Origin of the sequence: Flavobacterium tructae (assembly GCF_002217475.1) — a bacterium.
In the GTDB taxonomy this organism is placed as follows: domain Bacteria; phylum Bacteroidota; class Bacteroidia; order Flavobacteriales; family Flavobacteriaceae; genus Flavobacterium; species Flavobacterium tructae.
The window spans coordinates 1-50,688 of record NZ_MUHH01000039.1; the positions used below are offsets into that span (position 1 = coordinate 1).

35 protein-coding genes and 2 tRNA genes are annotated in these 50,688 nt (G+C 34.9%); 17 read left to right on the top strand and 20 right to left on the bottom strand.

The features are described 5' to 3' along the window. The 4 genes from B0A80_RS20825 to B0A80_RS16905 form a co-directional block, all read left to right on the top strand. A partial coding sequence (locus B0A80_RS20825) for a hypothetical protein (RefSeq protein ID WP_089078047.1) occupies positions 1-1,895 on the top strand: 1,895 nt, incomplete at its 5' end. A 221-nt stretch (positions 1,896-2,116) separates the two neighbouring features. Beyond that, entirely contained in the window at positions 2,117-4,750 is a 2,634-nt protein-coding gene (locus B0A80_RS16895) for a hypothetical protein (protein WP_089078048.1), read from the top strand. 44 nt (positions 4,751-4,794) lie between these two features. Next, entirely contained in the window at positions 4,795-7,692 is a 2,898-nt protein-coding gene (locus tag B0A80_RS16900; protein ID WP_089078049.1) for a hypothetical protein, read from the top strand. An 88-nt stretch (positions 7,693-7,780) separates the two neighbouring features. After that, positions 7,781-8,668 (top strand): pPIWI-associating nuclease domain-containing protein, encoded by an 888-nt coding sequence (locus B0A80_RS16905; RefSeq protein WP_089078050.1) that lies wholly within the window; start codon positions 7,781-7,783, stop codon positions 8,666-8,668. A gap of 12 nt (positions 8,669-8,680) precedes the next feature. On the opposite strand, the gene B0A80_RS16910 is transcribed toward B0A80_RS16905, so the two are convergent. The 5 genes from B0A80_RS16910 to B0A80_RS16935 form a co-directional block, all read right to left on the bottom strand. Further along, a complete protein-coding gene (locus tag B0A80_RS16910) occupies positions 8,681-9,280 on the bottom strand; it encodes a hypothetical protein (protein WP_089078051.1) in 600 nt (199 codons plus the stop codon). Between the two features lie 130 nt (positions 9,281-9,410). Then, a complete protein-coding gene (locus B0A80_RS16915; protein WP_124020584.1) occupies positions 9,411-9,905 on the bottom strand; it encodes a hypothetical protein in 495 nt (164 codons plus the stop codon). Between the two features lie 238 nt (positions 9,906-10,143). Continuing rightward, positions 10,144-10,719: a hypothetical protein gene (locus B0A80_RS16925; protein WP_089078054.1), complete on the bottom strand. Its 576-nt coding sequence runs from the start codon at positions 10,717-10,719 to the stop codon at positions 10,144-10,146. Positions 10,720-10,884: 165 nt separating this feature from the next. Continuing rightward, the gene (locus B0A80_RS16930; RefSeq protein ID WP_089078055.1) at positions 10,885-11,628 is read right to left on the bottom strand and encodes a hypothetical protein; all 744 of its coding nucleotides are present in this window, start codon (positions 11,626-11,628) and stop codon (positions 10,885-10,887) included. 59 nt (positions 11,629-11,687) lie between these two features. Then, entirely contained in the window at positions 11,688-11,942 is a 255-nt protein-coding gene (locus B0A80_RS16935; RefSeq protein ID WP_089078056.1) for a hypothetical protein, read from the bottom strand. A gap of 257 nt (positions 11,943-12,199) precedes the next feature. Between B0A80_RS16935 and B0A80_RS16945 the strand changes: the two genes are divergently transcribed. Next, a complete protein-coding gene (locus B0A80_RS16945) occupies positions 12,200-17,539 on the top strand; it encodes an NACHT domain-containing protein (protein ID WP_089078058.1) in 5,340 nt (1,779 codons plus the stop codon). 314 nt (positions 17,540-17,853) lie between these two features. Here the strand turns inward: B0A80_RS16945 and B0A80_RS16950 are convergent, their stop codons facing one another. The 3 genes from B0A80_RS16950 to B0A80_RS16960 all read right to left on the bottom strand — a co-directional run bounded on the left by B0A80_RS16950 (position 17,854) and on the right by B0A80_RS16960 (position 18,724). Continuing rightward, positions 17,854-18,129, bottom strand: a complete 276-nt coding sequence (locus B0A80_RS16950) for a hypothetical protein (RefSeq protein ID WP_089078059.1) — start codon at positions 18,127-18,129, stop codon at positions 17,854-17,856. 299 nt (positions 18,130-18,428) lie between these two features. After that, positions 18,429-18,502 (bottom strand) — tRNA-Arg (locus B0A80_RS16955). Between the two features lie 148 nt (positions 18,503-18,650). Beyond that, positions 18,651-18,724: transfer RNA gene (locus tag B0A80_RS16960), tRNA-Arg, on the bottom strand. Between the two features lie 116 nt (positions 18,725-18,840). On the opposite strand from B0A80_RS16960, the gene B0A80_RS16965 reads away from it, so the two are divergent. Continuing rightward, positions 18,841-19,353 carry an adenine phosphoribosyltransferase gene (locus B0A80_RS16965; RefSeq protein ID WP_089078060.1) on the top strand — a complete coding sequence of 171 codons (513 nt, stop codon included), beginning with the start codon at positions 18,841-18,843 and terminating at the stop codon, positions 19,351-19,353. A 117-nt stretch (positions 19,354-19,470) separates the two neighbouring features. On the opposite strand, the gene pheT is transcribed toward B0A80_RS16965, so the two are convergent. The 5 genes from pheT to B0A80_RS16990 all read right to left on the bottom strand — a co-directional run bounded on the left by pheT (position 19,471) and on the right by B0A80_RS16990 (position 28,793). Further along, positions 19,471-21,891 carry a phenylalanine--tRNA ligase subunit beta gene (pheT, locus tag B0A80_RS16970; RefSeq protein WP_089078061.1) on the bottom strand — a complete coding sequence of 807 codons (2,421 nt, stop codon included), beginning with the start codon at positions 21,889-21,891 and terminating at the stop codon, positions 19,471-19,473. 310 nt (positions 21,892-22,201) lie between these two features. Continuing rightward, the gene (locus B0A80_RS16975; protein ID WP_089078062.1) at positions 22,202-23,065 is read right to left on the bottom strand and encodes a bestrophin family protein; all 864 of its coding nucleotides are present in this window, start codon (positions 23,063-23,065) and stop codon (positions 22,202-22,204) included. Positions 23,066-23,092: 27 nt separating this feature from the next. After that, positions 23,093-24,403 carry a TolC family protein gene (locus tag B0A80_RS16980; protein WP_089078063.1) on the bottom strand — a complete coding sequence of 437 codons (1,311 nt, stop codon included), beginning with the start codon at positions 24,401-24,403 and terminating at the stop codon, positions 23,093-23,095. Positions 24,404-24,480: 77 nt separating this feature from the next. Next, positions 24,481-27,576 (bottom strand): efflux RND transporter permease subunit, encoded by a 3,096-nt coding sequence (locus B0A80_RS16985; protein WP_089078064.1) that lies wholly within the window; start codon positions 27,574-27,576, stop codon positions 24,481-24,483. Positions 27,577-27,731: 155 nt separating this feature from the next. Then, positions 27,732-28,793 (bottom strand): efflux RND transporter periplasmic adaptor subunit, encoded by a 1,062-nt coding sequence (locus B0A80_RS16990; protein ID WP_089078065.1) that lies wholly within the window; start codon positions 28,791-28,793, stop codon positions 27,732-27,734. Positions 28,794-29,491: 698 nt separating this feature from the next. Between B0A80_RS16990 and B0A80_RS16995 the strand changes: the two genes are divergently transcribed. From B0A80_RS16995 to B0A80_RS17005, 3 genes are all read left to right on the top strand, one after another. Then, positions 29,492-30,088 (top strand): TlpA family protein disulfide reductase, encoded by a 597-nt coding sequence (locus B0A80_RS16995; protein WP_089078066.1) that lies wholly within the window; start codon positions 29,492-29,494, stop codon positions 30,086-30,088. A 31-nt stretch (positions 30,089-30,119) separates the two neighbouring features. Further along, positions 30,120-30,974 (top strand): histidine kinase, encoded by an 855-nt coding sequence (locus tag B0A80_RS17000; protein WP_017498790.1) that lies wholly within the window; start codon positions 30,120-30,122, stop codon positions 30,972-30,974. A gap of 102 nt (positions 30,975-31,076) precedes the next feature. Then, on the top strand, positions 31,077-31,679 hold the full coding sequence (locus B0A80_RS17005) for a PAS domain-containing protein (protein ID WP_089078067.1): 603 nt from the start codon (positions 31,077-31,079) through the stop codon (positions 31,677-31,679). Between the two features lie 541 nt (positions 31,680-32,220). On the opposite strand, the gene recG is transcribed toward B0A80_RS17005, so the two are convergent. Continuing rightward, entirely contained in the window at positions 32,221-34,329 is a 2,109-nt protein-coding gene (gene recG, locus B0A80_RS17010; protein WP_089078068.1) for an ATP-dependent DNA helicase RecG, read from the bottom strand. Between the two features lie 255 nt (positions 34,330-34,584). On the opposite strand from recG, the gene B0A80_RS17015 reads away from it, so the two are divergent. Beyond that, positions 34,585-36,351, top strand: coding sequence for a hypothetical protein (locus B0A80_RS17015; protein ID WP_089078069.1), 1,767 nt, complete (start codon positions 34,585-34,587; stop codon positions 36,349-36,351). A gap of 63 nt (positions 36,352-36,414) precedes the next feature. Next, positions 36,415-36,954, top strand: a complete 540-nt coding sequence (locus B0A80_RS17020) for a DUF1697 domain-containing protein (protein WP_089078070.1) — start codon at positions 36,415-36,417, stop codon at positions 36,952-36,954. 146 nt (positions 36,955-37,100) lie between these two features. Here B0A80_RS17020 and B0A80_RS17025 read toward each other — a convergent pair whose 3' ends face one another. Next, entirely contained in the window at positions 37,101-37,604 is a 504-nt protein-coding gene (locus B0A80_RS17025) for a hypothetical protein (RefSeq protein WP_089078071.1), read from the bottom strand. Positions 37,605-37,613: 9 nt separating this feature from the next. Beyond that, entirely contained in the window at positions 37,614-38,351 is a 738-nt protein-coding gene (locus B0A80_RS17030) for a Dph6-related ATP pyrophosphatase (RefSeq protein ID WP_089078076.1), read from the bottom strand. 95 nt (positions 38,352-38,446) lie between these two features. Here B0A80_RS17030 and B0A80_RS17035 point away from each other — a divergent pair, with 95 nt between their 5' ends. Continuing rightward, positions 38,447-40,519: a M1 family metallopeptidase gene (locus B0A80_RS17035; RefSeq protein WP_089078072.1), complete on the top strand. Its 2,073-nt coding sequence runs from the start codon at positions 38,447-38,449 to the stop codon at positions 40,517-40,519. Between the two features lie 95 nt (positions 40,520-40,614). After that, positions 40,615-41,514 (top strand): patatin-like phospholipase family protein, encoded by a 900-nt coding sequence (locus B0A80_RS17040; protein ID WP_017497538.1) that lies wholly within the window; start codon positions 40,615-40,617, stop codon positions 41,512-41,514. A 140-nt stretch (positions 41,515-41,654) separates the two neighbouring features. Here B0A80_RS17040 and B0A80_RS17045 read toward each other — a convergent pair whose 3' ends face one another. Then, entirely contained in the window at positions 41,655-42,176 is a 522-nt protein-coding gene (locus B0A80_RS17045; protein ID WP_070908108.1) for a DUF7935 family protein, read from the bottom strand. Positions 42,177-42,300: 124 nt separating this feature from the next. Here B0A80_RS17045 and B0A80_RS17050 point away from each other — a divergent pair, with 124 nt between their 5' ends. The 3 genes from B0A80_RS17050 (at position 42,301) to B0A80_RS17060 (ending at position 46,503) form a co-directional block, all read left to right on the top strand. After that, entirely contained in the window at positions 42,301-43,068 is a 768-nt protein-coding gene (locus B0A80_RS17050) for a sulfite exporter TauE/SafE family protein (protein ID WP_089078073.1), read from the top strand. A 256-nt stretch (positions 43,069-43,324) separates the two neighbouring features. Then, entirely contained in the window at positions 43,325-45,661 is a 2,337-nt protein-coding gene (locus B0A80_RS17055; RefSeq protein WP_089078077.1) for an ATP-dependent helicase, read from the top strand. 221 nt (positions 45,662-45,882) lie between these two features. Further along, a complete protein-coding gene (locus tag B0A80_RS17060; protein WP_017497532.1) occupies positions 45,883-46,503 on the top strand; it encodes an L-threonylcarbamoyladenylate synthase in 621 nt (206 codons plus the stop codon). A 333-nt stretch (positions 46,504-46,836) separates the two neighbouring features. Here the strand turns inward: B0A80_RS17060 and B0A80_RS17065 are convergent, their stop codons facing one another. The 3 genes from B0A80_RS17065 to B0A80_RS17075 are packed head-to-tail and all read right to left on the bottom strand — an operon-like array spanning position 46,837 to position 49,200. Beyond that, the gene (locus B0A80_RS17065) at positions 46,837-47,670 is read right to left on the bottom strand and encodes an OmpA/MotB family protein (protein WP_017497531.1); all 834 of its coding nucleotides are present in this window, start codon (positions 47,668-47,670) and stop codon (positions 46,837-46,839) included. A 34-nt stretch (positions 47,671-47,704) separates the two neighbouring features. Next, the gene (locus tag B0A80_RS17070; RefSeq protein ID WP_089078074.1) at positions 47,705-48,724 is read right to left on the bottom strand and encodes a glycosyltransferase family 2 protein; all 1,020 of its coding nucleotides are present in this window, start codon (positions 48,722-48,724) and stop codon (positions 47,705-47,707) included. Between the two features lie 29 nt (positions 48,725-48,753). Beyond that, positions 48,754-49,200, bottom strand: coding sequence for a type I restriction enzyme HsdR N-terminal domain-containing protein (locus B0A80_RS17075; RefSeq protein WP_089078075.1), 447 nt, complete (start codon positions 49,198-49,200; stop codon positions 48,754-48,756). A gap of 94 nt (positions 49,201-49,294) precedes the next feature. Between B0A80_RS17075 and holA the strand changes: the two genes are divergently transcribed. Continuing rightward, positions 49,295-50,299: a DNA polymerase III subunit delta gene (holA, locus tag B0A80_RS17080; protein WP_070908103.1), complete on the top strand. Its 1,005-nt coding sequence runs from the start codon at positions 49,295-49,297 to the stop codon at positions 50,297-50,299. The last annotated feature ends 389 nt before the right edge of the window (positions 50,300-50,688 follow it).

Genomic DNA, 50,688 nt, shown 5'->3' on the forward strand with positions numbered 1-50,688 from the left:
TCAGGGTATTGTCTAAAGTAAGAAAAAGTCTAATTTTTGAAGGAATAATTAAAAGAAACAGACAATATTACAATTACTTAGATATTGCTCTTACTCTAGAAGGCATAATTCGAAGCGATATCAAAAACATTCCTGACTTTGAAAATTTGGTATGGGATGAAATAATTCAATTAGTAAAAAATTATTTATTACTATCAGATGCATATTGTCAATTAAGAAAAGATTATTATAAGAAAGAAATTGATACTGCAAAAGCAATTATCAATTTAAATTCGCTAGGATGTGATATTAAAATAGTTAATTGCAATATTGTTATAAAAAAGGAGGAATTAATATTAAAGAAAGTTGAGCAAGGAATAAAAAACATTGGCGGGCAATCTTTTTTAAAAATATTATTGGAAAATATTTTATATGTTAATGAATTTGAGAGATTTCTAATTTTACGACAGGGGAATCAAGTTGATACATCGAAAGTTGAAATTGAAGTTCCACATGCCTATTTGTTTAATTTAGCTGTTAAACATATTGATAAAAAGCCCAAAAAAAAGATAAATGTAAAAAATGAATTTGAGCAAGTTATTCTTGTTGCAAAACAATTATGTCTTGTAATGTATCAAGTTCAGAGCTACACCATATGGGAAGACATAGTGCATTCGTCACGCGAGTCTTCTCAATATTTTAATGATTTAGTATTAAGAGGAAGTTTATTTGATATACCGCAGTTTCAATCAAAGTATGCTCAGGAGTTTTGCAACTATATTCTTAAACAGGAAGCAGAAAAATTTAAAGAATTATTGCCATATGATTTGGCTGATTTGATAAAGGTTGTGAATTATCTATTTTCGATATCAAGTAAAATCGCCATAAAACAGTTCTACATCATTAAATTAGTTAAAGAAATAGGTTTAGAATTAGAAATTATGGAGAAAATATTGAATGATCTCTCACACAAATGTGGTGAGGTCAATTCTGATTACTTTTCGCCGATAGATTATTTAAATGTTACTTTTTTGCAAAAACCGTTAATGAGAGTTAAAAGCGGTGAGTATATTCTTCTTCCAAAATCACTGACTGCACTTTCATTTTACGAAGCGATAATCGGTAAGGTTAGAGAATTAGACCCTCCTTACGATATAGATAGTAAAGTCGGAAATATTCATCTTGAGAATTTTTTAAAATACAAGTTAGCCACAAAAAACATTACTTATTCCTGCGGGAAATATAAAGAGAAAATTGATGGCAGGAATGTAGAAGGTGAAGCTGATTTAATTATCGAATCGGATTCAGGAATTTTACTTATAGAGAGTAAGAAAAAATCTTTAACTAGAAAAGCCAAATCAGGTGATGAGCACGCCATTTTTACTGATTTGGTCAGAAGTATTTTTGAATCCCAATTCCAATGCTTTAGGACAGATGCCTTACTGCGAATGAATAAAAGGCTTACAGTGGATTTGAATCGCAGTAAAACCGAGATTCTCTGGAATGATAGATCTGTGGATAGGTTTACTTTTACACTCTCTGATTATGGTGTAATGCAGGATAGGATTATTTTAGATCAAATACTTACTGAATTATTGAGTCCTGATTTTAAATTAGTAAGCAATAATGAAGGTGAATTATTGGGTATGGCACAAACAATTAATAGTTTTTCAAAGAAAAGAGGTGAATTTATTAAATATTTGGATATTGTTAATGATGTTAATCCTTTTTTCAGTTCTGGTTTTTTGAATTTGCATCAGTTCATGTTCTTAATTGAAAAGTCGCATGATAATGAAAGTCTAATAAAGGCAGTCAATGATTCAAAGCATGTCTCAAGAGGTTCCTTCGATTTTTATCAAGAATATTTTATTGCTCATGACAATGTTTGGACTAAGTATTTTGTTTCGAAAAAATAGAAAATAACGAAATAGTACTGCTTTATTTAAATCTAAAAAGTAAAAATTAAAATATTATTTGATTGGTGTCTCCCAGACAATCTAAGTATGTGTAAGAATATAAAGCAGGAATGTTTTTAGGGTTTTGGCACCTTTGAAAATATTGGCAGAGCTACTGTCTTTTATTGTTTATTTCGGATTAAAATGATTATTTTACGATACTAATTATTTAAAAAACTTTTATGAAAAGCCTATCAAGTTTTCAGTTGTTTCCCATAGTTAACGATCAAGAATTCGAAGCTTTTGTGTGTGATATATTTAATGGCTTGGACAAAACCACTTCATACGAGCTTTTCGGAAGAAAGGGACAAAAACAGCATGGAATTGATATTTTTTCTACTGATAAACAAACAGTAATACAATGCAAGCACAAATTGATTGACAGGCCAGATCAGAAAATACGTGAAGAACTGATTGAAGATTTTAATATTGAAATTAATAATTTTAAGAGCTTTAATGAATCACATGACAACCACTTTAAAACATTTATTGTGGCTTCCACCTTTAAAAACGATACTCATCTATCTGGTGAATCCATCAGGCTTTCTAAACTTCATAATATTAGATTTGAGTATTGGAGCTGGAATAAATTAATTAGTAATGTAGGAGAGGAGATTATTCAAAAGTATTACGACTACTTCCGCAAATCGCTTGCATTGTATTATAGTGACACGACATCAAAAGAATCGCAAATTCCAATTGAGTCTGATCTACCTTATTTAAATCAGCTTTACAATTTTTTATCAATCAGATTCAGGGATATAAATGTTTTGCATTCAAAGATGTTTATACATGATAACGTATTTAAAAATCAGCTAAATGATTATTCCAGCCGACGTGTTTTCACATACAAAACCTACAACGAGGAGCTCTTTAGTTTGCTTGAGCCTCTTCAATTTGAGAACAATGCCCTTATGAATACATTTGGTGATGATTCACAGCAATTTCATATGTTTGATTTCATTACTAAAACACTATGCGAAAACGGAATCGAGACTATCTCCGGCAAAAAATATGGTCAGGTAAAAAGTATCATCAACAGGAAGTCTGAGCAGGAAGATTATTTTGATAATTTTGAAAAGTTTATGTTTATAGATACTTTAAGGTCACTGCCTCAAAGCAAAAGCGACAATTCTCTTGAGGAAATTCTAAGGCAGGGCTACTTCTATTATAAGTTTGGGGATCTTTTAAAATCCAAAGATTTATTTCAAAGAGCAAGCATTAAGGCCGTGAAAGAAAACAAAAAGATTTCATATTTAATCGCACAGCACAACTTACTTCATCTAAGCAAATTTATTGAGTGGGGATATTTTGACTTACCTGAAAAATATAAGATAGTCAAAGAATTGAAGGAAATAAACCTTGAAGATATAGAAGTTGATTCCATAGATTTTAAAATCAAAGAAATCATCGTTAGCCGTTCCTTTTTCACTTCTGCAAAAGACAGCATTCAATCCTACACAAAAAAAGTTGAGGAGATGTACCATTCTTATTTGCGAGGTGCCGTAAACTCAGTGAATTTCGAAGAGGAAATAGACTACGAATATTCGATACTGCATCGTTTTGTTTCCAAAAATTATGTAGTTTATGACCAATATTCGGATTACACGGAGATAATAGTTAATCTTTTTAATAGTCTGATGGCTTCTTTCTCTATAAAAAAAGGACAAAACAAAATCGAGTATCTTAATGATTTTTATTTGTATCATTTGGTTGAATATGGCGATGTCAGAGAGTTCGAGAAATATTTGAAAAGATATAACGTTTATGAAATCCCCTATAAAAAGCTTGAGGATCAAGATTACCAGTTTGTCAATTTATTTATGAATTTTACAAATAGTTCGACAGATGAACTAAATACGCTTTTAGAAGAAAACGATGAATATCTTTTTGAAATTTTTAAAGAGAGATATAATTCTATTTTTCAAAATTTCCTTTTCTTTTCTGGAATACTTCTACTCAAATCGGAAGATGTGTCAAGGATAACTCTAGGTATTTTTAAAGTTTTAGAAAATGAAAAATTAGTCGAAAGGTATAATTATGAGAGTATTTACAATTATTTCATACGAAAAAACAATCAGATTGAAAACGGTCTTTTAATCCAGCTATTCTTGTTTATTGCAGAGAATGACGGTTATTTCGATTCCAATAAAATGATTAATTTAATCAATGAATTGCGCTACAGCAAAATCACTTTGAATTTTACTGGACCGCAATTCAGCCAGATTTTGCTTTACTTAAAAGAGAAGACCGAACAGAGCGGGGATTATCATATGCTGGTGACTATGTTCGAAATTTTGGGATCTCGTCAGAAGAAGATTTTATCGGAGACATTAAATTCAAATCTAAATAACGGATTTGACCGTGATCTATGTTCACTAATGCTGATTTACGATTTGATTGATATAGACACAAAAGGATATTTTAATCAGTTTATTGATTCAATAGAAATTGCTAATGAGCATCCAATTGGCAGGAATACGCATTCAAGCCAAGATCCAGCTTCAATAAGATATTCTATTTTGGACGATTTGTTTAATATAGCTTTTAAGTACAATCTTTGCCTTTCTGACCAGAGGTTTTCAAAGTTTAAAGGAGTATCAAGATATTATGACTGGCTTTTGGATATAGATCATTTCGATTATTCAGAGTTTGATCCCTATTGGATTGCGAAGTATAATACCAAATATTACTATGCCCACATGAAAAAACATGAGGTCATTCTGAAAAAAGAAATACAAAAGCATATCCATCTTACTCAGGATGCAAGACTAAAAAAAATATTCTATACCATATTTTGTTACGAGGAACAGTAAGAGAACAACAGCAATCTAATTCATAATATTAAACTAACAAATCTATGCCTCCAAAGCAAAAGAATATATTCTCACCGGAGTACCTAAATGAATACTCTTCCAGTTTCAAGATTTCAGATGTGTCTGGTATAGAGTATAAAAGAGAACTTATCCAGAACTGGATTGAAGACTTGAATTGCGGAAAACTGGACAGTCTAAAGGAAGAGGAAATAAAATCAAGGTTTATAAATGAAATTTTTGGAGAGGTACTGGAATTCAGCTATTGGAATTCCAGGCATTGGTTTCTGCGTGAAGAAACCAAATCAAAAATGGACGGTACCAAGCCTGATGGGGCACTGGGCTATTTTACGAAGGAAAAGGAAAACGATGATGTACGCGCTGTCGTTGAGATAAAGGATGCAAAGACAAATTTAGACAGCAAACAAAAAAGAGACGGAAATAAAACTCCGGTTGATCAGGCATTTGAATATGCACCAAAAATGGGAGGAAAGTGCAAATGGGTTATAGTATCCAATTTTAAAGAGATACGCTTCTATGCTGCGAATGACCGCACTAAATATCAGGTTTATTTTCTTGCCGACCTACTTGGAGATCCGCTTAGGGAATTTTTATTCCTTTTTCAAAAGGAGAGATTTATTGTACAGTCGCGAAAATCTAAAACAGATAAGTTCTATGATTTCGTTTCGGATACCAAAACAACAAATACTTTATCGAAGCATATTTTGGATGAGCTTTATGAATGTTTATTCAAGTTTAAGGGATTAGGATTTGTCGATCCAGATTATTTATGCAATCTGTACCCGTTTAATATTTTGGATGAACAAGTATGGCATTACGATAATGAGGTATTATTTACGAATAACAGCAGAATTTTTGAATTATTGTCTGAAATTGAATTCAATGAAAGCAATTTTACCTTAAGCACGAAATTATTGGATGAATTGGCTATACTTAAAATAGATGACGCAATTTTTAAATTAAACTACATATTTGAATATTTGAATAAATGCAATATATTTTTTATTAAGGCTGTAAAAGATTATATGGCAGTCTATAAGGAGAAGGAAGGCGTGATGGGCAGAAGCTACCATCATCCTTACCATTTTAGCGATGATCAGGGTGTTGATAAATGCATTAATATTATACAAGATAGAGTGTGTGACTGCTATGTCTGCAATTTTAGGAACTTGGAGCTATCAAAAATCCTGGCTAAATTAAAGATGACAGTCGGCAATAACGAAAAAAGCACCCTTGAACTTGGTTATGGCAATTACCTGATGGCAAACAATAATTTTAAGACGGGCTTTACAGTATACAAACAGTTAGAAAAAAATAAGATTATAGAAGGAAAGGGGATTGAATATTTTGTGATAAGACTCAATGAAAAGCGATTGTTTAATCTTGTCAAGAACAACTATCCTCATGAGGATAGAAAAGTAATTCTGGACCATATAAAGTCCATTAATGTGGATAAGGTAATTCATGATGAATTAGAATTTGAAATTGATTCAGAAGTCAGAGAATATCTGATAAATGTAAAAGAGAATAAGCTTAATCAAAGAATTAAAGATAAAGTCAAAGAGCTCAATATCAAAATTGACGAACTTAAAAAATCATATGAGAAGCCCAGTACTGGGGGAATCGGAAGCAACTTTACAGATGATCTGATGGAGCAGTATTTTCTTCTTTACCGTCATTATAATTTAAATTTTTTGGTTGGAGATATCTTTAAAGAATATAAAGATATTGTGAAGGATATATTTCTTGGGCTAATCAACAGCTTTTTGACTCCGAAAGTAGGATTAAAATCGTTTTCGCATTTTTTTATCCAAGAGGTAATTATACATTTTAATTCGAGTGAGCTTGAAAAGGCTACCAAACAGTTGGAGAATATTAATATCTCTCCTGAAGGGGTAACTGAGATTATAAAATGCTCTTTAAATTATTTCGAGTCCTTTTATAGGACCAGCAATTATTCATTTGGCGTTTATGAGAACGATTTAATGAGGGAAAATCTTTTGAACGTTTCTTTCCGCAATAGGATTTCGGCTATATTTTATAATATCTGCCTTATTCTTAGCAAGACGGAATTTAATAAGGAAGAATTTAAAGTTTTGGAAAAACCGATTGTAAACTTTCTTCAGACAGAAGATTTCCTATACCATTTTAATCTGGAGAAGCTATGCCATTTCATTATGCAGAAAGGAAATTTCTTTGAACCTGCAACACTTCTTGAAATACTGCAGACTGCAATCAACAAAGATGTTTATAGTAATATCAAGTACAATCAATTAATTTCCAGTGCTTGTCTGGCATTGAGAAAATATTATCCCGAGAATGTAATTTCGAATCAAAGCCTTGTCAAAAAAGCCATGGCAAACTGCTACTCTGGTAATGGCAGCCATATTGATTTCAAATCTTATTGTTTTATTTTAAAGATCGTAGATTCCAACTGCCAAAATATTGTAAGAAACGAGATAGACAGCTATTTAGAGTCTAGATTTGACGATATACTTTATGGAAAACTGCTTTGGGAAGATCTGTATCATTATAGTTATAAAAATTACTTTGACATCTATGTGGAAACGATAAATAATTCAATGGGATCAGGTGTCCGTTTTAAAGACGGTAAAATTGACTGGACAAATTTAGATTTTGTGTTTTTCAATTTTGCACTACTGGTGCACGCAAAGAAAATTACTTTAAGCGATTTCCAAAGAGAAAAGCTCATGGATCTTTCAGATTATGAAAAATGGCTTTTAGATCCCCTTAAATTTGATTACAGCCGTTTTAATGTCTGCTGGATGAGTTCTATCCATCGCAAAAGCATATTTTTAAATGAGCTGAAGCCAATAGAAGAAATCAAGAAATCCCTACAAGTGGAATTAAGAAGAGAATACAGCCAAGACCTGTCCGAAATCTACGCGAAGTACTTCATTTAAATAGGCGCGGTTTGGAAAATTAAAGTATGATCAACTAATAATGGTAAAACCCTGATTTGCCATAAATGAAATAAAAAAGACAATTTTTATGAAAAACCGATCAAAAGATATCGAGCATTTAGAAGCGTTAATTACTAATGAGTTCGAATTAGAACTATTGCACGCAGCCTTCCAGAATTTGGAATATGATAATAAATTAAAATTTAACAATTTTGCTTACAGCATCCGCGAACTGTCCAGGCACTTTCTTAAATCACTGTCACCGGATGAAGAGGTTACAGATTGCGGATGGTATAAAAACGAAGTTGGAGAACTGGGCAAAATTGCACGTTCGGAAAGAATAAAATTTGCCATACAAGGAAGATTGAGCGATGAAGTTTTAAATCGAGAAGTTCAAGATAAAGAAAGACTTAGGCTGTTAAGCAAGAATATATTAAGCTCTATTGATATACTTAATAAATACACTCACGTAAATGCTGATACCTTTGGATTGGATGATTCGAAGATTGAGGCATATGTTGATCAGATAATTAGTGCTTTCAGTGATCTTATTCTGGCAATCAGAGAATCAAGACAATTCCTTTACGACTCTTTAGAAGAGAAACTATCTAAAGAACTGTTTGAGGAAACAATGTGGAATGTCAGCGGTGAAATTGATATTTTAGCCACCCATCACACTATTAATGGTATTTTTGTTACTGATTATAAAATAGTGGAGATAGGAAAACAATTTTTAAACATTGAAGTCACAGGTAAAGTGCTTGTTAGGCTGCAATGGGGCTCTGACGGGGATTTAAGGCGTGATACTGGCCACGAAATGGATACAAGTTTTCCATTTAATGCAGACTTCACAGTGATCATCGGTAAAAATTTAAAAAAATCCAAAGCAAAACTTGTGAATTACTTGGTTAATACTGACGATTGGTATGCAAATGAAGATGCCGATGATTTTTCAGAAGAACTGCTAGGCCCATAAACAATGAATAGTTTAAATTTTTGTTTCTCTCCAGCCTTTTCGTGATGAAGATGACGTTGAAAAATACTTCAAAGGAATCTTGAATAATTTTTTGAGCTCTTTTAAAACACTGACTAAATTTTCCCGTTTCATTGCATTGGGATTTTTTTTGAACATTACCTGATAAAATGAACTCCAAAAAATAGCAGCATCGTCCATCTTGATTTCCTTATTTGGCCCAATGACTGAATAACAGTCTGAAATAGGAAAGATTTTATCCGCCAGATTTTTATTTGTTGATGAACAAGAAGAAAGAAATAAACGCTTGCCATCCAGTTTATCCCCAAGTATTATCGATAGATCGTCAAAAGTAATTTCATCAAAAGTGGTGAAGATGGAGTTGCTGCTACCATGACAGGATATATGAAGGTATCTATAGTTCAGGGTTGCAAATTCTTCTATCAAATGTTTGAATTCCTTCTTTGTTCGAATGTAATAATATTTATGTTCAATTAGTGAAAGATTCAGTATTCGGGATATTATTTCTCCTTCAAAGTACTTGTTTTCTTCATCAGTTAGGTCTAGGCTTTCGATGATAAAAACATGTGGTTTCGTCTTTTGTAAATGGCTCATTCTAATATAAATTTATATGATGGATTTGTGCTTGTAATATATTTTGTCGCTTAATTTAAGTTTTAAAAAGTATCAATAAAAGATTTTTAGCATTCCACTAAGAAGAGCAGCATATGCCTAGCAGTAGGATTTAATTTATTAGACTTAAAAATTCATTGCTTTTAGTTTTGATTTCATCAATTATTATTTGGCTTTTATCGCTTTCTTTCAGCACCCAATATTTATTTTCATTCCATTCGAATATCCGATTTTGCGAGCCATTTTGGGTAATAAACCCCCAAAACCATAAATCGTCCCAAATTTCAATATCGCTGGAATTGTAATGGTATCTAAGATATTTATTAATATTTGTAAAATTCCATTTTACCAATGGCTCCAGTTTATTAAAAATAGCGATGATAACTGCATCAACGGGAAGATAAAAAATATCTTTTCGAGCTATAATTGAAGGCACATCATCCCATATTTTAATCTCTTTGCTATAATTCCCGTTGTGCAGATGAAAAATGCTTTTGCAAAATAACGCCGCTGTCTTTTCTCCCCAGCCTTTTTGTTTAATCATTCCTCTGTAAAGACTCTCGTAACTGCGGTTGCCGCCAGGATTGATTTTTTCAATAAATTCCATGAAAGTGAATAAGAACTTTTCTCACTAATTATTGATTTGTACGAGCAGGCTAGAAGATCTATTTTCGGCTGGCTCTGCGTATTTGCAATATGATATAAAAGTGAGATGATTTTTTCTTTTTCAGTTTTACAAGGAAGTATAATTGAACGATAGTACCTTTCCTGCAGGTTCTTGTTGTAATCCCTGTTTTGTGCCAAAAATTTGAAAAGTTCTTCGGTCTTTCCTGTCATTACTTTAATTATGATTGTTTTGTAATCCTTTCTATATTAATACGCATTTCATGAAAATCCGATTTGAATTGTTCGATTTTGGAGGATGCAGACTGATGCTCGTTATGATAGGTCTTAAAAAGGTTTTCATAAGTGGTTAGGTGATCAAACATTCCGGTAAAATCTTCACTTGGCCGGTTTATGATCCGGATCATAATACTTTCAAGTTCGGAAGCATTCCCCACATAATTGATAATGTTGTATATATTTTTACAGTAGCTGCCAGTTAAGGTGCAATATTCCGAATGCAGCGCATTGCTGACTTTGATCTCATCGTGATGCCTCTGCAGATTTGATTCTTTTTCCTGATTTTTTTGGTTAATTACAGCTAGCTGGTAATAATATTCTATTGTCATTCCTGTCTGGATGTAGCTTATTCGATTTAGCATAATCATGCATGTCAGCTTTCGTTCCTCTGCTATAAGATCAAATTTGTTTTTTTTTGCATCACTTTTATCTTTCAATGCATTTGCAATGAATTGTGAGAGAATTGCCGAAGCAGCTCCAATGCATGCCGACAGTAATACTGTTTCTGTACTTATCATCACTAAGGTTGGTGTTTGTTGATATTTAGCTTTGGTTTTAAAGGCTGAATTATGTCTTTAGCAAATTAAGGTTTTTCAAATATTGGCGAACAATATGTTGGACTGAATTTATTTTGATTCAATTCAACGGAAGAGAGATAAGAGGGAGAAGACAAAAGATTATAGTTAGAATTTTGCTAAAGTTATGCCAAAAGACATGGTTTTTAACTTCTTAAATAAAGGCTCCTCCTGGCCATACTGGTATTGAGCGGTTATTGCAAAATTGGCATTTAAATATAAATCAATTCTTGTTGTATTGAATATCATGTTTGGCTCTGGAGTAATCAGATCATTATCCTCAAATACATTATTGAACTTAAAGGAATTTACAAGCTGTAACTTTTGATAGGGGACGCCATTTTTCTCACCGTTCCAGAATCCAAATTTAAAATATAGAGGAACGGTAAACCGACTATACCCATTGGCTTTTTTCTTTTCATCCAAATAGGTGCGCGTTCCATGCGCCATTCCTGCGCCCGCAGCCAGATTGACCAGCACTTTTTTTTTGTATTCCCATCGGTAATAAACACCAGTATTGCCATATATCAAGTAGTTATCAAAATTTTTATCGCCTACAATTTCAGGTCCGATTTCAAAAGAAAGCTGTGCGAATGGTGTGGAATCATATGCTATACCAAAAGGCAGCGCCACACTAATGTTGTTTGGAGCTGTAGTGGTGCCAGATCCAATATTGATATCCGCAGTAGGCTTAACATACAGTCCAAACTTTTCATTTTTCATATTTTCATTGTAGAGATAGGTATCCGTGTTTTTTTCACTTGAGCCGGGAATTCGGTTTAGATCGAAATTCAAAGTAATGTTTGTGGAGTCCTTTTCAAAATAGTTTTTAGTGTAGCCTAAGAAAATCATCCTTTCTTGTGCTTGAACTGCAAGGATAATGAAAAAAAAAGCTAGTAAGAAAGGGCATCTCATAATGTAGGATTTAGCATATTGTCAATAAAGTCAACTAGCTGGCTTACTTTTTTTATGCTTACGTAGAGTTCATTTGTCAATCTGGTGGATCTTATATCAAACCTGGCACCAATTCTTCTTGCAAATTTAGCTTTCATGAAAGCGGTTATGAATTTTTCTAAAGCATCTGTGGTTTTAATCTCATCAATTGTATATCGGCTATTTAAGGCAATGACATGTATTACTGCATTGGATATTTCTTCTTTAGTCATGATTGATACTGTTGGAATTTAGTATCAATATTAATAGATATATTTTTAATAGAATCAGGTGTTTTTACCTGATTTTTAAAATAAACTCTTGACTGCTGGTTTTTAATTTTTGGAGATATAAAAATAACAATCTGTCCATTGATTCTGAAGGTATGCAATGTAGCGTTTTTTTGGGATATTTTTAATGCATTGGTATTTTTTTTCCAAACATCATTATATTTAGCCTGATGAAACAACAAAAGTAAATTCTTTCAAATATGTCAGAAGAAATAATAACGATTCCCAGAGATGCGGGAAATACATCCAAAGGCTATACATTGCAAAAATTGCGGACTATTGCCCTTATATTAGATGAACTTGAAAAAGGCATAGAAGGTGATTTTGTTGCTGCCATCGAGTTCGGCGGCGATGTCTACGTTGCCGGTGACCAATTTTCATATGTGGAAGAAAATAAAGATTACGATTCTAAGAACTTTTCCTTTGCAAGTTCGGCAATAAAAAATACTATGGTTTATTTTCTTGATTATTGGCTCAATAATAAGCGTGATCTAAAAATTAAGTTTGGAGTATTTGCTACCAATAAAATTGCAAAAGAAAAAAAGCGTGGTATTGTTAAGGATTTGTGTATAAATCTTCCTACGAAAAAAATTATTGAATCACTGCATAATAAAGATTATTCGGATCCTTTAACCCTTTCATCTGTGAAGATTCTGGTACTTGATGAATATAAGAGACAATATGAAAGCAATAAGAGTGTTTCCCTTGAGAAAAGTCATTATAAGGCTTTGCAGAAATTCAAAGATGAGGACTGGACTGTTTTTTTAGATTCGATCCAATGGACTTTCAGCGATACCACGCTTGAAAGTCTGGAAAAGGAAATACTTGAAAAAATTGCCGCTACAACATTGGTTAAGCAGGAGCATTTAATTTTGAAAGCTCCTTATATAAGAGCAGAACTTTTTTATCAGCTGGAACTCCGCCAGACAAAAACAATATCGCAGGAACGATTCTTGGATCGTGAAAAAGTCGAGCAAATTTTCTACAAGGCCATTCATGGCCAGATTAATGATGGTAGCTATAAATATCTTAATATTGATTACTCACAGATCCAAAACAAGACAAAGGATTATCTGAAAGAGCTGATTGACCGAAAATATTTTGCCATATCGGGAATCAGAAAGTCGCCTGGACTGCTGCGACGTGAAGTTCTTCTTTTGGATGGCAATGTAAAAACGGATCGTGCTGCGCCTGAGGATTTTAACAGCTTAAAAGACCATGGGGTTAAAGGGGATTTTTCAACTCTAGTGAATTCCAACAAGCCAGTTTTTCTTTTTGGCGAATTAGGAACGGGAAAAAGTTCGATAGCTGCGCAATATATGCTAGATGTGCTGGAAGACCAAAGCGAAATTGTTCCTCTATTTATTCCTTCCAATTATCTGCAGCAGAAAAGTGGGGCTACATTGGCAGATTTAAAAATAGCGATAAATAACTATGTCAATAAAGAATTACAGGTTGAAGATGATGTCTTCGATCTTGATACGCTGTTCAAAACAAGAAAGGAAACTATCTTGATACTGGATGGAATTGATGAGTTGGAGCTAAAGACAGCTAGGCTGCTAATTGGTCTTTTGAAAAGCCTCAAGTCGGAGAACGATTTTTTACGAGTCATAGCCACAGGACGTCCAGTAGAGCTTGAAGGCATTGTTCCTTTGGGCTGGCATACCTTGGGAATAGTTCCACTTCAAGAAAGCGATATTTTAAAGGTACTTTACAGCGAAGCTGTGAACAGAGGACTGTTAGAAGAAGCAAGCGAGGAGGACAGTAAAAGGAGATATGCTTTTTTGAAAAGCAGACCTGAACTGTACGCAATTTCAACTACGCCACTAATAATCTGTTCATTAAGAGACAGTCTGGATGAAAGCCTAACGGATAAAACTTTAGGGGATATTCTCTTTGATACGCTCAAAAAGAAGCTCTCATGGAACAGCGATGACAGCAAAAGTGATGAATATACGGAATTTGCGGATTCTTATCCCACCAGCTTCTCAAAGGAGCCTATACTTGCAAATCTGGCATGGAAGATTCTTTCTTCCAAAAGTAAAGCTATGGTTGAGGATGAACTTGAGAACGTTATTTCCTTATCAATAGCAGAGTCGGCGAATAAGCCAAAGATTACAGCGCAGGCAGTAAAATTCTTCAAAAATAATTTTCTTGAGAAATCTACGGGAGAAACTTATGCATTTATATCAGCCCCAATGCTTGAATGTGCAGCGGGGATTTATATCGCTGAAAAGCTGAAATCAGATAAACCGGCATCGGATATCGCAGTCCAATGGAGGTCGGTTTCTTTTGCACTGGCAATTGCCAGAAAAAAAGGCATTGAGAGCGAGATAGAGGAAAAAGTAGCGGCATTACTGAAGGCTAATCTAACTTGGCCGCGTAATTTTGTGGTGCAGGGTGCAATTCTGTCGGCAGAGTTCAAATCAAAAAAGATCTGTGAGCAGTATTTTGATATGTTAGACTCCTTGCAGTACAGACCGATAAGAATTGAATTTAATAATGATATCGTTTCTATAAATGGATATGCGTCCTGCATGATTTTGGCGGGAGAAAAAGGATTTGGATGGTTTTGGGATAATTATCTCGATATGAGAAATCCTTTGATGCACTATGAAAGCAAGCTTGCTGCGGAAATCCTGTCCCAGTATATGGTGCTTCAAAATTTCAAAATCAAAGATTCTGAAAAAAAACAGCTGGAGAGCCTTATTGTTTTGAATTTAGCCTTTCCAAGCAGTTTCTGTTATGAACTGCTGCCGGTTATAGCGATGGTTACAGCAAATGGGCTTACTTCAGATGAACGTTACAGGCTGTTGGCCGGAAGTCTATCTAATGCAGTTTTAGGGGGCAGGGCAAAAGAAATTCTTCTCGAAGAATCCACGAGGTCCACTAAATCCAAAGAAGATGTGTGTGCAGCATTGGAAACAATCTGCAGCCGTCAGCTTGATGAAGAGGCAAAACCTGCCGAGCTTTGGTTTGAAATAAGCTCAGCGCGCAAAATCAGCACAGGAATCATTGGCGTAATGCTCAAGTCGATTAATGCAGAGAACTATAATGAATATAAAAAGAGATTAGCATCTTTCATTAATGAGGATGACTTAAAGGCATTCTTAAAATATTGCATCCTATCCAAAAATGAGTATAGCGCTTCTGCCGCATTATTTTTGTTTTTGGATGGGGAAAAGGACTTTAAGCTTATCGGCGAATCTTTGTTGAAGAGCATTGACTGGCTGGATTCCAAAAACTATTCTATTGTGCAGAAAATTGAACATCTTGTGAAAGTGCAAGATATCACTGATGTTGTTGACATTATCCATCAGGTTCCATTTGACAATCATCTGGGGATACCGCCGGCATTTTGGAGAATCTTTCTCTCTGCACTTCAGATAAGCGAAACGGATTATGAATGGCAGTTTATGAAAGCTGTTAGACATATGAGTCTTCATACCTTAACCAGATACCCTGAAATACGTCTTGCTTTTGCAAAACTTTTAAATGAAAAGAGGCAATACCAAAATGCGTTGCAGCGGGCAATTTTAGGACTAGACACAAAATTAAGGTACCTTTCTGCCTCACTTCTTCTTGTTGTGAATCCAATGGAAGAATTTGATTCTTTGGAGGCAGTAATCTATGGCATAAGAAACCACTCGGATAAAGATGAATGGGAGACCTTCTGCCTTGGTTTGCATTATGGGCCAGAGATTCTTGATAAGCTGCATGACAATTTGAGCGTTTTCCGAGGAGTTGCCAAAATTTTTGCGTTGTTACTTTTAAAGCGCAATGATAAGCAGCTTAGTGTCCAAGAAATGGATGAACTCATCAAAGGACTGTTGCTTGAGGGCTATTTTTTAGACAAACAAGGCTGGGGGATTAATTTAAGGTATAATACTGTACTATCCCGTTCTGAATATCTGGATGTTCTTCTGAGCTATATGGATGACAAAAACATAACTCTAGCACATCGGGCCGCTGATATTCTCTACCAGCATCACTTAAGTCAGGTAGATGATTCCAAAAAGCCAAAAATATACATGTTGCATTGTGAAAAGTATGAGCGTTCGTTTTTTGAGTTTACGATAGATTCCGAAGTGGATTTAACGAGTGATCGCATAATTGGCCAGATGAGAGAAGATGCTCGCGATTTTAAAGAGAAACATGGAAAAGATCCAGTGCTTTGGCTCTATTGCCAAGCGCTAAATTCAAGTGGAAGCTCTACAGAGGTGTTGGAAATGCTCATTGGCAATGAAAAATTGTCCTTTAATGATGAATGGGATGACACTTATGCCTGGCTCGTAAATGTTGTGAGGCGATTCCCTTTTTTAAAGAAGGATATTGCTACGGCAATTAAGGCGCTTTTTGAGATTCCTGCTATCTTAGAAGCGGATGCGGATAATTTTGGATGGCTAAAACTGATGGAGAATGAGTTTGATTCCAGCTCGGATATTGAGCCGAATAGACTGGATGAGCTTCTCCCTAACAGAGCCGAAGAACTATTTATAGCTCTTTATGCAAGAAAGGTTTATAAAATCGATTTGAATGGAGTAGTGCCGAACAGACCATCATATTACCGCATTTTTGCAGAAAATAGATCAAAATATATTGAAGAGGTTTCTGTTGCTGAACTTGAAAAGTTTTTATTTTCTGCCGAGCAGATCCCACTCGAATTAGGGCATAAAATGCTCAATATTCTGCTTTTTGGCAATTTCAGCGATGAAGAACTAAATGAAATGGAAAAGAAAGGAGAATTGGGATGCTATTTTGCAACGGTAATAAAATTCTGCCGAGGCAAGAAGGTTGATACAGCTTTATTTTCGAAGAGCAGCGCAATTGGAGGGGTACAAATCTCCCAAAGAGATTTGATGAAATTCCACAAAGATATTCTTTATTACATATATAGAATCCTTTGCTCACGGGAAGAGTCTCAACGTGATTTTATTGCAGGTCTCGAAACCCAGCTGAGAAGTGAAGATGATCCAAATTATGCCGACCATTTCGAACAGCTGCTTGGGTGCGGCCACACCTTTGAGAAAGAACAAATAATCAGGCTATTTGATTTAATTGATGAGCAGCCTTATCTTCTGAAAGCATCACTTTTGTCAAAATTAAGCCATTATTTTGCTAATAGGCTACATCCAAAAGACACCGCATTTTACGTTGAAAACTTTAAAAAGTTTCTTCGTTCCAACAGGGGCTATTTCTCAAAGTATGATATGGATTCTCAGAGAAATGTATTCTCCTGGGTGCTTTCGCTGGGAGTTCTTTTCCTAGAAGAAAAAGTAAGCGAAGAGGCAAAGTTTGGTTTTCTATTAGGGCTTCAAAGCTGTTTTTTGGAAAAGAATTCCTTAGAGAGCCATCTTATTTATAAGCCCGATTATCATTTTGAGGCGGGAACGCTAATAAAAATTACAGGATTTCTGCTGGAGAGAATAAATCCGACACTTATTGCCGAAATTTGCGATTATGGAAGCCAAAGCAATATTCCTGAGGTAAGAGCAACATGTCATGTTTTAACTGCTTTAGCAGGAAGGACAATTGAATAATTTAAGCGCTAAAAGCAACAAATACGATAGTCTAATTTTTACTGGGCTACAAGGGGTTAAATTTTCTTTGAGGAAAGTATTTTAACAATGCGTGAAGTTAAGATGAACCTATTAATATTTGTCTTTGAGTTTAAATATTGAAGAGGAATAAATCAATTTTTAGCCTAAGTCGAGCAACAACTAATAATCTTAAAATTGAGAACGGATGATTATACGATAAGACTTTTGCTAAATGAGAATGTTATTATAAAACAACAGTGGTGATTTTTTAATTACCACTGTTGTTTTTTTTTTTCATAAAATTGAAAAAAATATTAAGTATTCAAATTTGAGTTTATTATAATGCAAGGCTTACAATAGACTATAGCTGGTTCTCCTTTAACGCATTGTTTTTTCTGATTGCATTTGTTTTGTTTATTTTTAGAATCACAATCTTCTAAATATTTTCTAACTGCGATATTTGCTAGTTTTCTAAGGAAAAATAGTATTTTTTCAGCTTCGTCCACCGTCACATTCATACCTTGCTTTTTGAGAATTTTTACTGCTTTTTTAGCAGAGATTTTGTTTGTAAAATCAATTTCCATTTTCATCGCTTAACGTTTTAATGTTTCATATTTTAGTAATCAAATAGGTAAGATTAGGAGCAGAAGATTTAGAATATAAAAGATTTACAAAAAAGTAAATTTTTTTGTTTATTGTTAAAATTATGATTTTTCCGAATATTGTTGTTGTAAGTTATTGTTAATCATGTTTTTAATGGTTTGAATCCTGAAGAGGTAACTCTACAGGACTTCCAAACCACTGTGCATTTTGAGGATGAATACTTGTTAAATATTAAGGAAAGGGCATAAAAAAAGACATATTTTGTTAAATATGCCTTAAATTGTTGTGACCTCGACTGGATTCAAACCAGTAACCTTCTGAGCCGTAATCAGATGCGCTATTCAGTTGCGCCACGAGGCCTTTTTGTTCTTTCAATTGGGCTATTTTTCAGTAGCTTTGTTGATTGCTTATTGCAGGTGCAAAGATAAGCATATGTCTATTTCTTCAATAAAGGAATTAAAGAGAAAAAAAAAGACAAAAGATAATTTTTATCCTTTGCCTTTATTAGTGACCTCGACTGGATTCAAACCAGTAACCTTCTGAGCCGTAATCAGATGCGCTATTCAGTTGCGCCACGAGGCCTTTTTGCTTTTCAATCTGGCTATTTTTCAGTAGCTTCGTTGATTGCTTATTGCGGGTGCAAAGATAGGCATAAATGTGAGATATGCAAGCATGAAATAATATAAAAACAAAAAAAAATGCAGATTAAAAAATATATACGTGATATTCAAGGATTTCCGAAAAAAGAAATTTTGTTTAAAGACATCACTCCGTTGCTAAATGACCCAATTGCGAGAAAAGAAACTGTTTTTATTCTGGCGGAATCTCTAAAAGGGCAAAAAATCGATAAAGTGGTAGGAGCTGAAAGTCGGGGCTTTTTCTTTGGGATATTACTGGCTCAGGAATTGAACGCAGGCTTTGTTCCGGTAAGAAAGCCAAATAAGCTGCCATACGACACGATTTCGGCTTCGTACGAACTCGAATACGGCACGGACAGTTTAGAGATGCATACAGACGTCATAAAGAAAGGAGACAGGGTTTTGATTCACGATGATGTTTTGGCCACAGGAGGAACCGCAAAAGCCGTTTGTGAATTGGTTGAACGACTAGGAGGGGAGATCGTACAATGCAATTTTCTAATGGAGCTTAGTTTTTTGAACGGAAGAGAAAAGATTAGCAGCTATCCTATTTTTTCGGCTTTGACGTATTAGTAATAAGGTACGTTCGCCAATCGATTCACTAAGATGTAACAAAAAATAAAATTCCAAATTCCAACATAATAATTGGAATTTGGAATTTAAACATTTGAAATTTATTTCTTTTTAAAACTATCTCAAGGTTGCTCCAAGTTCAGTTTCGAAAGTCTGCTGTAGTTTCGACATGATTTTGTCAATTTGAGCATCTGTAAGCGTTTTAGTGTTATCCTGAATGGTAAAACTTAAAGCATACGATTTTTTGCCTTCCGGAAGTTTGTTTCCTTCATAAACATCAAACAGGTTAATGTCTTTTAAGAGTGACTTTTCTGTTTGTCTCGCAAGGTTGAAAATACTCTCGTAAGTGGTACTTTTATCAATCAGTAAAGCCAAATCTCTTCGAACTTCAGGATATTTTGGAATTTCGGTATATTTAATTTTTCCGGTAATGATTTTTAGAATCAAATCCCAGTTGAAATCAGCAAAGTAAACATCTTGTTTGATTCCGAAATGTTTCAATATTGATTTTTTAACAACTCCTATTTCTACTAAAGTCTCGCTATTGTAGCAAATTGCCGTTCCTTCTGCGAAAACATCCGATTGTACCGGAGCATTGGTAATTTTATCAATTCCTAAACGTGATAATACGCCTCTTACATATCCTTTTAATAAGAAGAAATCAGTTGCTTTTTGAGGATTGGTCCAGCTTTCTTTGTTTCTGTTTCCTGAAATTAACAACGTAAGGTGTTTGTGCTCCTCATATCCGTTAAGATATTTATGATACGTTTTGCCAAATTCAAATAATTTTAAATCTGAATTCTTTCTGTTGATATTATACGAAATAGCTTCTAAACCTGAAAACAGTAAAGACTGACGCATCGTTGATAAATCACTGCTTAAAGGATTCAGCATCGTAACATTGTGCTCCTCTTTTAAAGCAGTAGATAATTTTGCATATGCAGCAGTGGTTAATGAATTGGCCATCATTTCGTGAAACCCTTGCGAGTTCAGTTGAGAGGCAATTACATTTTGAACTTTATAGTCTTCTGTTCTTGGAGAATTAGCAACGGTCGCATTGAATTTTTTAGAAAAATTAATGTTGTTGTATCCGTAAACTCTCAGAATTTCTTCGATCACATCAATTTCACGCTGTACGTCTACACGGTAAGCAGGGATCGTTAAACCTAAACCTGAATCTGAAACGCTGTTTACTTTTATATCTAAAGAAACAAGAATTTTTTTGATGGTATCTTTTGGAATCTCTTGTCCGATAATTTTTGAAACGTGACTGAAATTCAACAAAACAGAAAAATCTTCTACTTTTTTAGGGTAAACTTCTATCACATCAGAAGTGATTTTTCCTCCGGCTACTTCCTGAATTAAAAGTGCCGCACGTTTTAAAGCATATTCTGTAATGGTTGGATCAATTCCTCTTTCAAATCTAAAAGAAGCATCTGTATTTAGTCCGTGTCTTTTAGCGGTTTTACGCACGCTTACGGCATCGAAATAAGCACTTTCTAAGAATATAGCAGTAGTTCCTTCTGAAACTCCGGATTTTTTACCTCCAAAAACACCCGCAATACAAAGTGGCCCTTTTTCGTCACAAATCATTAAATCTTCTTTGTGCAAGGTTCTTTCGACATCGTCTAAAGTCACAAATTTAGTGCCCTCAGGAAGTGTTTTTACAATTACTTTTCCATTGATTTTCGCTGCATCAAAAGCATGTAGTGGCTGTCCTAATTCGTGTAAAACATAATTAGTAACATCGACAATATTATTTTTAGGAGTCAGTCCGATTGCTTTAAGACGATCTTGCAACCAGGCTGGAGATTCTTTAACTGTAATTCCGGAAATAGTTACTCCGCAGTATCTTGGTGCCAAAAGAGGCTCTTCAACCGTAACGTCAATTTTTAAAGTACGCATGTCTACTCTGAAATTGCTCACTGATGGTGTAATTAATTCGATGTTTACACCACGCTGTAGCATTCCGGCTCTTAAATCACGGGCAGTACCCAGGTGACTCATAGCATCTGCACGATTGGGAGTCAATCCAATTTCGAAAACTTCGTCATTCACCACTTTAAAAACTTCCGCAGCAGGAGTTCCCGGAACTAATCCTTCGGCCAGAACCATAATTCCGTCATGACTTGTTCCCAGACCTAATTCATCTTCGGCACAAATCATTCCGTGACTTTCTACTCCACGAATTTTTCCCTTTTTAATAGTGAATTCAGCACCTTCTTTATCGTATAAAACCGTTCCGATTGTAGCAACAGGTACTTTTTGTCCCGCAGCAACGTTAGCAGCTCCGCAAACAATTTGAATAGGAGCTTCTAAACCAATATTTACAGTGGTAACTTTTAATCTGTCGGCATCAGGATGTTTTTCGCAGGTCAATACATGCCCTACAACCACACCTTGTAAACCGCCTTTGATCGACTGGTATTTTTCGACAACTTCTACTTCAAGCCCTAAATCTGTTAGTAGCTCTGAAGTTTGATCAGACGGCCAGTCCGTTTTAATAAATTGTTTTAACCAATTGTAAGATATTTTCATTTTGCTTTTTTATTCTTGTATGAGGTTACAAATATAAGAATTGCACATTGTAGTAAGAAACAATTTATTTGCTTTTTTCGGGCTGTTTTTTCAGAGAGAAATTTTAGAATATGTAAGTCTCTTTTTAACACATAGAAACATAATTTCACATCTTCAAATAAGGCGTTTCACTTGGAGTAAATCGCATAGCATATGGGAGATAATTGTATTTCTTTTATATGTTCTTTCAGTAGATAAAAACTATTTTTTTAAGTTTTAATGTCTTTAAAAAAAATCATTGCTTTAATTATCAAATACTTATATCGTTTGTTTAAATTAACTCTTCAATGTGTTTTTTAATGTTTTCGGAGATCTTTTTTGTTGGCAGATCATTTTCATCATCGCCAAACGGGTCTTCGATTTCTTCGGCAATAAGTTCTAAACTTGCCAGTACATAAAAAATAAAAACCACCACCGGAGCTACATAATACCCAAGGCTTACTGAATAACCAAAAGGAAGTGTCATCGTATAAAAAAAGATAAACTTTTTGATAAAAGCGCTGTAAGAGTAGGGAATAGGGGTGTTTTTGATTCGCTCGCAGGCACCGCAGATGTCTGTAAATGATTGTAACTCTTCGTTTAAAATAATAAGCTGTTCTCCGCTGATTTTTTTATCCTCGTACAGGTCGTTTATTTTTTGAAAAATTATTCTTTTAACCTGATTCGGTTTGTGCTTGTGATGATCAATTTCTAAATCTACATCTTCAAAAAGCTGTTTACCAGTGTCAGAATCGTGCAGGTGTTTGTGTAATACGGAAGCGTAGGCAGGAATAAATTTTCTGAAGAATTTTTTATCATTTTCTTCTTTCAGCATAGCCGAAAGTTTAATGGCCAGATTCCGACTGTTATTAACAAGACCTCCCCAAAGTTTTCGACCTTCCCACCAACGATCGTAGGCTGTATTGGTTCTGAAAACCAATAACAATGAGATTACAAAACCCAACATCCCGTGCATGATCGGGATGTTGGGGATGTAGTCGTTTTTACCAATTTTAAAATACGAGACTTCCAAATATCCAACAATTGAAGAGTAAATTCCGATCGCAATCATGATCGGAAGCAGTTTTCTAACCGTATCCGATTTGTGAAAATGAAAAATAAAAGTGAACCAATCTTTGGTGTTGTATGAGATCATTTGGACTTGTTTTGAAACAAATTTACTTTAAAAATTGATATTCCCGGCCAATTCTTTCAAAGCAATCTCAGATAATTTTGCCTGAAACTGTGCATTGCTGTAGCGTACTTTAGCATTTACATAGTTTAATTGAGCCGTTCTGAAATCCAGCGTTGTGATAGTTCCAATTCTGAATTTATCTAAAGTAATATCTAAATTTTGTTTGGCAATCGTTACGTTGTCTTCTTCTAATCCAATCAATTCTAAATTGGTTAAATACGTTTGAAAAGCGGTGCTTAACTGAGTGTCCAGGATCATGTTTTGCTGCTCAATCGCAATTTGTGAGTTTTCGATCTGCAATTTCGCTATCTTTTCATTTCGATGTTGATTGAACCCATCAAAAATGTTTAAAGTGGCGTTAAAACCATAGTTGAAACCTTTAGATGAGTTCTGACTTGTAAATCCAAGACTGGACTGACTTTCGTTAAAGTTGTATCCTGAAGTCAGGTTTACCACCGGATAACGGTCTGCTTTTACTTGTTTAAGCTGAAGTTCGGCAATACGTTTGTTGATAATCTGAGATTCTAAAGCCGGATTTTGTTTGTGAGCCAATTCTATTAAATCGACTAAAACGAGTTTATTATCTACAGCAACTACATTGGTTACGGTGAAATTTATTTTAGGATCACGTGCCAAATATTGGTTGAGTAAGATCTTAGCATTGGCATAGGATTCTTTTTGTCTCAGCAAAGCAACCTGATCTGAATTTAAATCAACCTGTGCATTTAAAACTTCCAGTTTTGATGCTTTTCCAATACTGAAACGGTTTTGTGCCAGCGTTAATCTTTGTTTCGAAATTACAATTGTGGTGTCTAATGCAGACAATTGCTGCTGTTGCTGTACCAAATCAAAGTAAGCGCTGTTGACCTGTCCAATTTTGACCAATATCACTCTTTTCATTTCAGAATCACCCAGTTTTTGCAGTTCTTTAAGCTGATCCAGTTTGGCAAACATTTTCATTCCGTCAAAAACGGTCCATCCCAAGCTAACACCGTAGGCTAAACTGTTATTTTTAGCATTTCTTAAAGAGGTTGTAGTTCCGTCCTGACGTGTTTGTGACGAGTTGGTAACACTGTTATTGTCGGTTACCGAAGCTGTGGCCCTTGGCAACATTCCGGCATTTCCAACTGTTACATTGGTTTCGCTTATTTTAAGGCTGTTTTTAGCAATCTTAATTTCGAAATTATTCTCTAAGGCAATCTTCATGGCGTCTTCAATGGTTAAGACTTCCTGCGCACTGATTTTTGTTGTACAGAACAACAATAAAACGAGACTTGTTACTATTATTTTAGCTTTCATGTGATGAAGGGTTAGCTGCGATTCCACTTTTTCAGAAGAGATTCGCAGCTTCTATAGGATTTCAGATTTTATATCAATTATTTTGTGTTTCTTTCATATTCATCGATATGATCAAATTCAGGATAATGTTTTCTTGCTTTAGACCACATTAAATAAATAGCAGGAATCACAAATAGGGTTAAGGCTAACGAAAAGATGGTTCCTCCAACAATTACAACCCCCATACCAATTCTACTCGTAGAGGCAGCACCAAGTGACATTGCAATTGGCAAAGCTCCTAAAGCGATGGCCAAACTTGTCATTAAAATTGGGCGCAAACGTGCTTCTGAGGCTTCTAAAATAGCTTCCATTTTTGGTTTTCCCTGTTCGCGCAGCTGATTGGCAAATTCGACAATCAAAATACCGTTCTTCGTCACCAATCCAATAAGCATTACCGTTCCAATCTGGCTAAAGATATTCCAGGTCTGATTGAAGAGCCATAACGAGAATAAAGCTCCGGCAACCGCCATAGGTACGGTTAAGATGATGATAAGCGGATCGATAAAACTCTCGAACTGTGCAGCAAGAATTAAAAAGATCAGTAATAGGGCTAATCCAAAGGCGAAAGAAGTGTTTGAACTACTTTCAACAAAGTCTCTCGATTCTCCACTTAAATCAGTGGTAAAAGTATCGTTAAGTACTTTTGCTTTGATTCTGTCCATTTCCTGAATACCGTCGCTGATACTTTTTCCCGGCGCTAAACCTGCAGAAACTGTTGCCGACATATAACGGTTGTTGTGGTACAATTGAGGCGGATTACTTTGTTCTTCAATTTTAACCACGTTGTCCATCTGAATCAATTCTCCGCTTTTATTTTTCACAAACATCGAAGTCAGATCCAGCGGTTTCGAACGGTCTTTTTGATCAAACTGACCAATTACCTGATATTGTTTTCCATTTTTAATGAAATATCCAAAACGCTGCCCGCTTAAAGAAAGCTGTAACGTTTGTGCAATGTCAAGGATCGAAATTCCTAAACTTTCTGCTTTTTCACGATCGATACTTACGTTGATTTCAGGTTTGTTGAATTTTAAATTCACATCGGTAACCGAGAAAACGTCACTTTTGCCTACTTCTTCCATAAAAACCGGAATTTTTTCTCTCAGTTTCTCAAAATTCGGAGCTTGAATGATATACTGAATCGGTAATCCTCCACGACGGTTTACGGCAATGGTTGGCTGTTGAATTACAGAAGTTTTAGCATCAGGATATCGTTTGGTCATTTTGGTCAATTGATCTGCAATATCTTTCTGAGATCTTTTTCTCTGATCCGGTTCAACCAATGAAAGTCGGATAAAACCAGAGTTAGTGGCCGAAGCTCCAAAGCCCGGGGCAGTGATAACCAGACTCACTTTTTTCTCCGGAATAGAATCGTCTACCAATCTCGAGATTTCCTGCATAAAACGATCGGTGTATTCGTAAGAGGACCCTTCCGGCGTAGTCATACGCATGGTCACAGAACTACGATCGTCATAAGGCGCCGTTTCTTTTGGGAGTATGGTAAAAAACAAATAGATCAATCCAAAACAAGCAATCAGAATAGGGAAACTAAGCCATTTTTTTGCGATAAAGCGATTCAAAGAGTCGGCATAACCGCTGTTTAGTTTTTCAAAGAAAGGCTCGGTTTTTACGTAGAATTTAGATTTTTTCTGTTCTCCGCCTTTCATCAAATAGGCGTTAAGCATTGGTGTCAAAGTCAGCGATACAAAAGCCGAGATTAAAACGGCAGCTCCAATGACGACCCCAAATTCCCTAAAGAGTCGGCCGACAAATCCTTCTAAAAATATTACCGGCAAAAATACGGCCGCAAGGGTTACCGAAATTGAGATTACGGCATAGAATATTTCATTAGATCCTTTAATCGCGGCTTCAATTGGCGACATGCCTTCTTCTACTTTTTTGAAGATGTTCTCGGTCACTACAATTCCGTCGTCGACCACCAGACCGGTGGCTAAAACAATGGCAAGTAAAGTCAATACGTTGATCGAAAACCCGAAAAGCCACATGATGAAAAACGTCGCAATCAACGAAACGGGAATGTCAATTAATGGTCTGAACGCAATAGCCCAGTCTCTGAAAAACAAGTAGATAATAATGATTACCAAAATAATCGATATCCCTAAAGTTTCGGCAACTTCAAGTACTGATTTTTTAACAAAGATCGTATTGTCCAGTGCAATATTCAGTTTGATATCTTTTGGAAGATCCTTTTTTAAGGCTTCGTACTTTTTGTAAAATTCAGATGAAATGTCCAGATAGTTGGCTCCCGGCATTGGTACTATAGCAAGACCAATCATAGGTAAACCGGATTGACTCAATTTTGTTTCGATATTTTCAGGACCTAGTTCGGCTCCTCCAATATCGCTTAAACGAACAATCTTATCGCCATTGGTACGAATGATAATGTTGTTGAATTCTTCCGGCTTCGAAAGGTTACCAACCGTTTTTACGGTTAACTCGGTATTGTTTCCGGTTAGTTTTCCTGAAGGCAATTCAACATTTTGGGAGTTTAAAGCATTACGAACATCAGATACAGTGCATTTATAAGCGGTAAGTTTTACAGGATCAATCCATAAACGCATGGCGTAGCGTTTTTGCCCCCATATTTGAACACCGCTGACTCCCGGAATAGTTTCCAAACGTTGTGAAATCACATTTTCGGCATAATCACTCAATTCCAGAGAACTTCTGGTGTCACTTTGTACCGTCATGGAAATAATAGCGTCACTGTCGGCATCTGCCTTGGAGACTACCGGCGGGGCGTCAATATCCTGCGGTAAACTTCTGATGGCCTGAGAAACTTTATCACGAACGTCGTTTGCTGCTTCTTCCAGATTTTTGTCCAGATTAAATTCAATGGTGATGTTACTGCTTCCCTGATTACTGGAAGAAGTTATGTTTCGAATCCCATCGATTGCGTTGACCGCTTTTTCAAGAGGCTCTGTAATCTGAGATTCTATAATGTCGGAATTGGCTCCGGTATAGTTGGTTCGGATAGAAACCTGTGCAGGGTCGATCGAAGGAAATTCCCTAACACCTAAAAAGGTATAACCAATGAAACCGAACAGAATAATTAAAAGATTCAGTACGATGGTTAAAACAGGTCTTTTTATACTGGTTGTTGATAAACTCATAATGTTATTTATGATTTTAGAGTTTAGATTTTAGATTTTTTGAATAAGCAGAAGATAGAGTATAGAATGTAGAAAATAGATTGGAGCGTATTAATTGTCACGTTAGACGTCATAGATTTTAAAACTAACAACTAACATTTCACATCTCACATTTTCTATTTTTTTACATTCACTTTTATTGGTGCTTCATTTTTAAGCGACATTACGCCACTGGTAATCAGGGTATCTCCGGCTTTTAATCCTGACAGAATTAAAATAGAAGAGTCTGTTCTTGTCGTAGCGTCAACCATAACTTCTTTGGCTTTACCCATATTGGCAATGTATACTTTTTTACCGCTTTGTACCGGAATTATAGCTTCTGAAGGGACTACAATGGCATCTTTTACAATGTTTAGAGGTAGTTTAACATCAGCGAAAGTTCCAGGGAAAAGCTTTCCATCCACGTTATCCGCAATAGCACGAATTTGCAGTGTACGTGTAGCTACTTCGACTTCCGGCTCGATGGCGTATATTTTTGCTGTATAAACTTTATCGGAACCTGAAACGCTAAAATCAATAACAGATCCGGATTTTACTTGTGCAGCATATTTTTCAGGTATCGAAAATGTAATTTTTAGCTTACCGGTATTTACCAGTTTTGCAACCAGAACGGTAGGATTGATGTAGGTTCCCGGCGAAATAGAACGCAAACCAACTTTACCTGAGAACGGAGCTTTAACTGAAGTTTTGGCGATTTGAGCTCTGATTAGCTGACTTTGTGCCTGTGCAGAGGCATGATCGGCTTTTGCAACGTCAAATTCTTCCTGACTGATGGCTTCCTTCTGAAGCAATAATTTTGCTCTTCTCTCATTTTCGGCAGCCAGACCTTCACGGGTCACGGCTTGTCTGAGTTGCGCTTTTAGTTCGATGTCATTTACTTTAAAAAGTACCTGTCCTTTGTTTACAAAACTGCCTTCATTGAAATAAATGCCTTCCACAATTCCGGAAACTTCACTTCGAATCTCAATTTGTTCATTGGCTTCAATAGAACCTGATAGTGACAGGTTGTTGTCGAAGGTTGCAGTTTTAACAACTATTCCGGTTACCGTAGTAGGAGTGTCTTTGTCTCCAAACTTTTTCGATTCGTCGTTTTTCTTTTTATTCGACACGACTCTGTAGGCAATAAAACCTCCTAATACAATGATCAGTAGGGCGTAAACTAAGTTTTTTACTTTCATAAACTTGAGGTAAATGTATTTTTTTTGGTGTATGTTTTCAGTAAGCACACAAATTTAACTTTTTGTTGTGAAATCTGGAGAGCTTAGCTTTTATTTAACATTTGTACGTACAAACATGACATAAAACTTAGATTAGACTCTTTTTCTATGCCAAGGTTTAATACAGAATTAAAAAAAATCAAGATAATTAATCAACCCGTTGGTTTTAAATAATATAAAAGTCGATTAGTACATAGAAATATAGATCTTATGTCCATATATAAAAAGAAAACATAGTTGCATCTGTATTCAAAATAAGTGAAACGCCTTATTCAAAAATATTGATTCTCTGTATTAAAGAATAATTGGACCCAACGAGTTAAATCAGTTAAAGTTTACATCTTTTAAGAACTTCTTTTCTGTGGTTTTACCCACAAAAAGGGTAGAATTACGGGTTCTGCGAATCAAAAAAATCCGACAAAGATATTTTTCGATGTATTTTGTCCGATTTTATTTGCACTTTATCGATTTTATTCGTAACATTGATAGGCTTAAACAAAATGATCTGTTTTTTTTGGAATAATAATGTATCTGAGGGTTAAGCGTTAAAATGTGTAGGTTTTTTATTTGATTTAAAGTTAAAATAGTTAAATAAATAAACAGTGTAATTAACAACTGTTTAGACATTTTTTAAGTTTCAACCCCAAATTTACTTGTTTATGCTAAAAAAATTACTCGTTGGTTTATGGATGGCATTGTTGGTTGTAGCTATCTCATTTCTCTTCTGGCAGAATGAATTTAAATACAGTCTGCCTACGCCGGTTCCTCAAAATTACAAAGCGATAGCTGTAGGAAGTAAGATTGATTTAAAATGCTGTTTGGCAGATCAGAAACCTATTTTTATCCATTTCTTTAATCCCGATTGTCCTTGTTCCCGGTTTAACATTCCTCATGTTTCGGAACTCATTAAAAAGTATGGCGACCGGATTAATTTCAAAATTGTGGTGCTCAACAAAGAGAGATCTTTCACCATAGCCGAAATTCAGAAAAAATTTGATGCTAAAATTCCAGTTTATTTCGATCAGGCAATAGCTAAAAATTGCGGTGTTTTCTCAACCCCGCAAGCTGTTCTTCTGGATGATTCTCAGAATTTATACTATCGCGGGAACTACAATAAAACCAGGTATTGTACCAATGCCGACAGTAATTATGCTCAAATGGCAATTGATTCCTTATTGAAACAGAATCATTCTCCTTCCTTTGATGCTTTAGCTCTGAGAGCTTACGGATGTTCGTTACCAAAATGCAATAAATAAACCAAATTCTTAACCAAAATCATTTTAATTTATGAAAACAAGAGCCAGTTTGAATGAACAAGATTATTTGCACAATTTCATGTCTACGATGACCCAACGATCGGACACCATTGTCAATTATGTTTTAGCGATTTATTTTCTGTTTGGAATTGCTTTAGCTTTTAAATATGATACGTTTGAGATCGGGGTAGGAGTAGGTGTTTTAAATTTGCTGTTGTACTATTCAGCAAAGTTTTTCTTTAAGAAATCTAATTTTTACCAGTATGTGCTAGCTATTGTTTTAGCTATATTTATGGCACAGTATATTTATCAAATGCATGGTTTATTTGAGATGCATTTTACCGTTTTTATTGCCAGCACGATTTTAATTATATATCAAAACTGGAAGCTTCAGATTCCTTTGACACTTTTGGTGGTCTTGCATCATGGGGCTTTGGCGTATTTGCAAAATCAGGTTTTCAACGACCCAAAAGGATTACAATTGTATTTCTCGCAGGTTAATTTTGATGTAGAAACCTTTGTAGTTCACGTCGTTCTGGCGGCAGTGGTATTTTTTATGAACGGGTACTGGGCGTACTATTTTAAAGAACACAGTCAAAACCACATTTCTAAAATTTCAGACGAATACGAACTAGAGAACATGAAATTGGCTTCTGCAAAGTACAGCTCACTAACCGCTACAAAAGATTATAATGATTTTATTCACAGAACGACACTGGATTTGAAATTACCGGTAAGCTCTGTGCTTAAACTTATTGACGTTTCGAAAGGACATACAGACAATGATAAATTATTAAACTATTTGGAGATGATGCGTGAAAGTGCCAAGAGAATTGATGATCTGGTAAACGATATTCATGTGAAATCTACTGATAGCAGAAATTAAGATAACAAATTGTAGTGTGTTTTAAATCAGCTGTTTAATGATTTTAAAATACGGACCTAAGATAAAAAATGGTATTGCTTATTAATTTTAAATACAGGATTTATGGACAACAGAATTACCCGCCCGACTCCATCCGACAGAGAAGTCGACTGGAACAAAACAAAAGTATTATTAAGTAAAACAGATACAAAAGGAACCATTTTATATGCAAATGAGGCATTTATTGATGTTTCGGGATATGATGAGCATGAATTAATCGGTCACGCTCATAATATTGTCCGTCATCCGGATATGCCGAAAGTAATTTTTAAATTTCTATGGGATAGCATTAAATCAAGTCAAAACATCCATGTCATTATCAAAAATATGTCCAAAACGGGACGATTCTATTGGGTGGTAACCGATTTTAAAATTATTGCAGATGATGATGGTGAAATTGTTGGTTATTTTGGAACCCGAAAATCAGTACCTGAGGAAATCATTACGAAGTTTATTGACCCTCTGTATAAAAAACTGCTGCATATTGAAGAGGTAAGCGGAATGGGTGCTGCCGAAGATTATTTGATTGGCTTTTTAGAAGAACGCAAAAAAACGTACATGGAGTATATCGATCATTTGATTGCGACAGGAAAAGACGACAAGAATAAAATAAGCAAAGGACTTTTTAGTGGTCTGTTTGAAAAGAAAGCAGCTCCTAAAAAATAGCAATTTCATTAGAATATATATACTTCATTGTAAAAGATAAGCATTCAACTTAGAAGAATTTGTCCCCCAACGAATTCAAATCACCAAAAACATCAGTTGTTGAAGGCCTGGTCTTTGCCACAATGAAGTATATTTTTTTATACATTTCCATGAGCCTTCGACTTCGCTCAGGGTGACCGTAGTAGTTCTGTATTTAATTTAGTTTCCAAAAGTCTTCAAGCTGGCTTTTGATGATAGCGATAGGTTTGCATCTAATTTAGTTTTCATAAGCCTTCGACTTCGCTCAGGATGACTACACTATATCTATATCTATATTTATTTTTACTCAGATTTGACCGTAGTATTCCTTATATTTAGTTTAGCTTTTATAAGTCTTCAACTTGGCTTTTGATGATAGCAATAGGTTTGCATTTAATTTAGTTTTCATAAGCCTTCGACTTCGCTCAGGGTGACCGTAGTGTCCTTGTTTATAGTATCGGTAGCAATCCTAATCTTAGAATCTCAGCACCTTAGAATCTTAGCAACTTAGAACCTCAGAACCTTAACTAATATAATTCCAAATGTTTTTCTTCTTAGTCAGTTCGATAAAAACAGCTTTTAGTATGGCATGTTCCGGTTTTTGGAGTGGTGCGTCTTCTTTTAGGATTTTCATGGCATAATTACGGGCCAGACCCAGGATATCTCTGTCGCGAACAATGTCGGCAATTTGAAGATTCAGAACGCCGCTTTGTTGCGTTCCCATCAAATCACCCGGGCCACGTAGTTTAAGATCTACTTCGGCGATTTCAAAACCATCGTTGGTTTGAACCATGGTTTCCATTCGTGTTTTACTGTCTGAGCTTAGTTTGAAACTTGTCATCAGAATACAATAACTCTGTTCGGCTCCACGACCCACACGTCCACGTAACTGATGGAGTTGTGACAGACCAAAACGTTCTGCGCTTTCAATAATCATTACACTGGCATTGGGAACGTTAACACCAACCTCAATTACGGTGGTGGCTATCATGATATTGGTTTTACCTTCAGAAAAACGTTTCATCTCAGCATCTTTATCAGCAGGTTTCATTTTGCCGTGTAGAATAGAAATAGCGTATTGAGGTAATGGAAAATCACGGGAAATACTCTCGTAACCGTCCATTAGATCTTTAAAATCCATTTTTTCCGATTCCTGAATCAGTGGATAAACAATATAGATCTGTCTTCCCAGAGCGATTTCATCACGTAGAAATTTCCAGACTTTCAAACGATTGCTGTCGTATCGATGAACCGTTTGAATCGGTTTTCGTCCGGGAGGCAATTCGTCAATTACAGAAATGTCTAAGTCCCCATACAAACTCATAGCCAAAGTTCTCGGAATAGGAGTAGCGGTCATCACCAAAACGTGCGGAGGAATTTCGTTTTTCTTCCACAATTTCGAACGCTGTTCTACGCCAAAACGATGCTGTTCGTCAATTACAGCGAGTCCCAGATTCTGAAATTTTACCTTGTCTTCCAGTAGCGCATGTGTGCCAATTAAAATTTGCAAACTTCCGTTTTCCAGTTCTTCGTGAATTACTTTTCGAGCTGCAGTTTTACTTGAACCTGTTAAGAGTTTTATATTGATATTTAGTGTTTTAGCTAATTCAGATAATCCAATAAAATGCTGATTGGCAAGGATTTCTGTAGGAGCCATTAAGCACGCCTGAAACCCATTGTCTATCGCCAAAAGCATGCTCATAAAAGCGACAATTGTTTTTCCGGACCCTACGTCTCCCTGAAGCAATCGGTTCATCTGGGCATTGCTTCCCATATCCGAACGAATCTCTTTGATTACTCTTTTTTGAGCATTTGTGAGACTAAACGGTAAATGATTCTGATAAAATTCATTAAAAAACGTTCCTACCATGGTAAAAGCATGTCCTTTTATTTTATGCTTTCGGATAAGGTTTTTAGTGATTAATTGAAGTTGTATAAAAAATAATTCCTCAAATTTGAGTCGGTATTGTGCTTTCGCCAAAGCATCAGTGCTTTTCGGAAAATGAATATTGAATAAAGCGGCTCTTTTAGAAATAAGTCTTAATTCTTCGATTAAATAAGTTGGAAAAGTTTCGGTAAATAAAGCCTGAGTTTCCAGAAACAACTGCTCCATTAGTTTGTTAATGGTACGGTTTGAAATTCCTTTATTAGCCAGTGTTTCGGTTGAAGGATAAACGGGCTGCATGGCCGAACGAAGACTTCTTTCATGTTCGCTCCACAATTCAATTTCCGGATGCGCCATACTAAATTGACTTCCGTATAACGAACATTTTCCAAAAATTACACAAACCTCATTCAGTTTCAGACTTTCGCGAATCCATTTATGCCCCTGAAACCAGTTTAGATCCATTTGCCCCGTATCGTCTACAAAAGTAGCGACCAGCCGCTTTTTATTCTTTGCAAATTCGACGGTTTTAATATTGATTATTTTTCCAATAATCTGCACCTCAGAACCTGTATTCTGAAGTTCGTTAATTTTATAGTAACGCGTTCGGTCTATATATCTGTTCGGAAAAAAATTAACCAAATCTCCATACTTATGAATTCCAAGTTCCTTTCGAAGCAGCTGCCCACGACTGGGACCAACGCCTTTTAGGTATTCAATGGGGGTTTCAAGGAGATTGTTGGACATTTCGGTAATTGTAGATTTTAGATTTTTAGAGTATAGAGCAAAGAATAAAGAGTATAGAGCAAAGAGGCAAGATTTTAGAGTAAAATCTATAATCTTGACTCTTTGCTCTATTTTCTATCTTCGAATCGCTTTCATAATTGCGAAGATAGATTTTAATTGGGAAATTTGAAAGTCTGAAATAATTCATTGCCTATTTTAATAAATAAAGATATTGAGTAGATTTGTTCAGATGTTTTTAGACCAAAACCTTACATAATGACTAACGAAGAAAAAGTTCCTTTTGAAACCATGAATTTTGCTGGTGTTACTTTCAAGGTGATTAACCGACATGAAGCCAACACTATTATTGGTGATCTTACTGATTTTAACAATCAAAAAATATACAATGTTTTTGAAGATACCTGGCGTTTTCCGGATTACGAAGACAATCCTATATTTCTCTTAGCGGAAGATGATGTCGAAATGGATACGTTTGAAATGGATTACAGCACAGATGAAAATCCGGATGTTTTTATACTCGGATTTATTTTCAAAGGCAATCTAACAGTTAAAAAACTTATTAGTTCTTTTGATACAGATAATTCACCTGCTCTGATTGTTTTAGGAGAAACAACCACTACAAACATTACTTTGTTTGGAAGTGTACATTATTTAGGCGGCGGCTTAAAATGCGATTCCCTTTTAGGAGAATACAATCATGGAGAACTTTTTGTGAAGGGTGATGTTACCGCCTGGTTAATCTACAGTGATGATATGTGGATGCATTTTGAACGTTTTACAAATGTTCAGGCAATTGTTAATGTGGGGAGACCTGATGTTTTGATTTGCAGTAATCTGACAGATACAGACGGATCAATCGTAACCATTGAAAATTACCTTCCTTCGACACACCGATTGAGTGATATCGTAAATGATTCCTTTGTTGAATATTCCGATGATGGTACAGAGATCCTAGGTAACAATTATTATGATGATTGCTTTAAGAAAGGACTTTCAATTGTTGATCAAAGCAAATCAGATCAATATTTGTATACTGATTTTCGCGCTCAGTTTAAAGAGGCTGTAGAAACGATAGTTGAGATGGAAAAATTCAAAACAGAGGAAAGACTTTACAGCAATATTGGAAATACTACACATTTGTTTGTTTCTTTTGATTATGAAGGAAAGAAATACAGTCAGCTTTCAGAAGAAATTGGAAACGGATTTAATATTAGAATGCGTGGTTTATGGTGTCATGATACTGAAGAAATTACACTGATTCTCGAATATCTGGATGAAGAGGGAAATCCGAAATACCAATGGATGAATGATGAAACGACAAACGGAATCGAGTTTTATTGTGTAAAACGTGCTGTAATAGAAGCTTTTTATTTTCTTACTTCAGAGGCTGAAGAGGAAGATGATGTCGAAATAGAGGAGGATGAAGAATACGATAACAGTTTTTCATTAGAAGAATTTGCTGTACAGTTTGGTAAATACGCTTTGCCAACAGATTTAGTAAAGTTGTACGAGTTTGAGCAGAAATATGGCCCAGAAACTTATTCGGAATGTTTTGGTTTGACTATTACAGAAGACAAGACCGGCATTAAAACATGGTCGGAAAAAGAAGAATTTTACAATAGTTTTATCGAGTTTGCAGGAGCCAACGGTTCCGGAAGTTCGTATGCTTACTGGTTGATAAATGAGGATTTAAACGATTGTCCTATAGTCGTGTTTGGCGATGAAGGAGGTATTCATATAGTGGCTGAAAATACCAGTAAACTAATTCACCTTCTCACTTTAGATACTGAAATTTCAGTTGATTTCGATTCGGCTTATTTTTACAAAGACGAAGAGTATTATGAAGAGAATGAGAATAAGGAAGAGTTTCAGCAATGGGTTAAAAAGGAGTTCAGTCTTGATCCGTTAGAAACCAATGAAGAAACAGAAGAAATTGTAAGCGAGGCTCAAAAGAAATACAAAAAACGACTAAATGATTTCTTAATCAGTTTTGATATTGAAATAGGTGAAGACGACGAGTAATTCTCTGGGAGTTCAAGGTCTCTACAAAATCGAAATTTCTATCTTTGAATAAAATTTATAAAAATGACTACACATTTAGCACTTTTACGCGGGATCAACGTTTCCGGTCACAACATGATAAAAATGGAAGCTTTGAAAATAATGTTAGAAAACATGGGCTTTCAAAACGTACGCACTTATCTGCAGTCCGGAAATGTATTTGTGGATACAGAAGAAGAAAGTGCTTCAAAAGTAGGTTTTATGATCAAACAGGAGATTTTTAAAGTTTTCGGACATGAAGTTCCTGTGATTGTAATTGCTAAAGAAGACCTGGAATTGTGCTTTTCCAATAATCCATTTTTAAAAGAAAAAGATATTGATATCAAGAAACTTTACATTGTTTTTGTTTCGATTGCTTTGAAAAAAGAAAGCATACACGATTTAAAAATCAGTCAATTTAAGCCTGATGAAGCTAGTATTGATGAAAACCGTATTTATATTAAGTATGATATAGGTGCCGGAAAGACAAGATTAGAACTGAAATACATTGAGAAAAAACTAAATGTAATAGGAACAATGCGTAACCTGAATACTGTTACCAATTTGCTGAACATGTATGTTTAGATCTTTAGATTATTAGAATGTTAGATTATTAGATTCTTGGACCTTGACTGAAGAAAAAAGAAAGACAGAGTCCCGAGAGGACTAGTTTTTCATAATTTATTCCTAATAAGATCTAAGCTAGTCTAACAATCTAAAAATCTAACAATCTATTCTCTCATCCATTTTAGCATCGTCGGAAAAGCCGGTTTTCCTTCTTTAGTGGCGCTATCACTACCTAAAGTAAGACCGATCCACTCAAGAAAAGGCAGGCCAATAAAATTTCCTGAAGTAAAATTAGAGATCAGCCATTCAGAATCATTTTTATAACCATCGGGGTGAAAAACCAGCTCGATTGGTAATTTTAAATATAAACATGCGGCAAAAGACCATAAAATAGCAGCCATTTCTTCCGCTTCAGTGGGCCAGTTGGAGGTTATTTTTTCGGTTCCGACGAGTTTTCTGTCGGAAGGACTGGTTACAGCAAGATGCCCCGCTTCGTGCAAAATATCACCCGGATATAATAATTTATCATAATCAATAATAACACAGTTCGGACCTAAATCTAAACCCGGCAGAAAAGTATCATTTAATTCCTTTTCAATTACATCTATTCCAATTTCAGTAAGAAAAGATAAAATTTTCTTTATTTCTGAATTTTCTTTCGTGAACATATTCTCGTTTTAAATCAAATCACAATACCAAAATCCATAATCAAAAGCATCGCTGGAATTGGTGTCACAAGCAGTGTTTGAGGTTTCCTGAGTTTTAGGTTTTTCATACTTGCGGTAAACGATTTCTCCAATTTCAAAAGAAACAGGCTCTGAGAAAATTGGCCCATCAAAAGTAAAAGTATGAAATTCACCATTTTCACCGCAAACATCTACGTTTTCAGGTAAGTCGTTAATGAAATCCTGATCGATAATTCTTCCCACAAAACTTTTATCTAAAAACCGTTCGTTTACACATACCACAATCGTTTTAAATCCAAGGGCAATGAATTCTTGTATTAAATCCTGAGTCGGAATTTTCCAAAGAGGAAATACACCTTCAAAACCTATTTTAACCAATTGAGCCTCACGATACTTTCGTAAATCTTCCAGAAAAATATCCCCAAAAATGGAATGTGTAATTCCCTGATTTTTTAATTCAGCTAAGGTTTCATTCATTACACCTTCGTAAATCTCCATCGTAGGCATTTCCGGGATTTGCATGATTTTCAAAGGCAAACCCAGACTTTTTGCTTGTGCTTCCAACAGTTCTACACGAACACCATGCATTGAAATTCGCTGGTATTGTTGATTAACACTTGTCAGTAAACATTCAATTTTAAAATCAGGATTTTGTAAAATTTTATAGAGAGCAAGAGCAGAATCTTTTCCGCTGCTCCAGTTAAATAGAGCTTTTTTAGGTATTGGCATGCTGTTGTAATTTTGTATGGTAAACTTACAACTTTCATTCGATTTGTTTGTCAAACCTTTGTAACTTTGGAATTTCGCCCTCAATTTTGGTTCCAATGAAATATACTCTCTTATTTTTTACCGCTTTTACTTTTGCGCAGCAAACACAATTTGTTGATTTTAAAACCGTCTCCGGACAATTGACTGTAAATTCTGTCGAAAAAACAATTTCAGGTACAGTCGATTATCAATTTGAGATTCTGAAACCAATTGATACGATCAGGATTGATGCAAAAAATATGGCATTTTCTAATGTTCAGATAGATAACAGAGAAGCTGTTTTTATAAGTACAGATAAAGAACTGAAGATTGTCGGTAATTTCCAAAAGGGAGAAAATCATCTTACTTTTCAATACAGCGCCAAACCAAAACAGGCCCTGTATTTTGTGAATATGGACAACTCAGAAGTACAAATCTGGACACAAGGGCAGGGAAGGTATACCAGCAATTGGTTTCCAAGTTTTGATGATGTAAACGAAAAGGTCGTATTTAGTTTAGGAGTAACATACGATAGTACTTATCAGGTCATTTCGAATGGTATTTTAGAAAGTAAAAAAATAAACACCAATCAAACACACTGGCAGTATAAAATGGATAAACCAATGAGTTCTTATCTTCTGATGCTTGCCATAGGAAAGTATGATAAAAGAGAGCTAAAGGCAAAATCCAGAATCCCGTTAGAGTATTATCTGGAAAACAAAGATGCAGATCGTTTTGAACCAACTTACCGTTACTCCAAACGTATTTTTGATTTTTTGGAGAAAGAAATAGGAGTTAAATATCCATGGGAAATCTATCGCGAAATTCCGGTACGTGATTTTTTATATGCCGGTATGGAAAACACTACTTCAACGCTTTTTGCTACCCGTTATGTCGTGGATTCTATCGGTTTTGAAGATCGAAATTACACCAATGTAGACGCACATGAATTAGCACATCATTGGTTTGGTGACCTTATTACAGCCGAAAGCAGTACACATCATTGGCTTCAGGAAGGTTTTGCTACTTATTTTGCAGCTCTGGCCGAAAGAGAAATTTATGGCGATGATTTTTTCTACTCCAAATTATACGATACCGCACAACAGATAAAATTTGCCTCCAGAACCGATTCTATTCCGGTTTTAAATGCAAAAGCAAGCTCTTTGACTTTTTATGAAAAAGGAGCCTGGGCATTATTTGTACTACATGAATCTATTGGCGATAAAGCATTCAAAAAAGCAATAAAGAGTTATCTTAAAAAATACGCTTATCAAACGGTAAATACACAAAATTTCTTTGATGAAATAAAAAAGGTCTCTGACTTTGATTTGGATAAATTTCAGAAAACCTGGTTGGAATCAATTGTTTTTGATACAGCAACGGCCAATACTTTATTGAGTAAAAACAAATCGATTCAGGTTCGATTAGAAGTTGATAAATTAAAAAAAACAGCTTTAGCAGAGAAAGAATCATTTTTAAGTAAAACTTTAGATTCAGATATTTACTCTTCTGTAAAAGAAGCTATTGTTAATCAATTAGAAAATGAAAAGTACGAATCAAAGAAAGCATTATTATTGCAAGCTCTGAAAACTAATGACCTTCAGGTTCGGCAGGAAGTTGCCGCTTCTTTGACTAAAATCCCCGAAGACTTTAGGGTGGAATATGAAAGCTTGCTTGACGACAAATCATATCAAACACAAGAAGTTGCTTTGTATTGGTTATGGAGAAACTTTCCCGAACAGCGTACCCGATATTTGGATAAATCAAAAAATTGGGTTGGTTTCAACGACTACAATTTAAGAACACTGTGGCTTTCATTAGCACTTTCAACACCTAATTACGCAAATGATTCAGAAGTCTTAATTTCAGAGTTAATAGCTTTTTCTTCTGCAAAATATGAAGCTACAACCAGACAAAATGCTTTAGAAAAACTGATTGCTTTTAAGATCATCAATGATGCTGTTTTAACGAACTTAGTTTCCGCTACAACTCATCACATGTGGCAATTTTCAAAGTTTGGGAGAGATACAATCCGACTTTTGCTAAAAAATACAGATTTGCGTGCTTCGTTTGAAAGAATTTTGACTAATTTAAACCCCGACGAACAATTTCAACTAAAACGTTTGTTGGCAGAGGAAGTAAAAAAATAGCAATTTTTAGTAGTAATAAAAACAGAGTGGAGTAATTGTAAAAAAGTACAATTGAATATTTAACTCCTAACTTAAAACGCACAACTTAAAAAAATATGAGAGCATTGGTTATTTCTGGTGGGGGAAGTAAAGGAGCATTTGCCGGCGGTGTCGCACAATACCTGATCGAAGAGAAGAATCATGAGTATGATTTGTTTATTGGTACTTCGACCGGTAGTTTGCTAATACCTCATTTGGCCTTAGGGCACATTAAGAAAATTCACTCTGTTTATACCAATGTTACCATGGCCAGTATTTTTAATATTTGTCCATTTGTTGTGAAAAATAAGGACGGAGTAGACATTGTAACCATAAATCATTTTAACGTATTACGTCAGTTTTTCAAGGGAAAACGTACTTTCGGTGAAAGTAAAGGTTTAAAGAGGTACATAAAGAACAATTTTTCTATATCAGATTTCAATAAACTAAAAAAACTGGACAGTGACATTGTTATAACAGTAACTAATTTTACCAAGAATGAGGCAGAATACAAATCAGTGAAAGATTGTACTTATGAAGAATTCTGTGAATGGTCCTGGATTTCCAGTAATTATGTCCCTTTTATGAGTCTTGTTGAGAAAAACAACTACGAATACGGGGATGGAGGTTTTGCAAGCTTAGTTCCAATCCGTGAAGCCATTAATCGCGGGGCAACAGAAATTGACGTTATTATTCTGGAAACTGAGGTAAATATGGATAAAACAGTTATCGGTAAGAATCCATTTTCTTTAATGATCGATTTGTTCCGAATTGCTTTAGATCAGGTCGAAAAGCATGATATTACTATTGGGAAGCTTCTGGCAAACAATAAAAATGTAAAACTTAATCTCTATTACACCCCAACAAAACTAACCGATAATGCCCTTATCTTCAATCAGGAAGTCATGAAAGAGTGGTGGGAACAAGGCTATGAATATGCCCAGAATAAATCTGAAGTTATGAGTGATAACAGATAGTCTTTCTTAGACTTCTTAGTTTGTTAGACTAACTTAGATTATTGGATCTTTAGATTATTGGATTATTCGAAAGACAAAAAAACTCATCATAAGGTTTAACTTCAAAATCTAATACTCTAAAGATCCAGCAATCTAAGAATCTAGAAAAGTTCCGCTACTTCATTCTTGATATACGCCAAAGCTGCATTGCTTGGGGATTGTTTCTCTAATAAATCATTTAAAATTACTTCACGCAATTTATCAGCACTGTCTACACGATCGCTCATAGCAGTCTTACGGATGATTTGTATGGTTGAATTTTTTGCTGTGGTAATAATGGTCCAGCATTCATCCGACATATAAATTTGTTGGGTTAAATTGTGCTCAAACTCTTGTTCGATCTGATCGATCACAAAATTCTCGTAATCGTGTTTTTCATTTGAGATAGGAGCGATTCGGATCAGTAATTTGGTCAGATTGATACGCTCTAAGTATAAAGTCATACGCTCGTAAGCTTGTAAGCGTATAGGCAAAGATTCTTTATGTGCTTCTTTGTTTAGTAAAAAATTACGCTTTTTATCGAAATTCTTAATGTGCAGTTCAAAAAAACTGTAGGCAACAAATCCGGTAACGACAGCAGGTAAAGTGTAACTGGCTAATTCTATAATTCTTGTAAAATCCATTGGGTTTAAATTTTTAGCAAAAATATACTTTTCGAGGAGAAATCCACTTTAAAATTATTGTAATAAACAAACTGGAAGCATACTTTTGTGATGAGATTTTAAAACTACTTCAAATACAGCCTGAATGGACACCTACATTATAATTTTACTTTGTTTAGCTGCTTTTGCGGCAGGATTTATTGATGCTATAGTAGGTGGAGGCGGATTAATTCAAACACCAATGGGTTTGATTCTATTGCCAAATTTACCGGTTTCTACCGTTATAGGTACTCTGAAGTTACCCGCTTTTACCGGAACTTCTTTTGCAGCCTTTCAATACCTCAAAAAAGTTGTAATTCAATGGAGACTTTTAATAATTATGATGTGTTTAGCTGTTCCCTCTGCATTTCTGGGTTCTACGCTGCTAACTTACGTCAGTAATGATTTTATGAAACCTCTTTTATTGGTTGTGTTATCACTTTTACTGATTTATACTTATGCCAAGAAGAATTTCGGACAACACGAAGCTAAAGATCATTCGGCCGGAATACAAATATTATATGCCGTTGTTATCAGTATAATTGTTGGTTTTTATGATGGCTTTATCGGTCCCGGAACCGGAAGTTTTTTTGTGGTTTCTTTTATAGCGCTTTTAGGATTTGATTTTCTTCACGCGTCTGCAAATGCCAAAATGGTAAATCTCGCTACCAACTTCGGTTCGATCTGTCTCTTTATGATAAAAGGAAAAATAATCTGGACAATCGCAATTCCTATGGCGATAAGCAACGGACTCGGCGGGTGGCTTGGTGCAAAACTCGCCATTAATAAAGGAAATGGTTTTATTCGCGTTTTCTTTTTAGTGGTAGTAATTGGTACGTTAATCCGATTTTCTTACGATGTCTTCTATAAATAGGTGCTGAGTTGCTAAGATTCTGAGGGTCTAAGTTTTTCGTTGGTTTTCGTTTCTAATAAATAACTATTAATAAATTTCATACATTATAATAACTAATTCTCTTGAAAGTTTAGATAAACATGCTCACTAAATAGGTTAGTGCCTGATAATCTATATTATTAGAAAAACAAAAAACTTAGTACCTCAGAACCTTAGATTCTTAGTAGCTTATTAAAGCTATAATTCTTAATTTTGCATCACTATGGAGAAAAATTTCATGCAAAAGTACATTGACCAGCTCAATGAAGCGCAACGACAGCCTGTTTTGAAAAAAGACGGGCCAATGATTATTATTGCTGGTGCAGGTTCGGGAAAAACCCGTGTTTTAACAATTAGAATTGCTTATTTAATGGCTCAGGGTATTGATGCTTTCAATATCTTGTCGCTTACTTTTACGAATAAAGCAGCCCGTGAGATGAAGCACAGAATCTCTGATATTGTGGGAGCTTCTGAAGCAAAAAACCTCTGGATGGGAACTTTTCACTCGATTTTCGCACGTATTCTTCGCGCAGAATCAGATCACCTGGGTTATCCTTCTAATTTTACGATTTACGACTCTCAGGATTCTGCCCGACTGATTTCTTCTATTATCAAAGAAATGCAGCTGGATAGGGATATTTATAAACCAAAACAGATTTTAGGTCGTATATCAAATTACAAAAACAGTCTGATTACAGTTAAAGCCTATTTCAATAATCCTGAATTGGTTGAAGCCGATGCCATGGCAAAAAGACCGCGTTTAGGAGAAATTTATCAGCAATACGTTGAGCGCTGTTTTAAGGCCGGCGCTATGGATTTTGATGATTTGTTATTGAAAACAAATGAGTTATTGACCAGATTTCCTGAAGTTTTAGCAAAATATCAAAACCGTTTTCGTTATATTCTGGTGGATGAGTACCAGGATACGAACCACTCTCAATACTTGATCGTAAGAGCGTTATCTGATAAATTTCAGAATATTTGTGTGGTTGGAGACGATGCTCAGAGTATTTATGCTTTCCGTGGAGCGAATATCAATAATATTCTGAACTTCCAGAAAGATTACGAAGGCGTAATCATGTTTCGTTTAGAGCAAAACTACCGTTCTACCCGAAATATAGTGGAAGCAGCAAATACGGTGATGGAACACAATAAAACCAAACTTGATAAAGTAGTTTGGACAGCAAATGATTTTGGCGGAAAAATTAAAGTCCACAGAAGTTTAACAGATGCTGAAGAGGGACGATTTGTGGCCAGTACGATTTTTGAACAAAAGATGCAAAACCAACTGCATAATGGTTCGTTTGCAATCTTGTACCGTACCAATGCACAGTCACGTGCAATGGAGGATGCACTTCGTAAACGAGATATTCCGTATCGAATTTACGGCGGTTTATCCTTTTATCAGCGCAAAGAAATTAAAGATGTTTTGTGCTACCTTCGTTTGGTAATCAATCCGAAAGATGAAGAGGCATTGATTCGTGTAATCAATTATCCGGCACGCGGAATTGGAGATACAACTGTTGAAAAACTTACGATTGCGGCAAATCATTACAAACGTTCGATATGGGAAGTAATGGTTAATATTGATAAAATCGATCTAAAATTAAATGCCGGAACAAAGAACAAAATTAGAGATTTTGTTACGATGATCCAGAGTTTTCAGGTTATTGATCAAAATCAGGATGCCTTTTATGTTACAGATCATGTCGCTAAGAAAACAGGACTTGTTCAGGAATTAAAAAAAGATGCCACACCGGAAGGAATGGCTAAAATTCAAAATATTGAAGAGCTTTTAAATGGTTTAAAAGATTTTACTGAAGGACAAAAAGAGGTTGATGGTGCAAGAGGAGCTTTGTCTGAGTTTATGGAAGATGTGGCACTGGCTACAGATTTAGATAAAGATACTTCTGATGAAGATCGTGTGGCGTTAATGACGATTCACCTTGCTAAAGGACTTGAATTTCCCCACGTTTTTGTAGTAGGAATGGAGGAAGATTTGTTCCCAAGTGCGATGAGTATGAGTACGCGAAGTGAATTGGAAGAAGAACGTCGTTTGTTTTATGTAGCGCTTACTCGTGCTGAACATCAGGCTTATTTGACCTATGCGCAGTCACGTTACCGTTGGGGAAAACTGACCGACAGTGAACCATCTCGTTTTATTGAAGAAATTGACGGGCAGTACCTGGAATATTTAACACCAGCCGAAACCAACTATCGCTACAAATCTCCAATTGATGGAGATATTTTTGGAGATATCGATAAGTCGAAACTGCGATTGGTGAAACCTGTAGGAAGTACACCCCCTAAACATGTTACAGCCAACGAGCCAAAATCGGATTTGAATATTCGAAAATTAAAACCCGTTACTGGTACCAGTCCAAACAATGGAGCTGCCAATTTGTTTGATAATAAGCTCACCATTGGAAATATTGTGATGCACGAACGTTTTGGGAAAGGTGAAATCGTCAACATGGAAGGTATTGGTGCTGATAAAAAAGCTGAAATAAAATTTGAAGTAGGCGGAATCAAGAAATTGTTGTTAAGATTTGCTAAATTAGATGTTGTGGGGTAAAAGAGTATAGAGAAAAGATGATAGAAAATAGATTTTTAAAGAAATTTAATTTTTTACAACTGGATTCGATTTTCAACCCTAACAATTTTACGTTACTTTTCAAAAGGATAAAGATCCTTTAAATTTACTATAATTGTAATGTTGTTGTTTTGTTTTAAAAACTTAAAAAGAACTAAAGATCAGTCTTTGTTCTATAATCTAAACTTCTTTATTCAAAAAAAATGGCTGAGTTCATAAAAATATATTCGGACAAACCCAGTGAAGCTGCAATAGCCAAAGTGGTAAAAGTACTTCAGAGCGGTGGTTTGGTGATTTATCCAACTGATACGGTTTACGGTTTAGGTTGTGATATTACCAATTCGCGTGCTTTAGAAAAAATTGCAAAAATAAAAGGCGTCAAATTAGAGAAAGCAAATTTCTCGTTCATTTGTCACGATTTAAGTAATTTATCGGACTATGTGCGTCAGATTGATACATCAACGTTTAAAATTCTTAAAAGAGCATTACCGGGACCTTATACTTTTATTCTACCTGGAAACAATAATCTTCCTAAAGAGTTTAAAAAGAAAACAACGGTAGGTATTCGTGTACCAGACAATAACATTATTCTTGAAATTGTTCGCCAACTTGGAAATCCGGTGGTCTCAACCTCAATTCGTGACGAAGATGACGTAATTGAGTACACCACAGATCCTGAACTGATCTTTGAAAAATGGCAAAATTTGGTCGATTTGGTTATTGATGGCGGATACGGTGATAACGTAGGTTCTACAATTATTGATTTATCAGAACATGAACCGGTAGTGGTGAGAGAAGGAAAAGGTGATCTTGATATTTTGTAGAAAGAAAAAAGTACTCCTCTTTATACTAAATAAAAAAGATTTTTTACTTGTTACAGTTTTACTTGAAAGGATTTTCTATCAAGTGAAATGCGTCTAAACCAGGATCTTTTTGAAACAAAAAAAGCCCTCGAAAGGCTATTTGTAAAAAAAAACTTAAATGATATAATTATCTAAAATAATTAATTAACTTTAGGTTTGTTAAAATTTAGTTAGTTAATTTAAAGATAATGCTATTCTTGATTTATATTTAATTGGTTATTAAAAAATTAAGGATACATAAAAGCAGGTCAATTGACCTGCTTTTTCTGTTTAATAAAGTATGTAAAAACGAGATTATTTCGCTTGTTTCTTCATTTCTTTTTCAATCATATCGTAGAATTGATCGATTTTTGGCATAACCACAATACGAGTTCTTCTGTTACGGGCTTTATTCTCAGCACTATCATTAGCAACTAATGGTACATAAGAACTTCTACCGGCAGCGATTAATTTAGCAGGGTTTACACCAAGTTCATTGCTTAATACACGAACGATTGAAGTAGAACGTTTAACACTTAAATCCCAGTTGTCTAAGATAATTCCATTGCTTTTGTAAGGAACGTCATCTGTGTGACCTTCAACCATACACTCAAAATCAGGTTTGTCGTTTACTACTTTTGCAACTTTAGCCAAAACAGATTTTGCTTTGTCGCTTACGTCATAACTTCCACTTTTGAATAATAATTTATCAGCGATAGAAATAAACACAACTCCTTTTTCTACGTTGATTTCGATATCCGGATCATTGATTCCAACAGCTCCTTTTAAGCTTGTAACTAAAGCTAAAGTTACACTGTCTTTCTTAGTTAATGCATCCTGAAGTCTAGATATTTTTAAATCTTTTTCTTTTAAACTTTCTAAAGATTTCTCAAGATTTTCAGCTCCTTTAGTAGTTAAAACAGTTAAGTCTTTAGAAGTACTGATTAAATCCTGATTGTGTTGTTTATAGCTTTCAGCAGTTGCTGCTAATCCTGCTTTTTCTTCCAAACAAGTATTTAATTTAACTGTGCAAGAGTTTAATAAATCTTGTATCTCTTTGTTCTTAGCTTCTAAAGCAGCATATTGCTTCTTCGATACACACGAAGTTAAGGCCATTAGTACTGATAGTGCGATAACTATTTTTCTCATAGGTATTATATTTAATTAAACGTTGATTACAAATTTAGTTCTTAATATTTTGATTAATGTTAAAGATTTCTTTAAATACCTGTAATTTCTTCAGGTAATACAAGTAAACGATACTTTTAACCATATAGTATTCCTGTATCTGGAAATCTTTACGCTTTTTAAGGTACTTTAAAGATATGCAATAAAAAGAGAAATGAGCTTTCAGTATAGCATAAGTATGGCCAAACTTTCTCTGAGTAAGGAAACGAATACCCGCTATTCCGTCCAAAACCATTCGGAAGAAAATCACGAAGAATAGTCTCTTTTTAGGTAAATTCTTAACAAGCATTAATAATGAATTTCTAAAATTCAAGAAAGTTTTTCTTGGATTTCCTTGCTGTAAAGTTGCACCTCCAACATGATAAACTGTGGAACCGAATACGTACTTAATCACGTGTCCTTCATTTGCAGCACGCCAGCACAAATCGATTTCTTCTTGATGAGCAAAAAAGGTCTCGTCAAAACCTCCGAGTTCATGATAAACTTCACTTCTGATGAAGAAACAAGCTCCGGAAGCCCAAAACAATTCGCAATTATCATCATACTGCCCATTATCTTTCTCTATCGTATCAAAAATGCGACCACGACAAAATGGGAATCCATACTTATCAATGAAACCACCGGCCGCACCTGCATATTCAAAGTATTCCTTATTTTTATAGTCCAGAATTTTTGGCTGAATGATTGCGGTTAGTTTTTCATTTTCAAAAGTTTCAAGAATAGGAGCGAGCCAGTTCTCAGTAACTTCAATATCTGAATTTACTAAAGCATAAATCTCAGCATCAATATGTTGCAAAGCATCATTGTAACCTTTAGCAAAGCCATGATTGCCATTGTTTTGAACTATTTTTATGGAAGGGAAATTATTTTTAACAAAGTCTATAGAATGATCCGTTGAAGCATTGTCAGCAACATAAATTTGAGCACCCTCAGAAAATCGGATAACAGAAGGTAAAAATTGTTCTAACAATTTTACGCCATTCCAGTTTAAAATTACAACAGCTATTTTATCCAAAAGTAATTTTTATTTATTTTAATATTATTCTATTCTTTATAATCGGGTAAGCTTCTTAAAAACTGATATTTTTCATTCTCAAAATCCATCTGACAGTAAAAATGATTCAGTCCGTTTGTGACATTCAAAAACCGTGCCTGCATTGTCATGTTATAACGGGCAATCTGATCAAAAGTTGCCTGAGAGATTTTAACTTCGGGCGCTTTGCATTCTACCAATATATGTATAGAGCCATCAGAATTGAAGACTACCACATCATACCTCTTTCTTAAACCATTGACAGTAAGAACTTTTTCAACATTTATAAGTGATTTAGGGTATTTTTTCTCAATCATTAAAAACTGAACTACATGTTGGCGAACCCATTCTTCCGGAGTAAGAATGATAAATTTTTTCCTGATTTCATCAAAAATAGACACTTTATTTTTGCTATTTTTGAATCGGAAAGTATAGGTTGGGAAATTAAGTTTAAGCATAAAGCAAAAATATAAAATAGTTTCAGGTTTCAGGTTAAAGTTTCAGGTTATTGAAACGTTAACCTGAAACTTTAAACTTGAAACAAAATTTTTAATGGACGAAGTTGTAAAAATTGTTAATGACATAAAAGCCGGAAATATAAAACCGATCTATTTTTTAATGGGCGAAGAGCCGTATTATATTGATAAATTATCGGAGTATATTGAACAGAATGTGCTCGCTGAGGAAGAAAAAGGATTCAATCAGACTGTTTTATACGGAAGAGATGTATCGGTTGAAGATATTGTAGCAACGGCCAAGCGCTATCCTATGATGGCTGATCGTCAGGTTGTTATCGTAAAAGAAGCACAGGATTTATCGAGAACAATTGATAAAATAGAATCTTATGTGGGTAATCCGATGGAAACAACCGTGTTGGTTTTTTGTTACAAATACAAAACGCTGGACAAACGAAAAAAAGTAACCAAATTACTGGCTCAGAAAGGAATTGTATATGAAAGTAAGAAATTATACGAAAATCAGGTTGGTGACTGGATAAAACGTGTGCTTGCCGGAAAGAAATATACAATTGACCCAAAAGCCAATGCAATGCTGGTTGAGTTTTTGGGTACCGATTTGAGTAAGATTAATAATGAATTAGAAAAATTACAAATCATTCTGCCACAGGGAACCGTTATTACCCCCCAGCACATCGAAGAAAATATCGGTTTCAGCAAAGATTATAATGTTTTTGAATTGCGAAAAGCGATAGGCGAACGAAATCAGTTGAAGGCCTATAAGATTGCGGAGAATTTCGCCCACAATCCTAAAGAATATCCGCTAGTAATGACGACGGGATTAGTATTCGGTTTCTTTGTTCAACTTTTAAAATACCATGGACTTAAAGATAAAAATCCTAAAAATGTTGCAGCAGCCATTGGGGTCAATCCCTATTTTTTAAAGGAGTATGATTTAGCAATAAAAAACTATCCGATGCGAAAAGTGAGCCAGATTGTAGGCGCACTGCGTGATGTTGACATTAAAAGCAAAGGAGTAGGAGCCAATGCATTACCACAATCCGATTTATTAAAAGAAATGTTATATAAAATATTCAATTAAGTGATTTAGTATTAACTTGTTATAAATACTTTCATGTGTAATAAATGTATCAATCTGCCCTGATTTATTCACTTTAAATTTTGATTTTTAAAATCGCTACTGACAAGGAATATTTAGTTTTTCATTTACTAACTACATAAAATTAATATAGCTACAGGAATAATTTGTCATAATAGTAGTATATAATGTATTAAAATTTTGGTAAAAACAATCTAAATTTACTATATTACCTGAATAATTTATATAAAAAATTTCGGTGGCCCCATCTACTTTAAATTTACGCATTTCAAGAATAAGGACTATTCTTGCGCTATTTGTTTGTCTTTTAACTGGTTTTAAGAGTCATTCGCAGTCTCAGATTCTCTCAAAAACAAACTCAGACATTATTC

Excerpts from the sequence above, each read along its gene's own strand:
- B0A80_RS16895 (WP_089078048.1), top strand. The coding sequence starts at position 2,117 with ATGAAAAGCCTATCAAGTTTTCAGTTGTTTCCCATAGTTAACGATCAA.
- B0A80_RS16900 (WP_089078049.1), top strand. The coding sequence starts at position 4,795 with ATGCCTCCAAAGCAAAAGAATATATTCTCACCGGAGTACCTAAATGAA.
- B0A80_RS16905 (WP_089078050.1), top strand. The coding sequence starts at position 7,781 with ATGAAAAACCGATCAAAAGATATCGAGCATTTAGAAGCGTTAATTACT.
- B0A80_RS16910 (WP_089078051.1), bottom strand. The coding sequence starts at position 9,280 with ATGAGCCATTTACAAAAGACGAAACCACATGTTTTTATCATCGAAAGC.
- B0A80_RS16915 (WP_124020584.1), bottom strand. The coding sequence starts at position 9,905 with ATGGAATTTATTGAAAAAATCAATCCTGGCGGCAACCGCAGTTACGAG.
- B0A80_RS16925 (WP_089078054.1), bottom strand. The coding sequence starts at position 10,719 with ATGATAAGTACAGAAACAGTATTACTGTCGGCATGCATTGGAGCTGCT.
- B0A80_RS16930 (WP_089078055.1), bottom strand. The coding sequence starts at position 11,628 with ATGATTTTCTTAGGCTACACTAAAAACTATTTTGAAAAGGACTCCACA.
- B0A80_RS16935 (WP_089078056.1), bottom strand. The coding sequence starts at position 11,942 with ATGACTAAAGAAGAAATATCCAATGCAGTAATACATGTCATTGCCTTA.
- B0A80_RS16945 (WP_089078058.1), top strand. The coding sequence starts at position 12,200 with ATGTCAGAAGAAATAATAACGATTCCCAGAGATGCGGGAAATACATCC.
- B0A80_RS16950 (WP_089078059.1), bottom strand. The coding sequence starts at position 18,129 with ATGAAAATGGAAATTGATTTTACAAACAAAATCTCTGCTAAAAAAGCA.
- B0A80_RS16965 (WP_089078060.1), top strand. The coding sequence starts at position 18,841 with ATGCAGATTAAAAAATATATACGTGATATTCAAGGATTTCCGAAAAAA.
- pheT (WP_089078061.1), bottom strand. The coding sequence starts at position 21,891 with ATGAAAATATCTTACAATTGGTTAAAACAATTTATTAAAACGGACTGG.
- B0A80_RS16975 (WP_089078062.1), bottom strand. The coding sequence starts at position 23,065 with ATGATCTCATACAACACCAAAGATTGGTTCACTTTTATTTTTCATTTT.
- B0A80_RS16980 (WP_089078063.1), bottom strand. The coding sequence starts at position 24,403 with ATGAAAGCTAAAATAATAGTAACAAGTCTCGTTTTATTGTTGTTCTGT.
- B0A80_RS16985 (WP_089078064.1), bottom strand. The coding sequence starts at position 27,576 with ATGAGTTTATCAACAACCAGTATAAAAAGACCTGTTTTAACCATCGTA.
- B0A80_RS16990 (WP_089078065.1), bottom strand. The coding sequence starts at position 28,793 with ATGAAAGTAAAAAACTTAGTTTACGCCCTACTGATCATTGTATTAGGA.
- B0A80_RS16995 (WP_089078066.1), top strand. The coding sequence starts at position 29,492 with ATGCTAAAAAAATTACTCGTTGGTTTATGGATGGCATTGTTGGTTGTA.
- B0A80_RS17000 (WP_017498790.1), top strand. The coding sequence starts at position 30,120 with ATGAAAACAAGAGCCAGTTTGAATGAACAAGATTATTTGCACAATTTC.
- B0A80_RS17005 (WP_089078067.1), top strand. The coding sequence starts at position 31,077 with ATGGACAACAGAATTACCCGCCCGACTCCATCCGACAGAGAAGTCGAC.
- recG (WP_089078068.1), bottom strand. The coding sequence starts at position 34,329 with ATGTCCAACAATCTCCTTGAAACCCCCATTGAATACCTAAAAGGCGTT.
- B0A80_RS17015 (WP_089078069.1), top strand. The coding sequence starts at position 34,585 with ATGACTAACGAAGAAAAAGTTCCTTTTGAAACCATGAATTTTGCTGGT.
- B0A80_RS17020 (WP_089078070.1), top strand. The coding sequence starts at position 36,415 with ATGACTACACATTTAGCACTTTTACGCGGGATCAACGTTTCCGGTCAC.
- B0A80_RS17025 (WP_089078071.1), bottom strand. The coding sequence starts at position 37,604 with ATGTTCACGAAAGAAAATTCAGAAATAAAGAAAATTTTATCTTTTCTT.
- B0A80_RS17030 (WP_089078076.1), bottom strand. The coding sequence starts at position 38,351 with ATGCCAATACCTAAAAAAGCTCTATTTAACTGGAGCAGCGGAAAAGAT.
- B0A80_RS17035 (WP_089078072.1), top strand. The coding sequence starts at position 38,447 with ATGAAATATACTCTCTTATTTTTTACCGCTTTTACTTTTGCGCAGCAA.
- B0A80_RS17040 (WP_017497538.1), top strand. The coding sequence starts at position 40,615 with ATGAGAGCATTGGTTATTTCTGGTGGGGGAAGTAAAGGAGCATTTGCC.
- B0A80_RS17045 (WP_070908108.1), bottom strand. The coding sequence starts at position 42,176 with ATGGATTTTACAAGAATTATAGAATTAGCCAGTTACACTTTACCTGCT.
- B0A80_RS17050 (WP_089078073.1), top strand. The coding sequence starts at position 42,301 with ATGGACACCTACATTATAATTTTACTTTGTTTAGCTGCTTTTGCGGCA.
- B0A80_RS17055 (WP_089078077.1), top strand. The coding sequence starts at position 43,325 with ATGCAAAAGTACATTGACCAGCTCAATGAAGCGCAACGACAGCCTGTT.
- B0A80_RS17060 (WP_017497532.1), top strand. The coding sequence starts at position 45,883 with ATGGCTGAGTTCATAAAAATATATTCGGACAAACCCAGTGAAGCTGCA.
- B0A80_RS17065 (WP_017497531.1), bottom strand. The coding sequence starts at position 47,670 with ATGAGAAAAATAGTTATCGCACTATCAGTACTAATGGCCTTAACTTCG.
- B0A80_RS17075 (WP_089078075.1), bottom strand. The coding sequence starts at position 49,200 with ATGCTTAAACTTAATTTCCCAACCTATACTTTCCGATTCAAAAATAGC.
- holA (WP_070908103.1), top strand. The coding sequence starts at position 49,295 with ATGGACGAAGTTGTAAAAATTGTTAATGACATAAAAGCCGGAAATATA.